This is a genomic window from Bradyrhizobium campsiandrae, from assembly GCF_014529705.1.
Classification (GTDB): Bacteria; Pseudomonadota; Alphaproteobacteria; order Rhizobiales; family Xanthobacteraceae; genus Bradyrhizobium; species Bradyrhizobium campsiandrae.
Genome location: NZ_JAANIH010000004.1, coordinates 51,627 through 106,460 on the forward strand (window position 1 = coordinate 51,627; position 54,834 = coordinate 106,460).

Annotated in this window: 58 protein-coding genes (2 of these 58 running past the window's edge); 37 read left to right on the plus strand and 21 right to left on the minus strand. The window is 63.6% G+C overall.

Features of this window, described 5'->3' with window-relative positions; translation table 11 throughout:
* The 13 genes from G8O24_RS04125 to dhaK all read left to right on the plus strand — a co-directional run.
* Positions 1-437, plus strand: partial view of an SDR family NAD(P)-dependent oxidoreductase gene (locus tag G8O24_RS04125; protein WP_188096731.1) — the 3' portion only. Its footprint begins 346 nt before the window's first position; only the last 437 of its 783 coding nucleotides appear in the window; its start codon lies beyond the left edge, outside the window; its stop codon occupies positions 435-437.
* Positions 438-915: 478 nt separating this feature from the next.
* Positions 916-2,250 (plus strand): ABC transporter substrate-binding protein, encoded by a 1,335-nt coding sequence (locus G8O24_RS04130; RefSeq protein WP_438503263.1) that lies wholly within the window; start codon positions 916-918, stop codon positions 2,248-2,250.
* Between the two features lie 102 nt (positions 2,251-2,352).
* Positions 2,353-3,312 carry a carbohydrate ABC transporter permease gene (locus G8O24_RS04135; RefSeq protein WP_188096735.1) on the plus strand — a complete coding sequence of 320 codons (960 nt, stop codon included), beginning with the start codon at positions 2,353-2,355 and terminating at the stop codon, positions 3,310-3,312.
* Entirely contained in the window at positions 3,309-4,262 is a 954-nt protein-coding gene (locus G8O24_RS04140; protein WP_188096736.1) for a carbohydrate ABC transporter permease, read from the plus strand. Before G8O24_RS04135 ends, G8O24_RS04140 begins: the two co-directional genes overlap by 4 nt.
* The gene (locus G8O24_RS04145; protein ID WP_188096738.1) at positions 4,259-4,471 is read left to right on the plus strand and encodes a hypothetical protein; all 213 of its coding nucleotides are present in this window, start codon (positions 4,259-4,261) and stop codon (positions 4,469-4,471) included. Before G8O24_RS04140 ends, G8O24_RS04145 begins: the two co-directional genes overlap by 4 nt.
* 5 nt (positions 4,472-4,476) lie before the next feature.
* Complete coding sequence (locus G8O24_RS04150; protein WP_188096740.1) at positions 4,477-5,574, plus strand: ABC transporter ATP-binding protein; 1,098 nt, start codon at positions 4,477-4,479, stop codon at positions 5,572-5,574.
* Positions 5,567-6,574 carry an ABC transporter ATP-binding protein gene (locus G8O24_RS04155; RefSeq protein WP_188096742.1) on the plus strand — a complete coding sequence of 336 codons (1,008 nt, stop codon included), beginning with the start codon at positions 5,567-5,569 and terminating at the stop codon, positions 6,572-6,574. The genes G8O24_RS04150 and G8O24_RS04155 overlap by 8 nt, the downstream gene beginning before the upstream one ends.
* Entirely contained in the window at positions 6,571-7,185 is a 615-nt protein-coding gene (gene dhaL, locus G8O24_RS04160) for a dihydroxyacetone kinase subunit DhaL (RefSeq protein ID WP_188096744.1), read from the plus strand. The genes G8O24_RS04155 and dhaL overlap by 4 nt, the downstream gene beginning before the upstream one ends.
* On the plus strand, positions 7,182-7,568 hold the full coding sequence (dhaM, locus tag G8O24_RS04165) for a dihydroxyacetone kinase phosphoryl donor subunit DhaM (protein WP_188096746.1): 387 nt from the start codon (positions 7,182-7,184) through the stop codon (positions 7,566-7,568). Before dhaL ends, dhaM begins: the two co-directional genes overlap by 4 nt.
* A complete protein-coding gene (locus G8O24_RS04170; protein WP_188096748.1) occupies positions 7,561-7,875 on the plus strand; it encodes an HPr family phosphocarrier protein in 315 nt (104 codons plus the stop codon). Before dhaM ends, G8O24_RS04170 begins: the two co-directional genes overlap by 8 nt.
* Before the next feature lie 4 nt (positions 7,876-7,879).
* Positions 7,880-9,478, plus strand: a complete 1,599-nt coding sequence (gene ptsP / locus G8O24_RS04175; protein WP_311972365.1) for a phosphoenolpyruvate--protein phosphotransferase — start codon at positions 7,880-7,882, stop codon at positions 9,476-9,478.
* Complete coding sequence (locus G8O24_RS04180) at positions 9,475-9,906, plus strand: hypothetical protein (protein ID WP_188096752.1); 432 nt, start codon at positions 9,475-9,477, stop codon at positions 9,904-9,906. Before ptsP ends, G8O24_RS04180 begins: the two co-directional genes overlap by 4 nt.
* A gap of 38 nt (positions 9,907-9,944) precedes the next feature.
* Positions 9,945-10,934 carry a dihydroxyacetone kinase subunit DhaK gene (dhaK, locus tag G8O24_RS04185; RefSeq protein ID WP_188096754.1) on the plus strand — a complete coding sequence of 330 codons (990 nt, stop codon included), beginning with the start codon at positions 9,945-9,947 and terminating at the stop codon, positions 10,932-10,934.
* A gap of 422 nt (positions 10,935-11,356) precedes the next feature.
* Here dhaK and G8O24_RS04190 read toward each other — a convergent pair whose 3' ends face one another.
* The 6 genes from G8O24_RS04190 to G8O24_RS04215 all read right to left on the minus strand — a co-directional run bounded on the left by G8O24_RS04190 (position 11,357) and on the right by G8O24_RS04215 (position 15,729).
* Positions 11,357-11,866: an Lrp/AsnC family transcriptional regulator gene (locus G8O24_RS04190; RefSeq protein ID WP_188096756.1), complete on the minus strand. Its 510-nt coding sequence runs from the start codon at positions 11,864-11,866 to the stop codon at positions 11,357-11,359.
* 56 nt (positions 11,867-11,922) lie between these two features.
* Positions 11,923-12,087: a hypothetical protein gene (locus G8O24_RS04195; RefSeq protein WP_188096757.1), complete on the minus strand. Its 165-nt coding sequence runs from the start codon at positions 12,085-12,087 to the stop codon at positions 11,923-11,925.
* 199 nt (positions 12,088-12,286) lie between these two features.
* The gene (locus G8O24_RS04200; protein WP_188096759.1) at positions 12,287-12,613 is read right to left on the minus strand and encodes a hypothetical protein; all 327 of its coding nucleotides are present in this window, start codon (positions 12,611-12,613) and stop codon (positions 12,287-12,289) included.
* 36 nt (positions 12,614-12,649) lie between these two features.
* Entirely contained in the window at positions 12,650-13,465 is an 816-nt protein-coding gene (locus G8O24_RS04205; RefSeq protein WP_188096761.1) for a MetQ/NlpA family ABC transporter substrate-binding protein, read from the minus strand.
* A 39-nt stretch (positions 13,466-13,504) separates the two neighbouring features.
* Positions 13,505-14,848: an LLM class flavin-dependent oxidoreductase gene (locus G8O24_RS04210; protein WP_188096763.1), complete on the minus strand. Its 1,344-nt coding sequence runs from the start codon at positions 14,846-14,848 to the stop codon at positions 13,505-13,507.
* 44 nt (positions 14,849-14,892) lie between these two features.
* Positions 14,893-15,729: a class I SAM-dependent methyltransferase gene (locus G8O24_RS04215; RefSeq protein ID WP_188096765.1), complete on the minus strand. Its 837-nt coding sequence runs from the start codon at positions 15,727-15,729 to the stop codon at positions 14,893-14,895.
* A gap of 375 nt (positions 15,730-16,104) precedes the next feature.
* On the opposite strand from G8O24_RS04215, the gene G8O24_RS04220 reads away from it, so the two are divergent.
* The 5 genes from G8O24_RS04220 to G8O24_RS04240 all read left to right on the plus strand — a co-directional run bounded on the left by G8O24_RS04220 (position 16,105) and on the right by G8O24_RS04240 (position 21,566).
* Positions 16,105-17,544 (plus strand): FAD-dependent oxidoreductase, encoded by a 1,440-nt coding sequence (locus G8O24_RS04220; protein ID WP_188096767.1) that lies wholly within the window; start codon positions 16,105-16,107, stop codon positions 17,542-17,544.
* Positions 17,545-17,842: 298 nt separating this feature from the next.
* The gene (locus tag G8O24_RS04225; protein ID WP_188096769.1) at positions 17,843-18,769 is read left to right on the plus strand and encodes a TauD/TfdA dioxygenase family protein; all 927 of its coding nucleotides are present in this window, start codon (positions 17,843-17,845) and stop codon (positions 18,767-18,769) included.
* 22 nt (positions 18,770-18,791) lie between these two features.
* Complete coding sequence (locus G8O24_RS04230; RefSeq protein WP_188096771.1) at positions 18,792-19,850, plus strand: ABC transporter substrate-binding protein; 1,059 nt, start codon at positions 18,792-18,794, stop codon at positions 19,848-19,850.
* On the plus strand, positions 19,847-20,707 hold the full coding sequence (locus G8O24_RS04235; RefSeq protein WP_188096773.1) for an ABC transporter ATP-binding protein: 861 nt from the start codon (positions 19,847-19,849) through the stop codon (positions 20,705-20,707). The genes G8O24_RS04230 and G8O24_RS04235 overlap by 4 nt, the downstream gene beginning before the upstream one ends.
* On the plus strand, positions 20,700-21,566 hold the full coding sequence (locus tag G8O24_RS04240) for an ABC transporter permease (RefSeq protein WP_188096775.1): 867 nt from the start codon (positions 20,700-20,702) through the stop codon (positions 21,564-21,566). The genes G8O24_RS04235 and G8O24_RS04240 overlap by 8 nt, the downstream gene beginning before the upstream one ends.
* 59 nt (positions 21,567-21,625) lie before the next feature.
* On the opposite strand, the gene epsC is transcribed toward G8O24_RS04240, so the two are convergent.
* The 6 genes from epsC to G8O24_RS04270 are packed head-to-tail and all read right to left on the minus strand — an operon-like array spanning position 21,626 to position 26,958.
* Entirely contained in the window at positions 21,626-22,552 is a 927-nt protein-coding gene (gene epsC, locus G8O24_RS04245) for a serine O-acetyltransferase EpsC (RefSeq protein ID WP_188096777.1), read from the minus strand.
* A gap of 46 nt (positions 22,553-22,598) precedes the next feature.
* A complete protein-coding gene (locus G8O24_RS04250) occupies positions 22,599-23,171 on the minus strand; it encodes a flavin reductase family protein (protein WP_188096779.1) in 573 nt (190 codons plus the stop codon).
* A gap of 38 nt (positions 23,172-23,209) precedes the next feature.
* Positions 23,210-24,442: an acyl-CoA dehydrogenase family protein gene (locus G8O24_RS04255; RefSeq protein ID WP_188096781.1), complete on the minus strand. Its 1,233-nt coding sequence runs from the start codon at positions 24,440-24,442 to the stop codon at positions 23,210-23,212.
* Between the two features lie 22 nt (positions 24,443-24,464).
* Positions 24,465-25,469: an NrtA/SsuA/CpmA family ABC transporter substrate-binding protein gene (locus G8O24_RS04260; RefSeq protein ID WP_188096782.1), complete on the minus strand. Its 1,005-nt coding sequence runs from the start codon at positions 25,467-25,469 to the stop codon at positions 24,465-24,467.
* 17 nt (positions 25,470-25,486) lie between these two features.
* A complete protein-coding gene (locus G8O24_RS04265; RefSeq protein WP_188096784.1) occupies positions 25,487-26,215 on the minus strand; it encodes an ABC transporter ATP-binding protein in 729 nt (242 codons plus the stop codon).
* Positions 26,212-26,958, minus strand: a complete 747-nt coding sequence (locus G8O24_RS04270) for an ABC transporter permease subunit (RefSeq protein ID WP_244645742.1) — start codon at positions 26,956-26,958, stop codon at positions 26,212-26,214. Before G8O24_RS04270 ends, G8O24_RS04265 begins: the two co-directional genes overlap by 4 nt.
* Before the next feature lie 391 nt (positions 26,959-27,349).
* Here G8O24_RS04270 and G8O24_RS04275 point away from each other — a divergent pair, with 391 nt between their 5' ends.
* Positions 27,350-28,441 carry an LLM class flavin-dependent oxidoreductase gene (locus G8O24_RS04275; RefSeq protein ID WP_188096786.1) on the plus strand — a complete coding sequence of 364 codons (1,092 nt, stop codon included), beginning with the start codon at positions 27,350-27,352 and terminating at the stop codon, positions 28,439-28,441.
* Positions 28,442-28,454: 13 nt separating this feature from the next.
* Here the strand turns inward: G8O24_RS04275 and G8O24_RS04280 are convergent, their stop codons facing one another.
* Entirely contained in the window at positions 28,455-29,795 is a 1,341-nt protein-coding gene (locus tag G8O24_RS04280) for an LLM class flavin-dependent oxidoreductase (protein ID WP_188096788.1), read from the minus strand.
* Positions 29,796-29,863: 68 nt separating this feature from the next.
* On the opposite strand from G8O24_RS04280, the gene G8O24_RS04285 reads away from it, so the two are divergent.
* The 5 genes from G8O24_RS04285 to nikE are packed head-to-tail and all read left to right on the plus strand — an operon-like array spanning position 29,864 to position 35,277.
* Positions 29,864-30,130, plus strand: coding sequence for a hypothetical protein (locus G8O24_RS04285; RefSeq protein ID WP_188096790.1), 267 nt, complete (start codon positions 29,864-29,866; stop codon positions 30,128-30,130).
* Positions 30,117-31,727 (plus strand): ABC transporter substrate-binding protein, encoded by a 1,611-nt coding sequence (locus G8O24_RS04290; RefSeq protein WP_188096791.1) that lies wholly within the window; start codon positions 30,117-30,119, stop codon positions 31,725-31,727. The genes G8O24_RS04285 and G8O24_RS04290 overlap by 14 nt, the downstream gene beginning before the upstream one ends.
* Before the next feature lie 3 nt (positions 31,728-31,730).
* The gene (locus G8O24_RS04295; RefSeq protein ID WP_188096793.1) at positions 31,731-32,648 is read left to right on the plus strand and encodes an ABC transporter permease; all 918 of its coding nucleotides are present in this window, start codon (positions 31,731-31,733) and stop codon (positions 32,646-32,648) included.
* Positions 32,645-33,559, plus strand: coding sequence for an ABC transporter permease (locus G8O24_RS04300; protein ID WP_188096795.1), 915 nt, complete (start codon positions 32,645-32,647; stop codon positions 33,557-33,559). Before G8O24_RS04295 ends, G8O24_RS04300 begins: the two co-directional genes overlap by 4 nt.
* The gene (gene nikE, locus G8O24_RS04305; RefSeq protein WP_188096797.1) at positions 33,556-35,277 is read left to right on the plus strand and encodes a nickel ABC transporter ATP-binding protein NikE; all 1,722 of its coding nucleotides are present in this window, start codon (positions 33,556-33,558) and stop codon (positions 35,275-35,277) included. Before G8O24_RS04300 ends, nikE begins: the two co-directional genes overlap by 4 nt.
* An 8-nt stretch (positions 35,278-35,285) precedes the next feature.
* On the opposite strand, the gene G8O24_RS04310 is transcribed toward nikE, so the two are convergent.
* Positions 35,286-36,251, minus strand: a complete 966-nt coding sequence (locus G8O24_RS04310; protein ID WP_376708120.1) for an aliphatic sulfonate ABC transporter substrate-binding protein — start codon at positions 36,249-36,251, stop codon at positions 35,286-35,288.
* A 199-nt stretch (positions 36,252-36,450) separates the two neighbouring features.
* Positions 36,451-37,308, minus strand: coding sequence for a LysR substrate-binding domain-containing protein (locus tag G8O24_RS04315; protein WP_188096799.1), 858 nt, complete (start codon positions 37,306-37,308; stop codon positions 36,451-36,453).
* 111 nt (positions 37,309-37,419) lie between these two features.
* Here G8O24_RS04315 and G8O24_RS04320 point away from each other — a divergent pair, with 111 nt between their 5' ends.
* Together G8O24_RS04320 and G8O24_RS04325 are read left to right on the plus strand one after the other, a co-directional pair.
* Positions 37,420-38,001, plus strand: coding sequence for a DUF4865 family protein (locus G8O24_RS04320; protein WP_188096801.1), 582 nt, complete (start codon positions 37,420-37,422; stop codon positions 37,999-38,001).
* Positions 37,998-38,816, plus strand: a complete 819-nt coding sequence (locus G8O24_RS04325; protein WP_188096803.1) for an acetoacetate decarboxylase family protein — start codon at positions 37,998-38,000, stop codon at positions 38,814-38,816. The genes G8O24_RS04320 and G8O24_RS04325 overlap by 4 nt, the downstream gene beginning before the upstream one ends.
* 1 nt (position 38,817) lies before the next feature.
* Here G8O24_RS04325 and G8O24_RS04330 read toward each other — a convergent pair whose 3' ends face one another.
* Complete coding sequence (locus tag G8O24_RS04330) at positions 38,818-40,455, minus strand: MFS transporter (protein WP_202988742.1); 1,638 nt, start codon at positions 40,453-40,455, stop codon at positions 38,818-38,820.
* Positions 40,456-40,585: 130 nt separating this feature from the next.
* Here G8O24_RS04330 and G8O24_RS04335 point away from each other — a divergent pair, with 130 nt between their 5' ends.
* Complete coding sequence (locus tag G8O24_RS04335) at positions 40,586-41,440, plus strand: LysR family transcriptional regulator (RefSeq protein ID WP_188096807.1); 855 nt, start codon at positions 40,586-40,588, stop codon at positions 41,438-41,440.
* A gap of 11 nt (positions 41,441-41,451) precedes the next feature.
* Here the strand turns inward: G8O24_RS04335 and G8O24_RS04340 are convergent, their stop codons facing one another.
* Entirely contained in the window at positions 41,452-42,858 is a 1,407-nt protein-coding gene (locus G8O24_RS04340) for an LLM class flavin-dependent oxidoreductase (RefSeq protein WP_188096808.1), read from the minus strand.
* A gap of 252 nt (positions 42,859-43,110) precedes the next feature.
* Between G8O24_RS04340 and G8O24_RS04345 the strand changes: the two genes are divergently transcribed.
* From G8O24_RS04345 to G8O24_RS04375, 7 genes are read left to right on the plus strand one after another with little or no spacing between them, the layout of a single operon-like run.
* Complete coding sequence (locus tag G8O24_RS04345) at positions 43,111-44,430, plus strand: O-acetylhomoserine aminocarboxypropyltransferase/cysteine synthase family protein (protein WP_188096809.1); 1,320 nt, start codon at positions 43,111-43,113, stop codon at positions 44,428-44,430.
* A 36-nt stretch (positions 44,431-44,466) separates the two neighbouring features.
* The gene (locus G8O24_RS04350; protein WP_188096810.1) at positions 44,467-45,264 is read left to right on the plus strand and encodes a MetQ/NlpA family ABC transporter substrate-binding protein; all 798 of its coding nucleotides are present in this window, start codon (positions 44,467-44,469) and stop codon (positions 45,262-45,264) included.
* A gap of 26 nt (positions 45,265-45,290) precedes the next feature.
* The gene (locus G8O24_RS04355) at positions 45,291-45,542 is read left to right on the plus strand and encodes a hypothetical protein (protein ID WP_188096811.1); all 252 of its coding nucleotides are present in this window, start codon (positions 45,291-45,293) and stop codon (positions 45,540-45,542) included.
* 41 nt (positions 45,543-45,583) lie between these two features.
* On the plus strand, positions 45,584-46,366 hold the full coding sequence (locus G8O24_RS04360) for a MetQ/NlpA family ABC transporter substrate-binding protein (protein WP_188096812.1): 783 nt from the start codon (positions 45,584-45,586) through the stop codon (positions 46,364-46,366).
* 24 nt (positions 46,367-46,390) lie between these two features.
* On the plus strand, positions 46,391-48,019 hold the full coding sequence (locus G8O24_RS04365; RefSeq protein ID WP_188096814.1) for an FAD-dependent oxidoreductase: 1,629 nt from the start codon (positions 46,391-46,393) through the stop codon (positions 48,017-48,019).
* Positions 48,016-48,336 (plus strand): 4Fe-4S dicluster domain-containing protein, encoded by a 321-nt coding sequence (locus tag G8O24_RS04370; protein WP_188096816.1) that lies wholly within the window; start codon positions 48,016-48,018, stop codon positions 48,334-48,336. The genes G8O24_RS04365 and G8O24_RS04370 overlap by 4 nt, the downstream gene beginning before the upstream one ends.
* 27 nt (positions 48,337-48,363) lie before the next feature.
* Positions 48,364-48,711: a DUF3088 domain-containing protein gene (locus G8O24_RS04375; protein ID WP_188096818.1), complete on the plus strand. Its 348-nt coding sequence runs from the start codon at positions 48,364-48,366 to the stop codon at positions 48,709-48,711.
* Between the two features lie 26 nt (positions 48,712-48,737).
* Here the strand turns inward: G8O24_RS04375 and G8O24_RS04380 are convergent, their stop codons facing one another.
* From G8O24_RS04380 to G8O24_RS04390, 3 genes are read right to left on the minus strand one after another with little or no spacing between them, the layout of a single operon-like run.
* Positions 48,738-49,562 (minus strand): ABC transporter permease, encoded by an 825-nt coding sequence (locus G8O24_RS04380; RefSeq protein ID WP_188096821.1) that lies wholly within the window; start codon positions 49,560-49,562, stop codon positions 48,738-48,740.
* Positions 49,555-50,370: an ABC transporter ATP-binding protein gene (locus G8O24_RS04385; protein ID WP_188096822.1), complete on the minus strand. Its 816-nt coding sequence runs from the start codon at positions 50,368-50,370 to the stop codon at positions 49,555-49,557. Before G8O24_RS04385 ends, G8O24_RS04380 begins: the two co-directional genes overlap by 8 nt.
* Position 50,371: 1 nt before the next feature.
* Positions 50,372-51,379 carry an ABC transporter substrate-binding protein gene (locus G8O24_RS04390; RefSeq protein ID WP_188096824.1) on the minus strand — a complete coding sequence of 336 codons (1,008 nt, stop codon included), beginning with the start codon at positions 51,377-51,379 and terminating at the stop codon, positions 50,372-50,374.
* Positions 51,380-52,044: 665 nt separating this feature from the next.
* Between G8O24_RS04390 and G8O24_RS04395 the strand changes: the two genes are divergently transcribed.
* Positions 52,045-52,668 (plus strand): helix-turn-helix domain-containing protein, encoded by a 624-nt coding sequence (locus G8O24_RS04395; protein ID WP_188096826.1) that lies wholly within the window; start codon positions 52,045-52,047, stop codon positions 52,666-52,668.
* Between the two features lie 55 nt (positions 52,669-52,723).
* Here G8O24_RS04395 and G8O24_RS04400 read toward each other — a convergent pair whose 3' ends face one another.
* Positions 52,724-53,029, minus strand: coding sequence for a hypothetical protein (locus tag G8O24_RS04400; RefSeq protein WP_202988743.1), 306 nt, complete (start codon positions 53,027-53,029; stop codon positions 52,724-52,726).
* A 127-nt stretch (positions 53,030-53,156) separates the two neighbouring features.
* Between G8O24_RS04400 and G8O24_RS04405 the strand changes: the two genes are divergently transcribed.
* A complete protein-coding gene (locus G8O24_RS04405; protein ID WP_188096830.1) occupies positions 53,157-53,336 on the plus strand; it encodes a hypothetical protein in 180 nt (59 codons plus the stop codon).
* Between the two features lie 138 nt (positions 53,337-53,474).
* Positions 53,475-54,834, plus strand: partial view of an FAD-dependent oxidoreductase gene (locus tag G8O24_RS04410; RefSeq protein WP_188096831.1) — the 5' portion only. Its footprint extends 236 nt past the window's final position; 1,360 of the gene's 1,596 nt are visible here — the first part of the coding sequence; the start codon lies at positions 53,475-53,477; its stop codon lies off the right edge, out of view.

Sequence of the window (54,834 nt, forward strand, 5' to 3'; positions counted from 1 at the left end):
TCATCCATCGCGCCGGCAACGAGATGCTCCGCCGCAACGCAGGCCGCATCCTGATCACTGGGTCGATCGCAGGCTTCATGCCGGGCAGCTTTCAGGCCGTCTATAACGGCACCAAGGCGTTCCTCGATTCCTTTTCTTTTGCATTGCGCGAGGAATTGCGCGACAGCGGCATCACCGTCACCTGCCTGATGCCCGGCGCGACCGAGACGGAGTTCTTCCGCCGCGCCGACATGATGGACACCAAGGTCGGAACCGAGGAGAAGGACGATGCGCATGAGGTGGCGAAGGCCGGCTTCGATGCGATGCTGCGCGGCGAGTCCGACGTCGTCACGGGCATGAAGAACAAGCTTCAGACGACGCTCGCCAATGTCACGCCGAACGAGGTGCTGGCGCGGCAGCATCGCAAGATGGCCGAGCCAGGCACGGCGAAGCAGTAAAGGATAGATTGCCGCCCTGCACCGGTCGTTCGACGTACTGTTCGTTCAGTACGATTTTCTGCTGACTCCGGCCGCTGCGGCCGTGCAGTGTTCACGCCGGTCACCAATGCGCTTGGGCTACCTGCGGTCGCGGTGCGCGAGGCGTCGCCGCGATGAGCAGCGACGAAGGGACTGGCTATTCGCGCGGCATTTGGCGCGAGGTTCGTGAGATCCCTGAGCCAATCTCAAGGTTCGAGCGATGATCAGGCGCGGTGTCGAAGAACCGGCCAAATCCGCTTGCAATGTTTAGTAAACCGTGCACTACTAAACAAATCGAGCCTGCCGGGCCTTTAGAATCCGGGTGGCGCGAGGAAACGCCAGTTTAGTTGTTCAGCTCGTCATGGACTGTGTCGCTCTGCTCGAAGCATTCGAGCGGGTAGGAAAGCCGCGCCATGTCGATGGCCGGCCCACTCGGAGGGAACGTGCAATGAAACGAACGATGAAGACGCTTGTCGTGGCATGCGGGGCTGTGGCCGCCGCGCTCGGTGCTGGAGCGGGTATCACGCCCGCGCAGGCGCAGAGCAAGACCATCACGCTGTGCTGGGCCGCATGGGACCCCGCCAACGCGCTGGTCGAATTGTCAAAGGACTTCACCGCGAAGTCGGGCATCGGTATGAAGTTCGAATTCGTGCCGTGGACCAACTACGCCGATCGATTCCTGAACGAACTCAATTCGCGCGGCTCGCTGTGCGATCTCATCATCGGCGATTCACAATGGATCGGCGGCGCCGCCGAGAACGGCCAGTACGTCAAACTCAACGATTTCTTCAAGAAGGAAGGAATCAGCATGGACGACTACATGCCGGCCACAGTGGTCGGCTATTCCGAGTGGCCCAAGAACACGCCGAACTACTGGGCGCTGCCCGCGATGGGTGATGCGGTCGGCTGGACCTATCGCAAGGACTGGTTCGCGCGGCCGGACGTGCAGAAGGACTTCAAGGCCAAGTACGGCCGCGAGATCGGCGTGCCGAAGACGCTTGATGAGCTCAAGGACATCGCGCAATTCTTCCAGGGCCGCGAGATCGACGGCAAGAAGGTCTATGGCGCCTCGATCTACACCGAGCGTGGCTCGGAAGGCATCACCATGGGCGTCTCGAACTACCTCTACGACTACGGCTTCAAATACGACGATCCGAAGAAGCCCTATGCGATGGACGGGTTCGTGAACTCGGCCAGCGCCGTGAAGGGGCTCGAGGCCTACAAGGAGCTCTACAAGTGCTGCACGCCGCCCGGCGCCTCCAACTCCTACATGTCGGAGGGGCTTGACGCGTTCAAGTCTGGCCAGGTCGCGCTGCAGATGAACTTCTTCGCCTTCTTCCCGGGCCTCTACAGGGATCCGAACGTCGGCGGCGACAAGATCGGCTTCTTCGTCAATCCAGCAGGTCCTGCCGGCCAGGCAACGCAGCTCGGTGGCCAGGGCATCTCGGTGGTCTCGTATTCGAAGAACCAGGCCGAGGCGCTGCAATACATAAAGTGGTTCTCCGGCGGCGACGTCCAGAAGAAGTGGTGGGCACTCGGCGGCTATTCCTGCGCCAAATCCGTGCTGAACGACCCGAGCTTTCCGAACAGCGCGCCTTTCGCCAAGGAGTTCCTGCAATCGATGGGCATGGTCGTCGACTTCTGGGCCGAGCCTTCTTACGCCCAGCTGCTGCAAGCCGAGCAGAAGCGCGTGCATGACTATGTGGTGGCCGACAAGGGTACCGCGCAGGAAGCGCTCGACGGTCTGGTCAAGGACTGGAAGGCGATCTTCAAGGAAGAGGGCAAGAAGTTCTGACGCGAGCTGACCGGAGCGCGAGTGCTCGCGCTCCGGCCTTTTGTTCGAGATGACCGGAATTTGTCGCAGTGGCGACGCAGGATGCCAGGATCGGTCCACGCAATGAACGAATTGAGCGCCTCTTCGCGGATCACCTATCGGGCCGTCATGGTCCGGCCAGACGTGGCGCGTCGCATCCGGGGCCTGTCCGACAGGACGCTCGCTTGGCTCTTCATCACGCCGACGATCGTGCTGCTGCTGGCGATCAATATCTTCCCGCTGCTCTGGACGATCTATCTGTCGTTCACGAACTACCGCGCTAACAGATCCAACGTGCCGACGATCTGGCTGGGCCCGGACTGGTACCAGTCGATCCTGACCGATCCGGACATCTGGGCTGCAATGCAGGTCACCGCGCATTTCGTGATTTGGACGGTGGTGATCGAGACCGTCCTTGGATTTGGCCTTGCCTACCTCATCGACAAGAAATTCCGCGGCCACGGGATGTGGACCACGATTATCCTGCTGCCGATGATGCTCTCGCCGGCCGTCGTCGGCAATTTCTGGACGTTCCTGTACCAGCCCCAGATCGGACTGTTCAATTACGTGGTTGCCTTCTTCACCGGCAGCGCGGCTTCGTCCTTCCAGATGCTGGGCGACGTCACGCTGAGCCCCTGGGCCATCGTCATCGTCGATGCCTGGATGTGGACGCCTTACGTCATGCTGATTTGTCTGGCCGGCCTGCGTTCGATCCCCGACTACATCTATGAGGCGGCAGAGGTCGACCGCGCATCGAAATGGCGGCAATTCTGCTCGATCACGCTGCCGATGGCATTGCCGTTCATCATGCTGGCGGTGCTGTTCCGCGGCATCGAGAATTTCAAGATGTTCGACATGGTCAATCTGCTCACGGGCGGCGGGCCGGGATCGACCACGGAAGTCGCTTCGATCACGCTCAAGAGGGCGGCGTTCGAGAGCTGGCGCACCGGATATTCCTCGGCCTTCGCGATCATCCTGTTCGTGACTGTCTTTGGCCTCGCCAACATCTATGTGAAGGCGCTGAACAAGGTGAAAAGCCGATGACCTCAGCCACCGCCGCCCATTCGGTCGTCGAGCCCTCGGCAACGACGCGGCGCCTTGCCGGTTCGCTGGTCGTGCTCTACGCCATCATCACCATGATTCCGCTGGTCTGGATCATGCTGACCGCGTTCAAGTCGCCCGACGATGCGATCTCCTATCCGCCGAAGGTGATGTTCAAGCCGTCGCTCGAAGGCTTCTGCAACCTCTTCACCACCCGCTCGCGCCAGACGCCGGAGTTCATTCGCTCGCTGGGACCGCCGCAAGGCCTTTGCGACAGCATCGCGCGCGAACGCAACATGGTGGTCGCCGGTCCCTCGAACTATGTTCCGCGCTTCGTCAACTCGTTGATCATCGCGTTCGGATCGACCGTGCTTGCCGTCACGCTCGGCACCTTGTCGGCCTACGGCTTCTCCCGGTTCCGCGTACCGTTGAAAGATGACCTGCTATTCTTCATCCTGTCGACCCGGATGATGCCGCCGATCGCCGTCGCGATCCCGATCTATCTGATGTACCGCACCATCGGGCTGTCGGACACGAGGCTCGGGATGATCCTGCTCTATACCTCGGTCAATGTCTCGCTCGCGGTCTGGCTGCTCAAGGGCTTCATCGACGAAATTCCGCGTGAGTACGAAGAGGCCGCGATGATCGACGGGTACACCCGATTCCAGGCGTTCGTGAAGGTGGTGCTGCCGCAGGCAACCACGGGAATCGCGGCAACCGCAATTTTCTGCCTGATCTTCGCCTGGAACGAATACGCCTTCGCGGTGCTCCTCACCTCGGGCAATGCGCAGACGGCACCGCCCTTCATCCCGATCATCATCGGCGAGGGCGGGCAGGACTGGCCCGCCGTGGCCGCCGGCACGACGCTGTTCCTGGTACCGATCGTGGTGTTCACGGTCCTGCTCCGCAAGCATCTGCTGCGCGGCATCACCTTTGGGGCGGTTCGCAAATGAGTGTCGATCTCACGTCCTCCATTACGCGTCGCGGTCTCGCCGACCGCGTGCTGCGGCGCGGCCCGCTCGAAGCCGTTGCGACAACGATCATCGCCGCCGGCGTCGTGATGCTGATGCAACCATTCTCGTTGACGCTCTACTCTTGGTCGTTTGCGACGACCCTGTTCGGCACGGTGATGTTCACTGTCGTGTCCAAGGTCCGGGAGTAGGCGGGATGGCACGGATCGATGTCGAGGCGCTCGACAAATCCTTTGGTGGCTTCCATGCGGTCAAGTCCGCCAGCTTCACGGTGGAGGATGGCCAGTTCCTCTGCCTGCTCGGACCGTCCGGCTGCGGCAAGACCACGACACTCCGGATGATTGCGGGCTTGGAGTTGCCGACGGCAGGCACGATCAGGCTCGACGGCGAGGACGTGACGATGAACCGCGCCTCGGCGCGCGACATCGCCTTCGTGTTCCAGCTGTTCGCGCTCTATCCGCACATGAATGTCCGGCGCAACATCGGCTTTCCCCTGAAATGCGAGGGCATCGGTGCGGCGGAACGCGACCGTCGCGTCGTCGAGGCCGCGCGCATCCTGCGGATCTCGCATCTGCTCGACCGCTCCGTCTCCGGCCTTGCCGGCGGCGACCGCCAGCGCGTCGCTCTGGGGCGGGCGATCGTGCGCAAGCCGAAATGCTTCCTGATGGACGAGCCGCTCGGCGCGCTCGACACCGAGATGCGGGAGGCCATGATTCATGAGCTGCGTGCCCTGCATGATCGGCTCGGCGCGACGACTGTCTATGTCACCCACGATCAGCTCGAGGCCATGGCGATGGCCGACAGGATCGCGGTGATGAACAACGGCGTCGTCGAGCAGGTGGCGAGCCCGCGCGACGTCTATGACCGGCCGGCATCGCTGTTCGTTGCCGACTTCATCGGCTCCCCGCCGATGAATTTCCTGCCGTTCCGTGGCGGCTTGCAAACCGGCGCAGAGGCGATCACGCTCGGGGAGCGCGACGTGGCGATTCCTGCGGCGCGGGAGGCGATGGCGGAAAGCGAGCTTGTGCTCGGGGTGCGGCCCGAACACGTGCGTTTCACCGATCAGGGTATGGTGCGCGGTGAAGTCTATGGCACGGAATATCTCGGCACGACGCAGATCGTGACCGTGACGACGCACTACGGCGCACTCAAGGCCCGCTCAGCCAGCAGCAGATCGTTTCGGATCGGCGAGACTGTCGGGCTCGACTTCCGGCCCGATACGTTGTCGATTTTCGACAAGGCATCCGGCCGGGCGATCCGCACCGCGCTGCATGAGGGAGGTGCGCATGGCTGAGGTCGAGATCAATGCCGTGTCCAAGGCCTTCGGCAAGCTGCAAGCGGTGACCGATCTGTCGTTGACAATCGGCAACGGCGAATTCGTTGCGTTGCTTGGGCCGACCGGCGCCGGCAAGACGACGGCATTGCGTTTGATCGCCGGACTGGAGCAGCCGGATGAAGGTTCAATCCGCATCGATGGGCGCGACGTGACGGGCGATGCGCCGGCGGACCGCGACGTTGCCTTTGTCTTCCAGCAATATTCGCTGTATCCGCACCTCACCGTGTTCGAGAACATGGCCTTCGCGCTGCGTGCGCCGATCCGCCGCATGCCCGAGGCCGATATCCGTGCGAAAGTGCAGGATGTGGCGCGTCTGCTTCACATCGAGACCAAGCTGGACAACAAGGCGACGCTGTTGTCGGGCGGGCAGATGCAGCGCGTCGCGATCGGCCGGGCGCTGGTCCGCTCGCCCTCGATCTATCTGATGGACGAGCCGCTCTCCTCGCTGGATGCCAAGCTGCGCGGCGAATTGCGCCTCGAGCTCAAGCGGATCCAGGTCGATCTCGGCGCGACGATCCTCTATGTCACCCACGATCAGACCGAGGCGATGACCATGGCGTCGCGCATCGGCGTGATCGAAGGCGGGCGCTTGATGCAGATCGGCACGCCGCGGGAGATCTACGAGAACCCGATCAATGCGCATGTCGCGGCGCGGCTAGGTCAGCCGGTGATCAATCTGTTGCCGGCGGGCCTGTTCGCCGGCGCGCCTCATGGCGCCGAAACGATCGGCGCACGGACCGAGCACCTGACAATCGCGCGCGGTGGCGGCGACGTTTCGGCGACCGTCAAGCGGGTCGAGCATCTCGGCGACCAGAGCCATCTCCATCTCGACCTTGCTGGCCGACCCGTCGTGACCCTGGCGGATCCCGAGGCGGCCTTTGGTGCCGGAGAGGTCGTGTCGCTGCGTTTGAACAAACCGTTGTTTTTCGATGCGAAGGGCCGGAGGGTCGCGGCATGAGTCTTGATCGGGTGGCCAGGGAAAGATTGGTGCAAGCGCTGGCAGCGTCAGTGATCGAACACGCGGACGAGTTGACGAGCCTCGATCAGGCGATCGGCGATGGGGATCACGGCCTGAACATGAAGCGCGGTTTCGAGGCTGTGCTGGCGGCATTGCCGGGCCTTGCCGACAAGTCGCTCCCGGAAATGCTGAAGGCAATTGGAATGACGTTGGTGATGAAGGTTGGCGGGGCGTCGGGGCCGCTGGTCGGAACTTTCTTCATGGAGCTGGGCAAGGCGCTTCCGGAACGGCCGGGCCGGGCCGATCTGGTCGCCGCGACGGAGAAAGCGATCGAGGCGGTCAAGGCGCGCGGCCGTTCCGAGGCAGGGCAGAAGACGCTGCTGGATGTCCTGGTGCCGGTTCACGCCGTTCTCGCGGGAGGCGGGGATGCCAAGGCGATCGCTGCCGAGGCGGTGCAGGCGGCGGATCGTACCACGCCGATGCAGGCGCTTCGCGGCCGCGCGTCGTTTCTTGGCGAACGCTCCGTCGGTCACATGGATCCGGGCTCGCGTTCGGCGTCCCTTCTGATCGGCGCAGCAGTCGAGACACTGGAATTCGAGGTCAATCCATGAGCAACGTCGGAATTGTCATCGTGTCGCATTCGCCAAAGATCGCGGAAGGCGCGGCCGATATGGTGCGCCAGATGGTCGGGGACGTCGTGCCTCTGGCTTGGAGCGGCGGCGACGTCGATGGCGGCCTGGGTACGAACGTTGCAGGGATTCTCGAAGCGATCGAAACCGCCTGGTCACCAGCGGGTGTTGCGATCCTCGTCGATCTTGGCGGTGCCGAGACCAATTCGGAGATGGCGGTCGAGATGCTCCCGGAAGACCGGCGCGCGCGTGTGCTTGTCTGTAATGCCCCCGTGGTCGAGGGGGCCGTGATCGCTGCGACCGAATCTTCGGGCGGCTCATCGCTTGCTGCCGTCAAGCGCAGTGCGGAGGAATTCTATGCATGATGCCAACGCCAACCGGGCGGCCCAGACGTTTGTGCCGCTGGCCGCTTCGGCGGTCCTCGTCAATCCGGTCGGCCTGCACGCGCGGCCGTCGGTGAAGCTCACGCAATGCGCGAAAGGCTTTGTCGCGAAGATCGAGATTGCGTTGGCAGCCGACGGTCCCTGGACCGACGCCAAGAGTCCGGTGAAAGTGATGCGCGTGAAGGCGCCGCAAGGCGCGACGCTGCATTTCCGTGTCGCCGGTCCCGACGGCGATGCGGCGCTCGCGGCCATGCTGGCGCTGGTGCATGACGGTTTCGGCGAGGCGTAGAATCGTGGGCGAGATCCATCTCACCGGCCATCCCGCTTCGCCTGGTCTTGCCATCGGCCCGGTTGCCGTGCTGACGAGGGCAGTGGCGAGCAGGGCGGCGAAGGACGATCCCGCGCAGGAGGCCGCAGCACTGAAGGCGGCGATCGAGGGGGCTGCAGCCGAGCTTGCCGAACTGATCGCGACGGTTCATGGCGAGGCCGCGGAGATCCTGGAATTCCAAGTCGCGATGCTGGGCGACGATGCGCTTGCGGAGAGTGCCTACGAAGCCATTGTCGCCGGTACGGCTGCCGATGATGCATGGCGCGCGGCGCTCGACGCGGAAGTCGCCGGTTACCGCGCGGCGGACGAGGAGTATTTCCGGGCGCGTGCCGCGGATCTGGTCGACATTCGCGATCGCGTGCTGGCCGGGCTGAATGGCACAAGCGCGATCGCCAAGATCTCCGGCGATTCCGTCGTCACGGGTGATGATATTTCGCCGTCGACATTCCTCGCGGTTGACTGGACCCGTGGCGGTGCCATTGCGCTCGCCAGTGGATCGCCGTCGTCGCATGTCGCCATGCTCGCGCGATCGCGCGGCGCTCCCATGGTGGTCGGGTTGGGGCCGTTGCCGTGGAACGGACAGCCGCCGTCGCTGGCGCTGGTCGACGGCGATGCCGGAACGGTGATCTTCGATCCTCAGCCCGAAACGCGCCGCCTCTTCGAGCAGCGCTTGGCTGCTGCGAATGCGGCACGGATTGCTGCCGACGCCGGTCGTCTCAAGCCGGCACTGACGGCCGATGGTCGGTGTATCGCCGTTCTTCTCAATGTTGCTGCCCCCGAAGATCTTGCGGGCCTTGATCCCGCAATCTGCGACGGGATCGGCCTCGTGCGGACGGAGTTTCTGTTCGAGGGGTCGAGAGGTCTACCCGACGAGGATGCGCAATACGCCGTCTACCGCCGAATTCTCGAATGGGCCGGAGGGCGGCCGGTGACGATCCGCACGCTTGATGCCGGCGGCGATAAGCCGATTCCCGGCGTGACGGTCGACGGCGAGCGCAATCCGTTCCTGGGCTTGCGTGGGATCCGGCTCTCGCTGGCGCGGCCGGAGGTGTTTCGCGTGCAGTTGCGGGCGCTGTGCCGCGCGGCCGTGCATGGGACGCTGAAGGTGATGTTGCCGATGGTCGCGATCCCTACGGAGTTCGACCGCGCCAACGCCATGCTGGATGCGGAGTTCGACGCACTCAAGGCAGAGGGCATCGCCTGCGCCCGCCCTCCGCTCGGCATCATGGTCGAGATCCCATCGGCAGCGCTATGCGCCGAGGATTTCGCCGCGGCGTTCTATTCTATCGGATCGAACGACCTGACCCAATACACGATGGCTGCGGCACGCGATATCGGCGCTGTCGCCGACCTCAACGACGCCGGTCATCCTGCGGTGCTGGCGCTGATTGCGCGAACGGTCGAGGCCGGACGCAAGCGGGGTGCGGAGGTCTCGCTCTGCGGCGATGCCGCCGCCGACACGCGCTTGACGAGCGCGCTGCTGGCGACGGGCTTGACGGTTCTGTCGGTCTCACCGATTGCGGTGGCGCGGCTCAAGGCGGTCATTGCCAGGGAGACCGCATGAGCGACGACGCAGGGGAAGACACAAGCCGGCCCGGCGACAGCAATGTTGCGGACTACAAGCTCATCCTGCGGCGGGCGCTCGACAACCGGCCATCCGGGACGCGGTTGAAGCTTGCGGCGGCGCTCGGCAAGAACCGCTCCTTTGTCAGCCAGATCACCAACCCGGCCTATCTGGTGCCGATTCCAGCCAAGCATGTCGCGATCATCTTCGAGGTCTGCCATCTCTCCGGTACCGAGCGGGCGGCGTTCCTCGAAGCATATGGCCGCGCGCATCCGGGACGGCTGCGCGGCGCCCATCGCGAGGCGCGCACGCGCACTGTGACAGTGACGGTGCCCGATCTCGGAGACGACAAGAAAAATCGCGCGCTGGAGCAGCTCATCGTCGATTTTGCAGCTCAGCTCGCGCGCTACACCGAAAGTATTGGCTGACGGATTCGAAAGGCAAAAAGGATAACCGGGAGGACGCCATGAAAAAGCTGATCAACAGCGCCGACACGGTGCTCGAAGAGAGCCTCGACGGGTTGGCGATTGCACATGCTGACATCCTGCTGCTCGGTGCTGACAGGAAGTTCGTGCGCCGGCGCAACCTGAAACCAGGCAAGGTCGCGCTCATCTCGGGCGGCGGCTCCGGCCATGAACCGCTTCATGCGGGCTTCGTCGGGCATGGCATGCTCGATGCCGCCTGTCCGGGCCAGGTTTTCACGTCGCCGACGCCGGACCAGATGATCGAGGCGGCGGAGGCCGTCGACACCGGGGCGGGCGTGCTCTTCATCGTCAAGAATTACGAGGGCGATGTGATGAATTTCACCATGGCCGCCGAGATGGCCGGGCGCGAGGTCGCAAGCGTCGTGACCAACGACGATGTTGCGGTCGAGAAATCGACCTACACGACCGGCCGTCGCGGTGTCGCGGGCACGCTGATCGTGGAAAAGATGGTCGGTGCCGCCGCTGAAAGGGGAATGCCGCTCGCCGCGCTGAAGACGCTCGGCGATGACGTCAACCGACGCACCCGCTCGATGGGGGTGGCGCTGCTGCCGTGCACAGTGCCGGCGGTGGGCCGGCCGAACTTCACCCTGGCCGACAACGAAATGGAAATGGGTGTCGGCATTCATGGCGAGCCGGGACGCCGAAGGGTGCCGCTGGGCTCTGCCGATGCGATTGCTGCCGAGATGCTCGACGCGATTTTGGGCGATCTTGCGCCGAGCAAGGGCAGTGAGGTCCTGCTTCTGGTCAACGGGTTCGGTGCGACGCCTCTCCTCGAACTCTATCTGATGGCCAACCGCGCCAAGCGCATTCTGGACGGGGCGGGGATCACGGCGACACGTTTCCTGACCGGGTCTTATGTGACGTCCCTCGACATGGCCGGTGCCTCCATCACGGTTTCCGTGCTCGACAGCCAGTCGAAGGAATTGTGGGATGCCGAAGTGCATACCGCTGCGCTGCGCTGGGGTATCTGATGGACGGAAACGCAAAGGTCAATCATGCGCGATGATAGGACAATCCTGAGGCTCGCTATGCGGCCGCCGGCTAAGTCATTTGCCCCATAGCGACCAACGATTGAGTGTGGACCGCTTTCTCCAAAGTTGATGACAGGGCGTTTTGCTCAAACCGGACCATCATTGTCGTGACGCGCTGTTCGCTGCTCAATTTGGCTCAACTTGGTCTATGATGGATCTTGGTCGCCGCAGCAAGCGTAGCTCTCATCGGGAGATGCGCATTGCCGCCGTGGCCGGGCGTGACATGCAAGCGATACACAGGGAGCGCCGGGCTCCAAGGGCGGTGATGGCGACCAATCCGAGGGCCGATTGTGCTCATCGCCCCTGGCGATGAGTGTTGTTACCGGGTGATGCCTACCGGACTCTCGCCCGAGCGCATTGCATCAATCGACCGCGATCGGCGGCACCGGCAGAGCCGTGATCGACTTGATCTTCTCCATCGCGAAGCGCGAAGTGACGTTCTTGAGCGGGACGGCGTGGATCAGCTTCTTGTAGAACACGTCGTAGCTCTGCATGTCCGGCACGACGACGCGCAGCATATAGTCGACGTCGCCAGCCATCCGGTAGAATTCCATCACCTCGGGCATGGCGCTGACGGCCGCGGCGAAACGCTTTAGCCAGGCGTCGGAATGATCCGAGCTTTCCACCGAGACGAACACGGAGAGGCCGAGGCCGATCTTGTTCTGATCGACCAGCGCAACGCGCCTCAGGATCACCCCGTCGGCCTCCAGCCGCTGGATGCGCTTCCAGCAGGGCGTAGAGGACAGGCCGACGCGGTCACCGATCTCCGCCACCGAGAGCGAAGCATCCTCCTGAAGCACCGTCAGGATCTTGCGGTCGATGGCGTCGAGGCGGCGGCCAGTCTCGGCGAGCTGCAACGCAGCGTCGGACATTGTCTGATTACCTTTGTGTCAGTGGAAGCTCGGTGGCCGGCGCTTAAGCAGGGTTGTCAGCCGTGGGGTCCGAACAGGAACATCTCGTAAAGGTCGTCCTGAGGGCTGCATCGGTCATCGTTCGGGCCGCCGGTCTGCGGCTGCAATGAGCGCCGGAACCATCCGCACGCCTGTTCGAACCAGCTGGCGAAGCATGATTGCAGCGAGATGACGTAGCTCATGTTCACTCCGGACAACATTGTAGGGCGAGAACGCCACAAGCCTAACACGAGCGGTAACCCGTTGAACACCGCCAGCCGTTGGCCACGATCAGTTTGGTTGGATCGTACTGAGACTGTTATCTGTTCGAGCAGGAAATTCCCCGGCGCCGTTTCGCGAGGAGCATTTTTCACGCGATGTAGGGAGTGCGGAGGCGTTGAATCAGTTGTTCGCGAGCAGCGCGAGCACGTCGGCGTGCCGCAGACGCGGGGTGGAACCGGCGTTCAGCGGCCTGCGGCAGGAGTCCGGCAGCACGGCAAGCATGGGCATGCCCATGCTGCCAACCGATGCATACAGCAGGCTCCGGTCGGCGCGCTCACGCAGGTGCGCCCCCGTCATCAGGCCAAGCACGAACAGGAATGCGATTGGCCGCACCAGCGGGAGGATCAAAGCCTCGTGCCGGTCGATGCGATCGGTCACTGCGCGCGCGGCGGTCGCCCGCTCCGCGGCAGAACGAAGACCGGTCCAATCCTGGGTGAACTCGAACATGCTCGTTCCGTGTGCCGCTGCCGCTTCGCGAATCGTTCACTTCATGTAATCGGGCAAGGTAAAGCCGTCATAGAAATGATCGGCCTTGATCGCCGTCTTGAACGCCGGGGACTTGTAGCCGGCGACGATATCCTGGGCCCATTCGGCATTGGCGTTGGCCTTCTTCACTGCGAGCACGTTGATGTAGGGCGTCGTCATCTTCTCCAGCGCAAAGGCATTGGTCAGCTTCAGCCCGCTGAAAATCGCAAAATTGCCCTGGATGGCGGCGAAGTCGACGTCGTCTAGCGCCCGCGGAGCCTGCGCCGCCTCGAGCGGGACCAGCTTGATACCGCCTGGATTCTTGATGACATCGAGCTCGGTCACGTCGACCGGCTTGCTGTCGCGGATCTCGACCAGGCCGAGATCGCGCAGCACCCACAGCGCGCGCTGGAGATTGACGGGATCGTTCGGCACCGCGACGCTCGAGCCCGGCTTGATCGGCGTGCCCAGCGGGTGCTTCTTCGAATAAAGGCCCATTGGTGGCGTCGGGACGTGGACGATGCCGACGAGATCGGTCTTCTGGCGCTCGTTGTATGACTCGAGGAAGACCGTGTGCTGCATCACATTGGCATCGATCTCGGACTTGAACACCGCGTTGTTGGCCTCAAGGCCGGTCGAGAATTCGACGTAGCGGATCTTGTAGCCCTTCTGCCTCAGCTCGGGCTCGACGCCGATCTTGAACTCATCGATATACGGCCCCGGCACGAAACCGACCCGCAGCTCAGGCTTCGCGGGTTGCTGCGCCAGGGAGTTTTCGGCGGCGAGCGGGGAGAGAGCCAAAAGGCCCGAGAGGAGAAACAACGCGGTCTTCATGTCTTCTTACGGTTTTCCAGTTTGGAGGGGAGAACGGTGTCAGGCGATTGCCTTGACCTCGTTCGAGTAGATGCTGGCGGGACGGGCGAGGCCGTAGTGCTCGCGCAGCGTCGTGCCGGTGTAGTCCTCGCGGAACAAGCCGCGCTTGCGCAGGATCGGGACGACCTGCTCGGCAAAGGCATCGAAGCCGCCGGGCAACCAGGGCGGCATCACGTTGAAGCCGTCGGCCGCACCGCCCTCGAACCAGGTCTGGATGTTGTCGGCGATCTTTTCCGGCGTGCCGGCAATGACCCAATGGCCGCGCGCTCCGGCGAGGCGCTGCACCAGTTGTCGAATGGTCGGCTTCTCGCGATCGACGATGTCGACCACGAGCTTGAAACGGCTGGCCACGCCGCGTGCGCTTGCGGTGTCGATCAAATGGCGGGGAACCGGACCGTCGAGATCGTAACCGGTGAGATCGACGCCGATCATCTGGCGCAGCTGCGTCAGGGAATATTCCGGCTGTATCAGCTCGTTGAACTCATCTTGTAGGCGATCGGCCTCGGCTTGTGTGCTTCCGATGAAGGGGCTGATGCCGGGGAGGATCTTAATCTCGTCGGAGCCGCGATCGAAGGTGCGGGCCTGCCGTTTGATGTCCGCATAGAAGGTCTTGGCGGAGTCCAGCGTCTGATGTGCGGTGAAGATGGCTTCCGCAAAGCGCGCGGCGAAAGCGCGGCCGTCGTCGGAGGAGCCGGCCTGCACATACACCGGCCGGCCCTGCGGCGTGCGCGAGATGTTCAACGGGCCGCGCACGCGAAAATACTTGCCGACATGGTCGAGCGTGTGGATCTTGCTGGTCTCGGCGAAGACGCCGGAAGCGGGATCGTTGACGAGCGCGTCGTCCTCCCAGCTATCCCAGAGCCGCGAGATCACGTCGAGATACTCGCGGGCGCGCTCATAGCGCTCGTGGTGAGGCGGGTGCTCGGGCAAGCCAAAATTCTGCGCAGCCTGCGGCGCACTGGTCGTCACGATATTCCAGCCGGCGCGTCCCCGGCTCAAATGGTCGAGCGAGGCGAACAGGCGCGCGAGATTGTAGGGCTCGGTATAGGTGGTCGATGCCGTCGCGATCAGGCCGATGCGCTTCGTCACCGCGGCGATCGCAGCCAGCCAGGTGATCGGCTCGAAGCGAAATCGCTGGGCGTAGCGGACATTGTCGGCGAGGGCCGGCCCGTCAGCAAAGAAGATGGCGTCGAACTTGCTCGCCTCGGCACGCTGCGCCAGCTCCTGGTAATAGGTTATGTCGAGGATGCGGTCTGGTTCAGATCCCTTGTAGCGCCACGCGGCTTCGTGATGGCCGCCGGGATAGATGAAGAGATTGAGAACAAGCTGCCGTGGATTGCTCATGGTTCGAACGTCCAGGTACGATGGCCGGGTAGGGGGCGGAGTAGCTACAAGGCAGAACGGGCGGCTGATGATGTCGGCTTTCGCGCGAAGGCGAAACGGAGATATCGCGCCAGGCGCAGGCCCTCCGGCGTACGCCTTGCCTCGACCAGTGCAGCAAAGGCCGTGTCGATCGCTGCCCGTTCCGCCGATGAAAAGCCGCCAAGAAAGTTGCCGAATGCGCTGGCTTCGGACCATTCGAGCACCGACTTCACGTCGCCGTGGAGATCGGCGAGCGAGCGCAGGTCGCTGCGGTAATCGACGAAGCCAGTCTCGGCGAATAGCGCTCTGAGCTCCTCGTCGGTGGCCCCGAGCACGCGAAGGGACTCGCCGCTTCGCTCGCCGAAGCCGGCCTGTTCGATTGCCTGGCGGAGCAGGGTTCTCGACTCGTGAGGTTTGGTCGGATCCTGAACGTTCAGTCCGATCCGGCCGCCCGGCTTGAGTACCCGCTCGATCTCGCGCAGCGCCTGCTGCTTGTCGGCGATCCAGTGGAAGACGCTGTTGAGGTAGACGGCATCGAATTGCGCGGGTCCAAAGCGCGAAAGGTCCTCGGCGCGGCCGACATCGAAAGTCAGCGTCTCCGAGGTTCGCAGACGCGCGATGGCGATCCGGTTCTCCAAGGGGTCGATGCCGATCACGCGGCCGGTGGGGCCGACCAGTCCGGCGACGAATTCGGTCAGGCGGCCAGTGCCGGCGCCGATATCGAGGACGTGATCACCGGACTTCAAAGCCAGCGGTCCGATGAGGAATTTGCCATGGTGAAACTGGAGGACGCCGGCCCGCTCGTAGGTACGTGCAAGCTCGGGCGTGTCCCGTTCGAGGCTGATGACGCCGGCAGTCGACATCGTGCTTTCCAAAATCTCCAACGCGCCGCGGAGGCGGCTCGAGCCGGACGAACTCTATGTTGTCGGGGTGAGAAAAGTCGATGAAATGGATTTGCGTTGTTTGGTGCGAGGTGAGCATGAATCTAGCGGCGGGAGCGCGTTGAGGAGATGATGTCGCGGGCCGATCGCCTCGACTGAAAGGCGGCCTGGCGCGCGAATGTTCTGGCGCGCGTCCTGGCGTGCTCGGTGCTGTTGACGCAAATCTTTCAACGCGCCGTGACCCCGCGGTGAGTTCGTTGTCCGGGCCGCCAAACAAAACCGATTCCATTTCATTGACTGAGCGTCGCTGGCTTCTACGATTTGATCGCATCTGGTGCCGACAAATCCGGGTGCAACATGTTTCAATCTGATGCCGACGCCGCAGCGCGTGAGACCTTGCGTCTGATCGGTCCGGACCCGCAGAACTGGGTTCCGGATCGACGCGGGGTCGATCACAACGTCGCAATCATCGGTGGCGGTCAGTCCGGAAGCACTTTCGCCTTTGCATTGCGCCGTTCCGGCATCGGCAAGGTCACGGTGATCGATGCCGCAAATGACGCGGCTTCGTCGGGCCCATGGCTGAGCAGCGCGCGCATGCACAAGCTGCGGACCCCGAAGAACCTGCCCGGCCCCGAGCTTGGCTTGCCCGGACTGAGCTTCCAGGCCTGGTATGAAGCCCGCAATGGCGCGGTCGCATATGAAGCGGTGGATCGTATTTCCCGCCTCGATTGGGCGGCCTATCTTGACTGGTATCGCAAGACGCTCGGCATCGAGGTGCGCTACCGGACCAGGCTCGTGCGTATCGAACCGGCTCAGGACCACCTGCGGCTTCATCTCGATGTCGCGGGCGAGGCGAGGACCGAAACCACTCGCAAGGTCATCCTCGCCAGCGGTTTTCCAAGCAACGGCGGTCCGTCCATTCCCGACGTGCTCTCGCGCAATCTGCCAAAGGAGCTTTACGCCCATACATTGGAGGCGATCGATTTCGGCAAGCTGCGCGACAAGGCAGTCGCGGTGCTGGGCAGCGCAGCCTCGGCGTTCGATGCCGCGGGTGTTGCGCTCGAGGCGGGGGCGAGGGCGGTGCACCTGTTCGCACGCCGGGATAGGCTGGCTTCGGAGCCCGTGATCAGGACGCGCGGGTATCCAGGTGCATACGACAATTATGCGGCCCTCCCCGACGCGGTCCGCTGGCATCAGGCTATCCGCTTCCGTCGCGCGGGGTCGACACCGCCGCCGGACGCGATCGCACGCGCGGTCAAGTTCCCCAACTTCCACCTTCATCTGGCGGCACCATGGACGTCAGCCAAGCCGTTCGGGCGCCGGCTGCTTGCAACCACACCGCAAGGCGATATCGCCTTCGATTTCGTCATCGCCGGTACGGGCTACCAGGTCGATCTGGCGAAGCGGCCGGAGGTCGCCGACTTCGCCAACGAGATTCTGCTGTGGTGCGACCGCTTTACGCCACCAGCGGAAGAGCAGGACGATGGCCTTGGCGCGCATCCCTATCTCGGCGCGGGGCACGAGTTCCTGGAGAAGGAGCCCGGTCGCGCGCCTTACTTGCGGAACATCCATGTGTTCAATCCCGCGGCCTTCGTCAGCTTCGGCTTGCCGGTTGGCGACGTGCCGAGCTTCAAGCGCGATATTCCGGGCGTCGTCGCGCGGATCAGCAGGGATCTGTTCCTTGACGACCTTCCGGCACATGAGGCTCGGATCAACGGGCCGATCGCCGACGATTTCGAGCCGTCGCTCTATACGTCGGCCATCTGGCGTTCGCCCAACATCATCGCGGCGGAATAGAGCGGGGCGTACGTCCCGGCTGGAGGCGCCATGACCGTGGATGCGTCTGTTTCTCAACTGCCTCGAACTTTGGAAGCTATTTCCGAAGTCCTTGAGTTAGCATCATCTGACTGAACGAGAGGCTGCATTGATGCAGTCTTGAACGGGAAGATCCCGCCAGACGCGAGTTCCGCCAGAGCGGACGGCATTCCGCAAGAGGATCGATCGCGACATCACTGTCCTTTACTCCGTCGTCGCAGCAGCGATCGGCGCACGGCGGAGGCTTGTCCAAACGGATCGCGGTCTCGGGGAAGATGACATGACTGACGGAATCACCATCGACAACGTCATTCCGCGTTCGGATATCGTCAAGCGATCGGCCCGTATCGGCGCCGAAATCAGGAACGTCAAGCTCTCCGGCGATCTGCCGGACCGGACGATTGCCGCGATCAACCAGGTGCTGCTCGAGCACAAGGTGATCTTCTTCCGTGATCAGAATCACCTCGACGATGCCGAGCAGGAGCGTTTTGCCCATCGGCTCGGCAAGCTGGTGCCGCATCCGACGGTCGGCGCCACCAAGGGCACGGCCTCCATCCTCGAACTCGACTCCGCGCGCGGGGGCGGGCGGGCCGACCAGTGGCACACCGACGTCACGTTCGTCGACGCCTATCCAAAGATCTCGGTCCTGCGCGGCGTCGTGATCCCGGAGTTTGGCGGCGACACGATCTGGTCGAATACGGCCGCGGCCTATCTCGACCTTCCGGCGCCGCTGCGCAAGCTCGCGGATGAGCTCTGGGCGGTGCACAGCAATGCCTACGACTACGCGGTCAAGACCCGCGCGAGCGAAGCTGATCGGAAGCAATTCGAAGAGGTCTTCACGGCGACGGTCTACGAGACCGAGCATCCCGTCGTCCGAGTCCATCCGGAGACCGGCGAGCGGACGCTGGTGCTGGGCAATTTCGTCCAGCGCTTCGTTGGCCTGTCGAAATATGACGGACAGAAGCTGTTCGATCTGTTCCAGTCGCACATCACCGCGCCGGAGAACACCGTGCGCTGGAACTGGCGGCAGGGGGACGTGGTGATCTGGGACAACCGCGCGACCCAACATTACGCCGTGAACGATTATGGCGACCAGCACCGCGTGGTCCGGCGCGCCACCATCGATGGCGAAGTGCCTGTCAGCATCGACGGCCGGAGCAGTGTCACTCGCGTCAAGGCGGCGAAACCCCAAGCTAAGGCCGCCTGAACCGGGCAATGGAGTGAACACGATGAAGATCACTATCTCAGCGTTGCGCCGTCTGGTTGCCAGTCTGCGGGCAAGAGGCCGACGGCTCGGACTGGCGGCCCTTGGGCTGACGGCTCTCACCGGCAGCGCCATGGCCGAGCCGCAGCTTGAAAAGACCGAGATCCGCTATCAGGGCTGGGTCGGGCAGGTGACCTTCGTCGAGCTGGCCGACGATCTTGGCTATCTCGCGCCGCTCAAGCTCAAATGGGTCGGCAACACCATCAGCGGTCCGCAGGACATCCAGACCGTCGTGACTGGCGACATCGATATCGGCGGTGCGTTCTACGGCGCGATCATCAAGTTGATCGCCGCCAAAGCGCCGATCAAGGCGGTGGTCGGTTACTACGGTTCGGACGAGAACACCTATAACGGCTACTACGTGAAGGAGGACAGCCCGATCAAGACCGCGCGGGACCTGATCGGCAAGAAGGTCGCAGTCAACACGCTGGGGGCGCATCTCGAATTCGTCCTGCGCGAGTACCTTGCCCGCAACGGCCTGACGCCGGCGGAGGCAAAGCAGGTGACGCTGGTCGCGATCCCGCCCGTCACCGGCGAGCAGGCGCTGCGACAAGGACAGGTCGAGGTTACCACGTTGGCCGGCGTATTGCGCGACAAGGCGCTCGAGCGCGGCGGGATTCGCAGACTGTTTGCCGACACGGATCTGTTCGGGAGCTTTACCGGCGGAGCCTATGTGTTGCGGGATAAGTTCATCAAGGAGAACCCGAACACGTCCCGCACGCTGATTGAAGGCGTCTCCCGTGCCATCGCCTGGGCACAGACCACTCCGCCCGAGGAGGTGCGCGCACGCTTCGAGCGCATCATTGGCGAACGCAAGCGGAACGAGGATGCCACGCCGATCAAATATTGGAAGAGCACGGGCGTCGCGACCAAGGGTGGCGTGATCGGGAATGCCGAGCTCCAGGTGTGGATCGACTGGCTGGTCAAGGACGGGCTCTTGAAGCCGGACCAGCTCAAGCCGTCGGACCTCTACACCAACGAGTTCAACTATTTCCGCCCTGGCAAGACCGCGGAGGCCAAATGACGCCAGCCAAGATCCGGTTCGAGCACGTCCGCAAGGAATTCCCGGTCCGCGGCAAGGATGGCGGGCCGGCGCAAAGCTTCACGGCACTTGACGACATCACACTGGATGTTCGGACCGGCGAATTCCTTGCCCTGGTCGGGCCGAGCGGATGCGGCAAGTCGACCCTGCTGGATTTGCTCGGCGGCCTGACGACACCGAGTAGCGGGCGCATCCTGCTCGATGGCAAGATCATCGAGGGGCCTGCGCGCGACCGCGGCATCGTGTTTCAGCAATATGCGCTGTTTCCCTGGCGCACAGCTGCTCAGAATGTCGAATTCGGGCTCGATATCGCCGGGGTGAAGGCCAGGGAGCGGCGGGAGAAGGCGCAGCACTATCTCGATCTCGTCGGTCTGTCCGGCTTTGCTGATCGCTATCCGCACGAGCTCTCCGGTGGCATGAAGCAGCGCGTCGCGATCGCCCGCAGCCTTGCCTACGATCCGGAAGTGCTGCTGATGGACGAGCCGTTTGCAGCGCTGGATGCGCAAACGCGCGAGACGCTGCAGGTTGAACTCTTGCGGATCTGGCGCAGCACGGGAAAGACCATCCTGTTCATCACCCACGGCATCGATGAAGCCGTGGTGCTTGGTCAGCGCGTGGCGGTGATGACCTCGCGTCCGGGCCGCATCAAGCAACTCATCGATATTCCCGATGAGCTGCACAGCGAGACCGAGGACGTTCGCTCACTGCCCGGATTCGGGCATGTCAGGCACGAAGTATGGTCGCTGCTGCGCGACGAGGTCTTGAAGGCGCAAGGCTCCCAGGTGGTCGCTTTGGGCGGCGAGCCCGTGGCAAAGGCGAAGGAGCTGGCTCATGTCTAATCTGGAGATCCTGACCCTGCTGGAGCTGGCCGAGGGGAGCCCGAGAGACCGGGCCAGGCAACGTGCCGGCGTAGTTGTCGCAGCGAGGGGCAGCTTGGTGCGTTGGTTCGGCATCATCGGGCAACGATGCCTGCTGTTGCTGCTGTTCCTGGCCGTCTGGGAGACGGCGCCGCGCCTTGGTCTGATCGATGTGACCTTCCTGCCGCCGTTCTCCGAGGTGATCGCCGCGGGCTGGCAGCTTGCACAGAGTGGGGAGCTCTATGACGATGTCGCCGCCAGCCTGCTTCGAGCCCTCAGCGGTTTCCTGATCGCCATCGTCCTGTTCGTGCCGTTGGGGGTGCTGACGGGATGGTATGCCCGGCTTGGCGATCTCCTGAACCAGATCATCGAGATCGCGCGCAACACGGCGCCGCTGGCGCTGCTGCCGGTCTTCATTCTCCTGCTCGGGATCGGCGAGCTCTCGAAGGTCACCATGGTGATCTATAGCTGCGCCTGGCCGCTGCTGCTCAATACGATCGCGGCCGTGCGCCAGGTCGATCCGCTCCTGATCAAGTCGGCGCGGACGATGGGGGCGACGCCAAGCCAGTTGTTCCGAAAGGTGATCCTGCCGGCGTCGCTGCCGACGATCTTCGTCGGCATTCGCCTCGCGAGCGCTTCGGCGATGCTGGTGTTGGTGGCCTCGGAGATGGTCGGTGCGAAATCAGGGCTCGGCTTTCTCATCATCAATAGCCAGTACAGCTTCCTGATCCCGCAGATGTATTTCGGCATCCTCGGCATCACCGTGATCGGCCTCGCCTTCAACGCAATCCTCGAGGCGTTGGAGCGTCGCCTGATGCGCTGGAAGGCGCCGGCCGTATAGCGTTTTCGAGCGAAGTGGACACCGGTTCGCGCCAAGAAAACGCGTAGAAACAAGAAGCTCTAGCCTTGCTTGTTTCGGACCGTGGCCTGGGTCACGATGCTGTTCGGCGGCACACTTTGGGTCAGCCAGACATTGCCGCCGATCGTCGATCCGCGACCAATGGTGATCCGGCCCAAAATCGTGGCGCCGGCATAGATGACGACGTCATCTTCCACGATCGGATGGCGGGCGTCGCCCTTGATCAAACTGCCATCGTCGTCGGTCGGAAAGTGGCGGGCGCCGAGCGTGACGGCCTGATAGACGCGGACGTTGTCGCCGATGATGGCGGTCTCGCCGATCACAACGCCTGTGCCGTGGTCGATGAAGAAGCCCGAGCCGATGCTCGCGCCGGGGTGGATGTCGATCCCGGTACGGGTATGCGCGATCTCGGCGATCAGGCGAGCGATAAGTCGAGCGCCCAGTCCGTGCAGGATATGGGCGAGGCGGTGATGAATGATTGCCGTCATCCCGGGATAGCCGATCAGGATCTCGGGAAAATTCCGGGCGGCCGGGTCGCCGACGAAGGCGGCCCTGAGGTCGTTGATGAGGAGCCCGCGCACGATCGGCAGTCGCGAGCCGAAGGTCCGGGTCAGTTCGATTGCGTCCTCGCGGCGGAAGCCGGCAGTGAGCTCGTCGCCGATGAAGAGGGCGCCGCGATGGATCTGGTCGCACAACGAGTCCAAGGCGACGCTGAGCGTGTTTCCGACGAAATAGTCGATATTCTCGCCGTCGAGCTCGGAGCGACCGTAATGCCGCGGAAACAGCGCCGCCGTGAGGCCATTGAGGACCGCCTCCAGAGCTTCACGCGATGGGGCTTGGCGTGCTTCGCCGTCCCTGCGAATGCTGTGTGTCTCCTCCCGGGAGACGCGGAGCTCGGCCACGATCCGGTCGAGCCGCCACCGGCTGGCAGTTGGCTCGAGGTCCGATGTCGGTATTTCGCGTTTCATGCTGCCCTCGCTTTGTGCCGGAGACCGAGAAGCTGCAGGAGCGCTCCTACCTGACATGCGCCAGGGGGATGCTGATCTCGGCGAGCAAATCCAGATCGTAATCGTGCTTGATCTCGATGTATTGACCGTTCCAGTATACCAGCCCCGACAACTGGGGCGACAATTCGAAGCTCAAAATGCTGCCGACGATGATCCCGTGCGAATACCGCTCGATGATCTCCTCCACCTGGCATTCGACCGTCGCCAGTGAATTGCCAAGCAGGGGGACGCCGGATAGCCCAGCCGTCCAGGCTACGCCTTCATAGCGCTGAGCCCCCTTCAGCCTGCCATTGCTGAATCGGCTCGCGAGCTCCTGCTGGTCTGATCCGAGAATGTTGACCCCGAACACCCTGTGGCGTTCGATCGGGGCGAAGGACGAGGCCTGCCTGTTGACGCTGACCAGCACGCGCGGCGGGCTCGCGCTGAGCGAGGTCAGTGACGTGACCGTCATCCCCGTGATGTCGTCGTCGCGGCCGGCCGTGATGATGCTGACGCCGCCGGCGAGGCGGCGCATCACGGCGCGGAACTGCTGCTCGATCTCATCGCCGTCAGTGACCAGATGAATGTCCGACTTTCCCATGGTTTATTCTCCTCGGACCGTCGAATGAGGGCCCCTTCCTAGAAGAAGCCCTTCGCCGGCAACGGCGTGCCGCTGATTTCGTACTGACCGATCGAGCGCGCCTTGTAGGTGGTCGGATTGTGCGACGACAGCGTCCGTGCATTGCGCCAGTGCCGGTCGAAATTGGTGACCTTCTTGGTCGCGGACGCGCCGCCGACGTCGAACAGCAGGCTGCCGCCGCGGATCGCGAAATCGTCGGCGATGATCTTGGCTTTGGCCGAGAGCAGCGCGGCCGTGTGGGCGGCTTCCGCGGCGTTCGATGCGCCCGCGTCGAAGGCATCGGTCGCGACGTCGAGCGCCTCGGCAGCCGCCAGCACCACCGTTTCGGCCGCAAACGCCCCGCTGGCGATCTGGCCGACGGTCTGCTGGAGCAGGGGATCGTCGGTCGGAATTTCGGTCGGCGCGTAATAGAACGTACGCTTACGCGAATGGATCAGGGCGGTCGCGTCGCGCAAGGTTGCGCGCGCGATACCGGCAACGACCGCAGTCAGGAACAGTTGCGCGAACGTGTTCGAGTAAGGAACGCCGTAGCCCGTGTCAGGTGTGTCGAAGACGATCTCCTGGCGTTTGACCTTGACGTTGCGGAAATGCGTCGTGCCGGTTGCGGTGAGCCGCTGTCCGAGCCCGTCCCAGTCATCAACCAGCTCGATGCCGTCGCGCTTGATCGGTACGATGGTCGCGCCGGTTGTTCCATCAGGATCGGCCGCGCGCACCAGAACATAGTCGGAGTACAACGTGCCGGTGCTGTAATATTTGGTGCCGTTCAGCAGGAAATCGCCGTTCGCGTCCGGCGTGAATGTGGTGCCCGGCGTGACATTGCCAACGCGCGGGCTTTCCAGCTCGGTGGTCGCAAGGCCGATGATGGCGCCTTCGGTCACCGCCTTCTGCCAGGCGCGGCTCTGCTCGTCCTTGGGCGTGCGCACCAGCCGCTCGACCACACTGAAATGGTTGCGAAGAATATGCGCGACATTGGCGTCGGCCTCGCCGAGGCGGATCACGAAAGCGAAGAGATCGCGGATCGTGCTGCCGGCACCGCCGGCGTTCACCGGAAGCCGCAACGCGCCGAGGCGGGCGCGGCGGATGAGATCGATGACCTCGAAGGGGAGCACGCGGTCGCGTTCTCGCGCGCTCGCCCCCTCGGCGATCTGGTTGAGCAGCGCTTCCAGCTCCGGCGAGCCGGTTTTGAGCGGCTCCGATGAGCCGAGGGAGGGGGCGGATACGGTCTTGTTCATGATTGGCCTGCTGGTCACGTTCTTAGAGCTGGGCGAGATGATCGGTCACCTTGACCGGCTCGGGCAGAACCTTGCGAGCGACGAGCCAGTCGGCAGCCTTTTGCAGCTCGCTGATGAAGCGCTCGTCATTGACCGCGAAGTAGCGGTACTGGCGCTTCAGCGCGATGAACTGATCGCGGACCTCGTCGCTGTACTTGCCCGCCTTCTGGGCGATGTACTCCGCCTCCTTGCCGTTCTCCGAGATCCACTTGCCTTCGGCGCGGAACGCATCGTCGACGGCGCGCACGAGGGCGGGGTTGTCGGTCGCGAATTTGCGGGTGGTCAGGTACGAGGTGTAGTCGATCTGGAAGTCGAGATCGCGGCCCTCCAGGAAGATGTCATGCGCCTTGTATTCGAGCCGCGCGATGTCGACGCCTGGGCTCCACATCGACCAGGCGTCGACCTTGCCGGAGGCAAGGGCCGGCGCGGCGTCGGGCGGATTGAGATAGACGAACTTGACCTTGGAACGGTCAACCTTGTGCTTCTCGAGCGCTGCGACCAGCAGGAATTCGCCGAGGCCGGAGCGGTTGACCGCGACCGACTTGCCGACGAGGTCCTCGACCTTGTCGATGCCGGAGCCGTCCTTGGCGATGATCGCCGTGGTGCGGGGCTCGTAGACCACGAACTGGGTGAACACCAGCGGAGAGCCCGCGATGATAGCGGCCAGCGCCGGCGTCGTGCTGCCGCCAAAGCTGAAATCGGCGCTGCCGCCGGTGACCGCCTGCAATGTCGGGGCATGGTTCGGGAAGGGGCCGAGCCATTCGACCTTGATGCTGTCCTTGGCCAGCACCTTCTCGAACTCGCCGCGCTCCTTGGCGATCAGATTGAGGCCGCTGAGGCCCCAGGTCAGGCGCACTGTGTCAGTCGTACGGCCGGTTGCGGCCTCGGCAAAATCGCTGATGTTGAGGCCGGCGAGGGCGCCGACACCGAAGGCCGCCGTGCCAAGAAAGCTGCGGCGGGACGGCTTGGCGATGGGAGAGTCAGACATCATGGCCTTCCGCTAAATCAGTGGATGGAATGCGAGTTCACGCCGAGCTCGCGAAGGAGCTCGGTACGCGAGATGGGTGTCGAGGCGTTGCGCGCGGCGCGGTGCTCGTAGGCGATGGCGCCGTTCCGCATCACCAGGATGCGATCCGCCAGAGCAATCGCCTCATCAACGTCATGCGTGACGAGCAGAACGCCCGGCTGGTGATTGGCGACGAGTTCCCGAACGAGCTCATGCATGCGAATGCGGGTGAGAGCGTCCAATGCTGCAAAGGGCTCGTCGAGCAGCAGAAGCTCGGGCTGCTGGACCAGCGCACGGGCCAGCGCGACGCGCTGGGCCTGTCCGCCGGAAAGATTGCGCGGCCAGTCGTCGAGACGATCGCCGAGGCCCACCTCGGTCAACGCTTCGGCGGCGCGCTCGCGTGCGTCCGGCACCTGCAAACCAAGCGAGACGTTGCGCCAGAGGCTGTCCCAGGGCAGCAGCCGGTGCTCCTGGAACACCACCGCCGGACGGCGCGGCGCGACGATGCGTCCGCCCTGGATCGAATCCAGTCCCGCGAGCGCCCGCAGCAATGTGGTCTTGCCGCAGCCGCTCTCGCCAAGCAGAGCAACGAACTCGCCCCGTTCGATGCGCAGGTTCAGCTTCTCGATGACCACGCGGCTGCCGTAGCTGCGCACGAGATTGCTGACGACGACGGCCGGACCGGTTTCAAATGAAGCGGGAGACAGTGGAGCCACGTGAGCGCTCATCGTGCCGCCCCGTAGTTCGGATGCCAGGCAAGCAAGCGCCGTTCGAGGACGCGGGCAATGCCGTCGGCTGCGACACCGATGAGCGCATAGATCACGATCGTCAGAACGATCACGTCGGTCCGCAGGAATTCACGCGCGTCCATGGCGAGAAAGCCGATGCCCGACTGTGCGCCGATGGTTTCGGCGACGACCAGCGCAAGCCATGCCGTCGCCAGCGCATAGCGGACCCCCGTCAGGATCGACGGCAATGCCCCGGGAAGGATGATCCGGCGGATCAGCTGGAGCGAGCTCAGTCCCTGGACGCGGCCGAGCTCGAGCAGCTTTGGATCGACCTGGCGAATACCGAGGACCGTGTTGATGTAGATCGGGAAGGTGACGCCGAGGGCCACGAGGAAGATCTTTTGCGTCTCGCCGACGCCAAGCCAGACGATGACCAGGGGCAGCGCTGCGAGGAACGGGATCGCCCGGATCATCTGCACGCTGCGGTCGATCAGAGCTTCGGCGACGCGGGAGAAGCCGACGAGAATGCCGAGGCCGCCACCGACGGCCGTGCCGATCACGAATCCCGCCGCCGCCCGCAGCAAGCTCACGCCGAGATCGTTAAGGAGTGTGCCCGTGGTTACAAGCTTGAAAGCCGTGCGGATCACCTTGCTTGGCGCCGGCAGAACTTGCGGCGAGAGCCATCCTGCCTGCGCCAGCCACTCCCAGATGATGACCAGCACGACCGGCGCCAGCCATGACAGGAGCTGAAGGCCGCGCGTGCCAAGCCTGCTCTTCGTGGCGGCCGGAGCGAGTGCGTTATCGCTGCTTTGCGACGACGGTGCGCTGTCCGCACCGATCACGGTGCGGTCGATGCCGCTCAGTTCCACATTGCTCAAGACGTCAGACCTCGTTTCACGCACTGCATCTGATGCAGGAGGCGTGACGGCAATCACCTGCCGTCTCTACAAAATGTCCCACGAAATCAGGCCGACCGAAATAGAGCGGTATTTCAATTGTCGTCAGATCCGGAGTGATCTGCTGTCGTCGCAGCGTGGCTGTGCGACAAAGAAAATCTTTTGATGCAGGTCTGCTTGAACTTGCGCCAGCGATTGGCGAGAACGCCCAAAGTCGAGAGAACTACGGGAGAGCATGATGACGGCTGCACCTCTTCGCTTCGGCATCTGGGCCCTGGTGCACGGGCCCCGCGCCGCGCATCAGGACCCGGAAGAGCCCTATGATGCGTCCTGGGAGCGCAATCGTGATCTCATTCTTGCCGCCGAGGAGCTCGGCTACGATTCGACGCTGATCGCGCAGCACACGATCAATCCGCATCAGGAGGATCTCGATCAACTCGAAGCCTGGAGCGCTGCTGCAGCGATTGCGGCGCTGACCAGGCGCATCGAGATTATCGCCGCGATCAAGCCGTATCTCTATCACCCCGTGGTGCTGGCGAAACTCGCACTTGGCATCGAGAACATCAGTCGCGGCCGGTTTGCGATCAATCTGGTCAATGCCTGGAATCGTCCGGAGCTCGAGAAGGCGGGAATCGGCTTTCCCGAGCACGATGCGCGCTATGCTTACGGCAAGGAGTGGATCTCCGTCGTGTCCCGTCTGATGGAGGGCGAGCGCCTCAATTTCAGCGGCGATCACTTCAACGTCACGGACTATGCGCTGCGGCCGACCAGCCTCTACCGTAAGCGCCCGGCCATCTATGTCGGCGGGGAATCCGAGCCCGCGCGCGATCTAGTCGCCGGCCATGGCGATGTCTGGTTCATCAACGGCCAGCCGCTCGACGACGTTGCCGGCCTGATCGCCGATGTCGCGGCCCGGCCGCGCGGTTCGGCGCCGCCATTGCGCTTCGGTTTGTCCGCCTTTGTCGTCGCACGCGAGACCCGGGAGCAGGCGCAAGTCGCCTATGAGCGGCTGCTCAGCCTTGCGGCCAAGGATGCGCCGATGAAGGCGATCCAGAAGCAGAACACAGACCCGAAGGTCGTGATGATGCAGACCATGCAGAAGACGCCGCGGGTCGGCAGCAATGGTGGCACGGCCGCGGGCCTGGTCGGCAGTTACGACGAGGTCGCGGCGCGCATCGCGGCGTTCCATGCCGCCGGTATCGAACTGTTCATGTTGCAATTCCAGCCTTTCGAGGCGGAGATGCGGCGTTTTGCGGAGGAGATCATCCCCCGTGTCCGGGCCAGGCAATCGGCTGGGCCTGCTGCGAAGTTGGCCGATGCCGTAGGATAGACGGTGGCGACGTTCAGGCCGAGGCGACTGCCGGCGGTCGCTTCGCATAGCGGCTCGCTGGCCGAGGCAGTCCGAAATGGTCGCGCAACGTCGTGCCCGTATACTCGGTCCGGAACAGTCCGCGCTTCTGCAGGATCGGCACCACGTTGTCAACGAAGGTCTCGAGCCCCGTGGGCAGAACGTCCGGCATCAGGTTGAAGCCGTCGGCGGCACCGGCCTTGAACCAGGCCTCGATATCGTCTGCGATCTGCTCGGGCGTGCCCACGATGATGCGATGGCCAACGCCGCCGCCGAGCGCGCGGATCAACTGACGAACGGTGAGGTTGCCGCGGCGGGCGATGTTCACGGTGCCCTGGAACATGGTGTGGTTGGCGTTTGCCGGAAGCGGCAACGGATCGGGCAGCGGCTTGTCGAGCTCGAGCAAAGCAGGATCGATCTGAAGCGTACCGGCGAGACGCGCCAGGCTGTATTCGATCGGGACCAGCTCCCAAAGCTCGTCCTGTCGCCGCTTCGCCTCGGCCTCCGTGCTGCCGATGACCGTGGCAAGCCCGGGGAGGGTGACGATGGAATCACCGGAACGCCCGTAAGCTGCGGCGCGCGCACGCAGGTCGCGCGCGTAGGCGACACCTTCCTCGATCGACTGCGCCAGCGTGAACACGGCTTCCGCATAGGCGGCCGCGAAATCACGTCCGTCATTGGAGCCGCCGGCCTGCACCGTGACAGGACGTCCCTGCGGCGAGCGTGGGACATTCAGCGGTCCGGCCACCGTATAATGCGGGCCGCGATGCGCGATCGGGTGCACCTTCGACGTATCGACAAATCGCGCACTCGCCTTGTCGCCGACAAAGGCGTCGTCCTCCCAACTGTCGAACAGCGCATGGACGACCTCCGTGAATTCCTTGGCGCGCTCATAGCGGGCCTTATGCTCCAGCGCGCCGGAGAGGCCGAAATTGCGGCTTGACGCGGCATCTGCGGTCGTGACGGCGTTCCATCCCGAGCGACCACCACTGGCGTGATCAAGGGACACGAAGCGGCGTGCGATGTTGTAGGGCTCGTTGTAGGTCGTCGAGACCGTCCCGATCAGTCCGATATGCGTGGTTGCGGCTGCCACAGTCGCCAAGATGATGGTCGGCTCCAGCGACGTGAACGACCGGTAGTCGATACGGTCGTTCACGGCAGGCGAATCCGCCAGAAAGATCGCGTCGAGCTTTCCACGCTCGGCAATCTGCGCCACCCGCACGTAATGACCGAGATCAAAGAATGCGCGCGGATCACTGTCGGGCAGGCGCCAGGCCGACGGATAGACGCCGGAGTGAAGCAGGTTGACGTTCAGGTGTAGTTGGCGTGGCGACATGGGAATTCCGGAGTCAGCGTGTTGTCGGGACGTGATGCGCAATCGGCGTGCAGCATCGAATTGTTCGATTGGCCTTCGATGTCGTCGATTTCATCCATCGTCGGCGTGCGTGCTCGAATAATTTTTCAAACTTCATTCTCGGACATCGTCGCGACCGTTTGCGTGTTGCGTTTGCGTGCGACGCCGAATTACATCGCGATGCGATGAGAAATAACGCCTGGTGCGGATCGGATGAAGTGCAAACGCACGTCACTGCTCAATTGGTGATGTTCGATGCGTTGATTGCGCAGGCAGTAGCAGAAACGAGCGCAGGTGACGCGGATGAAGAAGAATAATTTGCTGATGGGCGGCGTGGCGATTGCCCTGCTTGCGACGAGTGCGGCGAACGCTGACGACAAGCCAGTCTCTGGTGGTGCGCTGCGCTGGGGCGTGACGACCGAGCCGGCCTGCTTTGATCCGCATTACGCTTCGCAACAGGCTGCGTTCTTCGTTGCCCGCAACTACATCGACTCGCTGATTGCGAAGAAGACGGACGGAACCTTCGCGCCGTGGCTTGCGACCGAGTGGTCGATCTCGGAGGACGGCAAGGAATACACTTACAAGCTTAGGGAAGACGTCGTCTTCCACGACGGCGAGAAGTTCGATGCCGCCGCAGTCAAGGCCAATTACGACTTCGTCAAGAAGCCCGAGAACGCCGTTACCGCCGTCTCGCTGCTCCAGGCTTACGATCATGCCGAGGTGGTGTCGCCCTATGTGATCAAGCTGGTGCTGTCGACCCCGGATTCGAGCTTCCTGGAATCCACGTCCAATGTGAAGCTCGGCCTGATCTCGCCGAAATCGCTGGCGAAGGGCGATCTCTGCGGCGGCGGGCGCGCACTGGCCGGCACCGGGCCGTTCGTGTTCGAGAACTACACGCGGGGCCAGTCCGCGGTATTCGCGCGCAATGTGGGGTACAATTGGGGGCCCGGCAATGCCGCGCATAGCGGTCCCGCGTATCTCGACCGCGTGACGTTCCGCTTCCTGCCGGAATATGCCGTACGGACCGGCGCATTGACGTCGGGGCAGGTGGATCTGATCGAGGGGGTGCAGCCGACCGACGCGCCACTGTTCGCGGAACAGCCCGGCTTCAAGCTGCTGACCGGCCCGTCCGGTGCCAGCACCTCCTTCACGTTCAATATCAATTACACACGGCCGCCGGCGGATGACGTTCGCGTCCGCCGTGCGCTGCGGGACGGGTTCGATCTCGAGCCGATCGTGAAGCAGGTCTATCTCGGCACCGTGCCGCGGGCCTGGTCGATCATCGGCCCGGCCAATCCGGCCTACAACAAGGCGCTGGTCGGCTCATGGGGCAACGACATCGCCGGCGCCAACAAGCTGCTGGATGAGGCTGGCTGGACCGGCCGCGATTCCGAGGGCTTCCGCACCAAGGACGGCAAGCGTCTCTCGATCGAGGTCGGCTATCCCCAGCCCTATGTGCGCGACAATCGCGACATCCTGATCCAGGGCGTCCAGGCGGCGCTGCGCAAGAACGTCGGTCTCGATCTCAATCTGCGACTGATTACGGCGGGCGAATATGCCAAGAACAACGCCAACGGGACCTGGGCGATCTATCCCAACACCGATAATCCGTCGGATCCCGCGCGTGAGCTCTGGGACATGCTGGGATCGAAGGGCTTCCTCTATTCCAACATTCCCAATCCTGACCAGGAGATCACCAGCCAGATTGACGAATCCCTGCGGACGACCGACCCGGTCCGCAAGCGGCAACTCACCGACGCGATCCAGAAGCGCGGCGTCGACCAGGCCTTCATCGTGCCGCTGTTCGCGCCGAGCTGGTTCCTGGCGGCGAAGAGCAACGTCAACGGTCTGGGCTTCGAGGCTGGCCTCGATTCGCCCTCCAGCGCTTATGACTTCTGGATCGCGAAGAAGTAGCCGATGTGGTCCCGCATCATCTCCAGGCTGCTCACCAGCCTGGTGGTGGCCTGGGCGAGCGTGACAGCGACGTTTCTGGCGTTGCACGCCTTGCCCGGCCGCATTCAGGATATCCTCGCAGGCGACGTCGAATATCCCGGCCTGCGCGAGGCGATCGCGGCCGAATGGGGCCTCGATCAGAGCTTGCCAATGCAATATTTCGAGTTCCTGTCCCGAATCCTTCGCGGCGATTTCGGCACGTCCTATGTGCTGCGCCAGCCGGTGATCGAAGTGGTGGGGTCGCAACTTCTGCCGACTGTCGAGCTCGCGCTGACCGCCGGCGTGCTGGCGATCGTGATTGCGGGCCTCATCGCACTGCTGACGGCGGGGCGAGGGCGCCTCTCGCGCGAGCTGGCCTCGTTCGTCGAACTGGTGTTCGCCTCGACGCCGGTGTTCTGGCTCGGCATCCTCCTGCTGATGGCGTTCTCGTTCAATCTACGCTGGTTCCCTGTGTCGGGCGCGGAAGGGTGGAGTTCTCTGGTCCTGCCGGCGATCACTTTGGCGCTGCCGACCGCCGGCCTGCTGACGCAGGTGCTGCGCGAGGCGATGGAGAAGACGCTCGATCAGCCGTTCGTGACGACAGTGCGGTCACGCGGCGTCGGGGAGTTCATCATCCGCTGGCGGCACGTGCTGCGGCACGCTCTCTTGCCGGCGGTGACGCTAGGTGGCTGGCTGATCGGCGGGCTGCTCGGCGGTGCTGTCATCACCGAGAAGGTCTTCGGCCGGCCGGGCCTTGGCACCGTCACACTCGGTGCGGTGTTGACCCATGACGTGCCTGTCGTGCTCACGGTCGTACTGCTCGCCGCCTTCATCCATGTCGCGGCGTCTACGGTGCTCGACATTCTCTATGTGCTGATCGATCCGAGATTGAGGGCCCAATGACCGCGCCGTCCCATCGCGCCTTCGATACGGCCGTGCCGCTCGACGTGCCGGAAGACCTCGCTGGCTTCGAGACGCCGCATCCTTCAGCCACCATCGGTGGTCCCCGCCGCGTGCGGCTTGGGCTCATTCTGTCCGGCGTCTTCGTCGCGTTCCTGATTGCGGCGTCGATCGCGCCTTCGCTGTTTACCCACTTCGACCCGCTCGTCGGCGATTTCAGCGAGGGCTTGAAGCCGCCGGGCTGGGCGCATCTGTTCGGAACCGATCGGCTCGGCCGCGACGTCTTCGCGCGAACCGTCTTCGGTACGCGATATTCCCTCCTGATCGGGTTCGGCGGCGTTGCGGTCGGGCTCGGCGCCGGCATCGTCCTCGGCATCATCGCCGGTCAACGCAATCGCATTCTGGACGAGGCGGTGTCGCGCCTGTTCGACATGCTGTCCTCATTTCCCGGCGTGCTGCTCGCCATGTTGATCGTAACCTTCCTCGGCCAGGGCATGCTGAACATCGCTATCGCGGTCGGCATCGCCGGCATCCCGAAATTCGGCCGCGTGGTGCGGGCGCAGACCCAACTGATCCGAGACGCAGACTATGTGACGCAGGCGGCGATCTACGGATTGAGCCGCTGGCAGGTCTTCATCCGACACGTGCTCCCCAACGTGCTCGTCGCCATTCCGATCATCGCCACCGTCTATATCGGCTCTACAATCCTGATCGTATCGGGGTTGAGCTTCCTCGGGCTCGGCCCGCAACCGCCGACGCCGGAATGGGGCGTGATGCTGGCTGAAAGTCGAGACGTGCTGCGGGTTGCTTGGTGGCCCGGCGTGTTTCCGGGCCTTGCCATCACGGCGACCGTGATTGCCTTCAGCGTCATCGGCAACCATCTGCAACAGAGATTTGAAGGGCGGCTCGCATGAGTAGCGTCTGGTCGCAGAAAGATCGGGTGGCGCCGATCGTCGAGGTCCGGGGGCTGAGCATCGGCTTTGCGGGCGCCAATGGCGGCAAGCCGATTGTGACCGATTTCGATCTCACGGTCAGTCCCGGCGAATGCGTTGCGCTGGTCGGTGAGTCCGGCTCGGGCAAGAGCATCACCGCGCGCAGCCTGCTCAACCTTGCCGGCGAGGGCGCGCGGACCGCCGCGCACCCGTTCGAGATCATGGGGCGCGACGCGCGCAGCTTCGGCGAAGCCGACTGGCGCAAGCTGCGTGGAACCGTGACGGGGCTGGTCATGCAGGATGCCCTGGTCTCGCTCGATCCCCTGCGGACGATCGGCCAGGAGGTCGCCGAGGTGATCTCGAGCCATCGTATCCTCACCGATCCCGGCGCGATCCGCGACCGGACGCTGGAAACGCTCGGCAAGGTCGGCATCCCCAACCCGGCCGATCGCGCCTTGCAATATGCACATCAATTGTCGGGCGGCCTGCGCCAACGTGCGCTGATCGCCTCCGCAATTGCGGCCGATCCCGATCTGATCATCGCGGACGAGCCGACGACCTCACTCGACGTCACCGTCCAGGCTCAGGTCCTCCAGGTCCTGGCCGAGAGGATCCGCGAGGGGGCGGGCCTCCTGCTGATCAGCCATGATCTCGCCGTGGTCGCCGGCATCGCCGACCGTGTCATCGTGATGCGCAACGGCAGAGTGGTCGACAGCGGACCCACTCGTGACGTCCTCACCCATCCGCGCCATCCCTATACGCGGCAGTTGATCGCAGCGGTTCCGTCCGGGCAGTCGCGCGGATCCAGGCTCGCATCAGCGAGGTTCGAGCCGGGTGCTGTTGATACGACGGCGCTCGCTATCGTGCGCGAGCCTCTGCCTCAGCGTCAGGCCGCAGGTGCGGTCGTGCTCGAGGTCGAAGGCATCGCAAAGAGCTTCACCGCGCCGAAGGCCGTCGGGCGTACGAAGTCGGTGGTCCTGCAGGACATCAGCTTTGACGTCCGGGCAGGCGAGGTCGTCGGCATCGTCGGCGAGTCCGGCTCCGGAAAATCCACCTGCGCCAAGATCGTGCTGGGGCTGCTGCCTCCCGACGAGGGCGAGGTACGATTGCTCGGGGAGCCCTGGTCGTCGGTTGCGGAGGCGGGCCGCCGCAGGCTGCGCCGCAAGCTGCAATACATCCCGCAGGACGCGCTCAGCAGCTTCGATCCGCGCTATCGCGTCAAAGACATTGTCGCGGAAAATCTTCCTGGCTCCGGCAGCCGCGGTGCACGGCGGGAGCGGATCGTGTCACTGCTCGACCTGGTCGGGCTGAATGCCGATTATCTCGACCGCCTGCCGCGATCGCTCTCCGGCGGCCAGCGTCAGCGGGTGTCGATCGCGCGCGCGCTGGCGGCGGAGCCCTCCATCATCGTCTGCGACGAGCCGGTCTCAGCGCTCGACATCTGCATCCAGGCCCAGGTCCTCGATCTCCTGGCCGAACTCCAATCGCGCCTCGGGACGGCGTTGCTCTTCATCTCGCATGACCTCGGTGTCATCGAGCATTTGTGCGACCGCGTGCTGGTGTTCCAGAACGGCCGCATCGTCGAGCAGGGCGCCACTGAGGACGTGCTCGGGCGCCCGCAGCACGCCTACACAAAGAGCCTGCTGGCCTCCGTGCCGGATATTCAGCGTGGCTTGCGTGCAGACGTTGCAGCGGCTTGAGCCAGAGATCAGGACCCCTTTGGGGTCCAGATCTTGATGGCCGTGGTATCGATCTTCACCGGGATCAGCCCCTCGGCATGGAACGCATCGGAAATGCGCTGTTGCTCCGATAGGCCCGGACCGGTGACGGCGCCCACCTGGTAGGAGCGATGGCTGTTCGCTTCCTCGACGGTTGCCGCGTCGATGCCCCAAAGCCCGGCAAGCAGTGTGGCAGCGTCCTTCGGCTGCTGCTTCAGCCATTTCCCGGTCGCGGCGAGCTTGGCGAAGATCACGTTGAGGACCTGATCGTGCCTATCCGCATAGGCGGCCGAAGCGAGGTAGTAGCGCTTGTAGCTTGCAAGGCCGTTGCTGCCGTCCGACAGGATGCTGCCTTTGGTCTGGTGCAAGGCGCTGGTCAGGAACGGATCCCAGGCAACCCAGGCATCGACATTGTTGCTGACAAAAGCCGCGCGGCCGTCGGCCGGCGTTAGATAGGCGGGCGTGATATCCTTGAAGCTGAGCCCGGATTTCGCCAGCGCCGCGAGCAGCAGATAGTGGCTGCCGGCGCCTTTGGTGACGGCAATCTTCTTGCCCTTGAGATCTGCGATGGTCTTGATGGCTGACGATTGCGGAATGACGATCGCCTGCGCGGCGGGCGATGCGGCTTCCTCTGCGACATAGGCGAGCTTGGCGCCGGCCGCCTGGGCGAAAATCGGCACGGTGTCGGCAACGTCGGCGCCGAAATCGATGCTGCCGATATTGATAGCTTCCAGCAATGGTAAGCCGCTGGTGAATTCGTGCCAGGAGACGGTGATGCCGAGCGGCGCCAGCGCCTTCTCGAGCTCTCCGTTCGTCTTCAGGATGGCCGTGAGCGTCGAAGACTTCTGGTAGCCGATGCGGAGCTCTTCGGACATCGCCGGCTGGATGAACGCCATGGCGAAGAGACCGAGCGCAGCCGCGGCGAAGGCCCGCAAGCGCAATGATAAATAATGCATTTCAAAGATCCCGTCTGCCTTGCCGTCTCGACCACTCTTTGGGGAGACCGGCGTCGCAATGTGCCGATGATCGAGGTGGCTTGGCAATTTCGGAATATGACGCGGAGGGAAGCGAATATTCTCTCATGCGCCGCAAATTGAGAATGGAGTTCTGCGCCGCGTGATAGTTCGCGCGCAGGACCCGACGCGCGAACGGCAGCTAGTGTTTGGCCGCAGTCGCCCGGATCGCAGCGGCCAGTGTCCTCAATGATTGCTTGGTCTGCTGGTCGCCGGGACTTGCGTGCAGCACCACGTCCCGCGACGGGAGCGGCGGCAATCCCAGTTGCGCGCCAACATCGATCGTGTCCGCAGGAGCGACGCGTCGCCCGAGCGCCGCGACCGCAAGTCCCGCCGAGATCGCCGCGCCGATGGTGACGACGCCGCCGCCGACGAAAACTTCGGTCCAGGCGATGCCGGCTCTGTTGAGGGCGTCGACAGCCATGCTGCGCACGCTGCAGGGATCGGCCTGTGTGGCGATCCGCAGCGGTTCTCCACCATGATGCTCGAAATCCGCGGACGCCATCCACCCGAAGGTTTCCTTCAGGATGACCTCGCCGCCCCGCCGCCGATTGTCATGGCGCAGCACGATCGCTGCGTCGATCGCACCGCGGTCGAGTTCGTCGAGCACCTGACGCGAGGTCGATACGCGAATCTCGAGCACGAGGCTCGGTTCTGCGCTCTTCATTCGGCGCAGCAGGACAGGTAGCTCCGCACCCACGATGTGGTGGCTGATGCCGACGACGAGACGGCGCCGTTCCAGGCCGAAGCTGCCGAGTGCGTCGTGATGCGCGGCAAGCAGCGTGCGCGCAGGTGTAAGAAAGGCATCGCCGTCCGCGGACAGGCGGACCAGGCGCGGCGTGCGATCCAGCAGCCTTCGCCCAAGTTCATCCTCCAGTCGCTTGATCTTCAGGCTGATCGCCGACTGCGTCGTGTCCATCGCTTCGGCGGCGCGGGTGAAGCTCTTCAGATCGGCCGTCAGCACGAAGGCCTGCACCGCTTCGATGTCCAGCGTTTTCATCCCAATCATTCCGATTTTCAATCACTGAAACATCATTTCATATCGTTTTTAAATGATCAACCGCCGGCTATCATTTCTCTCGGGCTGAATTTCAACGAAGAGACATGCCAGATGACGATCGCTCACTACATTCACCGGCTTCCTGCCGACTACGACATCGGACTCATCCGCAGCCGCGCCAGGGAGCGCGGGGCGCTGTGGAACGACGTTCCCGAACTGCACTTCAAGGGCTTCCTGCTGCGCGAGCGCGGCCGCTATGGTGCGATCGCCAGCAGCTATTCGTCGCTCTATCTCTGGCGAACGGATGAGGCCTTCCGCAATTTCCTGGTGAGCGGTCGCTACAAGGTCGTCACCGACAGCTTCGGTCGGGCCGACATTCAAACCCGCTTCTCGCTCGACGCGCGTCGCGGTCGGGCCAGCGATGCCCGCTTCATCTACAAGCAGGAGCTGAGCATCCCGATCGATACCGATCTGACCGCGGCCTTTGCTGCCGAGATAGCGCGCAATCGCGAGGTGGCGGCGCAGCCGGGAGCTGTGGCCGCGATCCTCGGCCTCGACCCGCAGAGCTGGACGTTCACGCGCATCCTGCTGTCGGAGCGAGAGCCGGCCGGGGAAAGCGATGCGGTCGCCTATGAGGTCCTGCACCTGGCAAGGCCGCTGCTGGACTCGCTGCGGTCGGCCGGCGCGCGATGAGCTATCGCTTCGAACCCGGACGCATCTACCGGATGCCGACCCATTTCGGACCGGCGCCGGGCCCCCGCCAATTGCCTGCCGGCGTTGCCGGGGATCGGGCGAAGAGCCCTCGTCGGCTTTCGGTTGCGGCGAGCTTTCTGACCGATGCTGCGATGTTGCAGCGTCATTTGCCGGAGGGCTTTTCTCTCGCCGGTGACGCCGTTGTCACCGTCGAGTTTCACTACATGACGGAGATCGATTGGCTTGCCGGCCGCGGCTACACCATGATCCATGTCAGTTGGCCCGCGCGCTTTGACGGCGTGCGGGACCATGCTTCAGGGCGATTCCTGGCCGTCGTCTGGGAGAGCCTTGCCGATCCGATCATCACGGGGCGGGACGAGATAGGTCATCCCAAGCTCTATGCCGAGGTCGATCCGCCCCGGCATAGCGAGGGCATGCAGGTCTGCACCGCTGGCTGGATGGGCTATCGTTTCCTCGAACTGTCGGTGGCCGATCTGCGGCCTGCGCCTGTCGCGCAGGTGGCAGCGTCCGATGGAACGTTGATGTTGAAATATGTCCCGCGCACGGGAACCTGGGGTGAGCACGAGCTCTGCCAGGTGACGCTGACGCCGGCAGAAGATCCTGACAACACCGTGGAAGCGCGGCAGCTCGGGCGAGGCGCCGTGCGTTTCCACCGTGCTACGTGGAGTGACCTGCCGACCATGTATCATGTCGTGAATGCACTGGCCGGACTGCCTGTCATCGAACCGCGCGGCGGACGGGTGCAACATTCGCGAGGCGGCAAGCCTTACCTCGATCAGAGGGTGTTGCTGTGAGCTATTGCCCGGCCATCCAATCAGGCGATGAGCGAGGAACACAATCTGGCTCGCCGCCGCTCGGAGCGGGGCGCTTCCGCGTGGCGTAGCTCCCGCCAAAAATCGCGAAGCTCGCGAGCGCGATGATCCAGACAGAAAGTCCGCCATAGAGCATCACCAGCCGGAAGCCGTGGATCAACGCGTCCTGCAGAGCGGCTTCCGCTGCTGGCAGCGAGGTAAGCTCGGCAAAGTCCGCGGCGTGAGCGGCGCCGCTTGCGACCTGCTGCGCGAGATCCTGCAGGCGGCCGGCGTCGAGAGCGCCGGACAAGGCGCCACGCAGCCAGGAGGAAATGCCGGTGATCAGGATGAAGCCCATCAGGGCGATATTGATCGCGAGCGAAATCATGCGGGCGCTCATGTCGATGCCCGATGCCATGCCGGCTCGCGTGCTCGACACCGCACCCGTCGTGACGTTGGTCACCGGCGTGTTGGTGAGGGCAAGGCCGGCGCCCGCAATCAGGCATCCGGGCGCCAGCGTCAGCCAGCTGACATGCTCCACGCCACTGCCGGCCCACATCAGCATGAAGCCGAGGCCGATGACGAACAGGCCGAGCGGAACGGCGATGCCGCCGCCGAACCTGAGCAAGATCCGCTCGCCCAACGGCGGGATCACGAGCGTTGGCAGCGTGTAGGTGAGCAGCGCGAGGCCCGCCGCGACATTGTCGTAACCGAGCGCGCTGCGGAAGAAGATCGGCAGGTAAATCATGAACGGCCAGAAGCTGAAATTCATGCCGGCCGACCCCAGCAGGGCGCCCGAGAAGGCGCGTAACCGGAACACGGAGAAATCGAACATCGGACGGGCGCTATGCAGCTCGACCAGCACGAAGATGACGAAGCTCAGAGCTGCGGTTGTGACGATTGCGAGGCCGGCCGGGCTGCCGAAGCCGAAATCAGGACCTTCCGTGATATAGAACGCGACGCAGAACACCGATAGCGAGAGTGTCGCGATGCCGGCGACGTCGAGATGCCTTGCGTCCGGATCGCGTGATTCCTGTACGCCGGTTCGAGCAAGCGCGATCGTCGCGGTCGCGATCAATGCATGGACCAGGAAGACCCATTGCCAGCCGGAAACCGCGACGATTGCCGCGCCGATCATTGGTCCGAAACCAAGGCCGATGCCGAAGATGATGCCCCATGCGGTGAAAGCGCGTGCGCGCTCAGGGCCCTCTCGGAACTGATGCGAGAGAACCGCGACCTGGCAGATCAGCATCGCACCGCCGCTCATGCCCTGAAGGAAGCGGCTGACGATGAGCACGAGGGCGTCTTGCGCCAGGCCACAGATCAGGGAAGCGAGGCCGAACACGGCGATGCTGACGACGAACACGCGCTTTCGACCATAGCGATCGGCCAGCGTGCCCGTGGCCATCAGCACCGTCGTGACAGCGATGGTGTAGGCATTCATGATCCATTGCAACTGCTGGAAGTTCGCGTGCAGGACCGTCTCCAGCGTCGGCAGGATCGTCGGCACGCTGGAAATCTCCAAACCGAACATGAGCGACGCGAGGCACGCCGCGGCCAGGGCGGTGATGTTTCGTCGTGATGGTGAGACCGTCAAGGCTATGACCTCCAAACGTGACGCTGATTGCCGGACGTACGACATCACTCGCTCCGGGAAGGGATTGCTTTCCCGTACGCCAGGTTCGCGTCAGGCGGGGCGAACATAGGGAGGCCTTGACCACAACAAAATCCGATCAATATAGATTTCAGAGACAACAAAGCCGGATGATGGAATGCTCTCGCTCGATGTCGATGCCGTCAGAGCTTTTGTGATGGTGGCGGACCTCCACAGCTTCACGCGCGCCGCGAAGGCATTAGGGACCACGCAAGGTGCGATCAGCGTCAAGCTGAAGCGGCTCGAGGATCGTATTGGCCACCGATTGCTCGAGCGCACGCCACGATCGGTGCGACTGTCGACGCAAGGAGCGGCCTTCCTGCAAGGGGCGCGGGAGCTGATCGCGGCGCACGAGCGCGCGATCGCCGGGCTCAACGCACCTCCGCGTCACTTCGGACTTGGCATTGCCGCGCATGTCGCGGGCCCGGAGGTGCCGGCCCTGTTGTCACGGCTTCATGCGTACGATCCGAACCTGACCATCGAGGTTCAACTCGACAATTCGCGCAATCTCCTTGATTTGTTCGATCAGGGTCGGCTGGATGCAGCCATCGTCCAGCGTGAGGACGATCGTCGCGATGGCGAAACGCTGGCGCATGAGCGCTTCGGCTGGTTTGCGGCGCAAGGGTTCGAGCACAGGCCGGGCGAACCGTTGCGTCTCGCCGCGCTGGCTCCGACCTGCGGTGTGCGCAACATTGCCACGCAGGCTCTGGATGCGGCCGGCATCAAATGGACAGAGGTGTTTTTGGGCGGCGGCTCCTCGGCGGTTCACGCGGCCGTCATCGCGGGGCTTGCGATTGCGCCGCTGTCCTATCGGATCGCGCCGGCCGGCACCATCGACATCGGCGCGAAACTCGGACTGCCCGTGCTGCCGCCGTCCGAAGTCGTGCTTCATTCATCCCTGACCGACCGCCGGTCTCGCGCCGCGCTAGCAGCGTTGGCGACCGCATTCCGCGAGCATCGCACACCGCTGTGAGCTTCGCCCTGTTATTCGGCTGCGTCGGATTGCAGTGCGCTTGTTGAAGGCAGGCGCCGAAAATTCGCGCCGGGATGTGTGGTGTGCAGCCGCGGGCCGCGTCCGGGGAATAGCTTTTCCCGCAGCGTGCCGTCGCGATAGGCGGTCTTGTAGACGCCGCGCGATTGCAGCTCCGGCACGACGAGATCAACAAAGGCGTTCAGCGATTCCGGTGCGACGAGGCGAAACAGGTTGAAACCATCGACGTCGGTCTCATCAGCCCAGGCGATCAGCTCGTCGGCGACGTCCTGCGGCGAGCCGACCACGAAGGGCGACCGGGCGCCGGCGCGGCTCAGTCTCGCGAGGTCGCCGACATTGACCGGCCGGTCGCTCCGGACCGTGAAATTCTCGATCATCGATTGGATGGCGTTGCTCTCGACATATTCGATCGGCTGGTCTGGCCGATAGGTCGAGAAGTCGATGCCGGTCCAGCCCGACAACAAGGCGAGCTGGCCGGTCTGGTCGACATGCCGTGCATAGTCCTCGAGCAGATCGTGCGCCTCGGCCCGCGTCGGCGCCACGATCACGGTCGCGCCGGCAAACAGGCGGATGTCGTAGGGATCGCGGCCAAAGGTCTTGGCCGCTTCGCGTATCTCGCGGACAGCGCGGGCCAGAATTGGCCTGGTCTGGCCATTGAGAAAAACCGCTTCCGAGTGCCGGGCGGCGAACGCGCGGCCGCGCTTCGAGGTGCCGGCCTGGTACAGGAGCGGGGTTCGCTGCGGCGAAGGCTCGGCGAGATGGATGCCGTCGACCTTGAAGTAGGGGCCTTCATGAAGAACGCGGTGAAGTCTCGAGGGGTCCGTGAAGATGCGGCTGCCGCGGTCGCGGCGAACCGCGTCTTCCTCCCAGCTTCCCTCCCATAGCTTGTAGGCCGCGGTGAGAAAGTCATCGGCCGCGTCATAGCGGTCGTCGTGGGCGCGGCCAGCCGGAAAGCCCATGCCGCGCGCGCCGCTATCGAGATATCCGGTGACGATGTTCCAGCCGATCCTGCCTTTCGTAAGGTGGTCGAGCGTCGAAAACGTGCGGGCCAGTTGATAGGGATGTTCAAAGGTCAAGTTCGAGGTGATGCCAAAGCCGAGATGGCGGGTGACGAGCGCCATGGCGGACACGAGCAGTGTCGGGTCAGCGTTCGGCAGCTGCACGGCATGGCGCGCGGCAGCCTCGGCATTGCCGCCATAGACGTCGTACACGCCGAACACGTCGGCCAGGAAGACGCCGTCGAGCAGTCCCCGCTCTGCGGTCTTGGCGCAGTCGACCCAATAATCAAGCGTATTGTAGTCGATGGACGCATCGCGCGGATGAGACCACAAGCCGGCCCAATTGTGGCTTGGCGCCATCATGTTGAAAGCGTTGAAGCGCAGTTCGCGCGGTCTCGTCATGATCTGGCTCGATCGTCTATTTGCGAAGCACATTCGCTGCGCGTTCCACTGTTAACATTTTGTGCCAGCGAGTTTGTTTCCAATTCGGCAAAGGCGCGGAAACAAACACGTTGCGGGGCGGTGTTGATGCAGCACGCGCATCGCTATTTTCCCGGAGTGCTCGACAGCCGCAGAATCCGACCGCATCATTTCCACCGACAAGCACGGCTTGCCGCGCATGACGCGCGCCCTCGAACCGAAAGGGAATTGCAGATGGCTTTGGAGACCCGGAACTTCGAGACGCTCGCGTTGCACGGCGGATCGTACCGCGCTGATCCCGCCACCGGCGCAGTGGCGGTTCCGATCTACCAGACCACGTCATTCCAGTTCGAAAATGCCGATCATGCCTCGCGCCTGTTCGCGCTCGAGCAACTGGGCCCGATCTACACCCGCATCGGCAATCCGACGCAGGAGGCGTTCGAAACCCGGCTTGCGGCATTGGAAGGCGGGGTGGCCGCGCTTGCAGTCGCGTCGGGTCAAACCGCCTCCGCCTTCGCAATCTTCAACATCGCGCAAGCCGGCGACAACATCGTGTCCTCGACCGACCTCTACGGTGGGACGTATACGCTGCTCTCGCAAACCCTGAAGCAGTTCGGCATCGAGGTGCGGTTCGTCGATCCTGCCGATCCCGAAAACTTCCGCCGCGCGACCGACGCAAAGACGCGGGCCTATTTCGGCGAGACGCTCCCCAACCCCAAGCTGAACGTGTTCCCGATCAAGGAGGTCGCGGATATTGGCCGCTCGCTGGGCGTGCCGCTCATTCTCGACAACACGGCCTCGCCACTGATCGCGCGTCCGTTCGAGCACGGCGCAGCGGTGGTGGTCTATTCCACGACCAAATATATCGGCGGCCACGGCACCGCGATCGGGGGCGCCATCGTTGACGGCGGCAACTTCGACTGGGCTGCGCATGCGGAGCGCTTCCCGCTGCTCAACAAGCCTGACGAGGCCTATCACGGCGCGATCTGGACCGAAGCGGCGAAGCCGCTTGGCCCGATCGCCTACATCCTGCGGGCCCGTGTCAAGCTGCTGCGTGACCTTGGCGCGTCGATTGCGCCGCAAAATGCCTTCCAGTTCATCCAGGGGCTCGAGACCTTGCCGCTGCGCATCCGGCAGCACAACGAGAATGCGGTGAAAGTCGCGAACTTCCTCGCGAAACATCCTTCGGTGTCGAACGTGATCTTCCCGGGCCTCCAGAGCGGAGAGAACAAGCGTCGCGCGGATGCCTATCTGAAGGGCGGTTACGGAGCCCTCGTCGGCTTCGAGCTGAAAGGTGGCGTCGAAGCCGGCCGTCGCTTCATCGACGCACTCAAGCTGTTCTATCACGTTGCCAATATCGGCGACGCCCGGTCGCTCGCCATTCATCCAGCGTCGACGACGCATCAGCAACTGACCGCAGCCGAGCAGCTCGCCGCAGGCGTCACGCCCGGCTATGTCCGCCTCTCGGTCGGGATCGAGCATCCCGATGACATCCTGGCAGATCTTGGGCAGGCGCTGGCGCAGGCCGACGCCGGTGCGCGCAAGGCCGCATGATGCGCCTCATCCGAATTCCAACGGGAACGTGAGACAATGGGAATCCTTCGTCGTACCGTCCAGGCCGCCGGTCTCTGGCTCGCATTCACGGCTGTCGCCTTCGCCGGCGAACCGCTGAAGATCGCGACCAGCGCCGGCCCCGTTGGCCAATTGGCGTCCTTTGCCGCCAAGCTGGCCAAGGAGAAGGGGCAGGACGTCAAGATCGTCGAGCTGTCGGACTGGGTGGCGTTGAACGAGGTCGTGAACAGCGGCGAGGTCGACGCCAATCTGTTTCAGCATGCGACCTATCTGGCGCTTCAGAACAAGCAGCGCGGCCTCAATCTGGTGCAGGCCGACAAGGTCGGCGTGATCGCGCCGGTCGGGCTGTTTTCGAAGAAGATCAAGACGCTCGACGAGATCAAGTCCGGCGACAGCGTCGCCATTCCGAACGAGCCGCTCAACGGTGCCCGTGGTCTGATCCTGCTGGAGCGGGCGGGCTTGATCAAGCTGACGCCCGGCAAGGGCTTTTCCGTCAGTAAGTTCGACATCATCGACAATCCCAAGAACCTGAAGATCGTCGAGCTCGATCCGGCGCAGACTTACCGTTCGCTCGACGACGTGACGCTGGCACTCGTCAACATCACCTATTTGATTCCGGCCGGCGGCGATCCCAAGTCTGCGCTGATCATCGACCGTACCGTTGATGATGGGCTCGTACTGCGCTTCACGGCGCGGCCCGACAAGAAGGACGATCCGCGCCTGAAGGCCTTCATCCAGGTGTTCAACTCGCCGGAGGTGAAGCAATTCATCGAAGAGAAAATCCCGGCGTTCATTCCCGCGGGGTTCAACAGCTAGGAGATCGTCCTCTCGGGAAGCCGCGCATGATCTATGTCGTCGACGTGAATCACATGAGCTTTGCCTTTGTGGCCGGGAGTGAGGGGCACGCATCGGAGATTGCAGGCTCGCCGGGGTTTGTGCAGGCGCTGGACCGGTTTTTCCTGAATCGGCAAGGTGCCAGGGATTGGAACCGGCGTCCGCGAGCGGCGACGGTTCAGGAACTCGCTCTCTTCAACGATATGTCCTCCGAATTCGCGGAGACCACGGCGGACGTCCTGGTGGCCCGGGTCGGCTAGGCACCGAAACAGATGATCGCTCGATAAGGAGATAGTAGACCATGAGACGCCGTTTGTTCCTCGTGATGGCCGCCTTTGCGCTATTCGCCGCCCCGGCGGCCGCGGATCAGAAGATCAAGGTCGGGATATCGGGCGGCGACGCCGAAATCGTCTGGGCGAAGGTGAAGGAGATCGCCGCCAAGGACGGACTCGATGTCCAGGTGATTGTCTTCAACGACTACCTGCTGCCGAACGCCGCGCTGGACGTCGGCGATCTCGATGCCAATGCCTTCCAGCACAGACCATTCCTGGACAATCAGATCAAGACCCGGGGCTACAAGATCGTCGCCGTCGGCGAGACGATCGTCGCCCCCATCGGGCTCTATTCCAGGAAGGCGAAGTCGGTTGCTGAGATCAAGGAGGGCGCCTCGATCGGCATTCCCAACGATCCGTCGAACGGCGGCCGCGCCCTGCGGCTGCTTCAGGCGGAGAAGCTGATCGAGCTCAAGGACGGGGTAGGGATCCTACCAACCGCGCTTGATGTCACTGGAAATCCCAGAAAGCTCAAAATCCGCGAGATTGACGCCGCCCAGCTGCCACGCAGCCTGGACGACGTCGATGCCGCCGTCATCAACACCAACTACGCCGTTCCGGCCGGTCTTATTCCCGGCAAGGATTCCATCGCAATCGAATCCCCGGTCAACAACCCCTACAACAACTTCATCGCCGTTCGCGAGAAGGACAAGGACGCCCCCTGGGTCGCGAAGCTGGTGCGCGCTTATCAGAACGACACGATCCGCCAGATCATCAAGGACAAATTGCCCGGGCAGATCCCGGCGTTCTGAACAGAGTCAGTCCGGAGACGAGCGATGACAAACTCACCTGGTCGTGCCGAGAAGCTGTCGAGTTCGGCAGGATCGGTTGTGTACGACGCCGACGTGCTGGTGCTTGGTGGCGGTCCCGCGGGCACATGGGCCGCGATCAGCGCCGCCGAGCAGGGTGCCCGCGTCGTGCTGGCGGACAAGGGGTTTTGCGGCACTTCAGGCGCGACCGCTGCGGCCGGCACCGGCGTCTGGTATGTCGACCCTGTTCCGGAGCGCCGCGAGGCCGCGATGGCCAGCCGTGAGAAGCTGGGCGGTTATCTCCAGGACCGTCGCTGGATGGCGCGGGTGCTGGACCGGACTTATGCGCAGAGCAATCAGCTCGCTGATTGGGGCTATCCTTATCCCGACGACGACGACGGCAGGCCGCAGCGCAATTCGCTCCAGGGCCCGGAATATATGCGACTGATGCGCAAGCGGACCAAGCAGGCCGGCGTGACCATCCTCGATCATTCGCCTGCGCTGGAGCTGCTGGTCGATGGCAATGGCGTGGTGGCGGGAGCTGCGGGCTTACGTCGCCAGAAGGGGGACCGTTGGGTGGTGAACGCCAAGGCCGTGGTGATCGCTACGGGCGGATGCGCGTTCCTCAGCAAGACACTCGGTTCGAACGTGCTGACCGGCGACGGCTATCTCCTCGCCGCGGAAGCGGGGGCGGAATTCACCAGCATGGAGTTCTCCAACGCTTACGCGATCTCGCCGGCTTTCGGATCGGTGACCAAGACCCTATTTTATAGCTGGGCGAGTTTCACCGATGAGCAGGGGAGCGTCATCCCCGGCGCGTCCTCGAAAGGCGGACGCTCCGTGATTGCGCGGGCGCTCCGGAAGGGCCCTGTGTACGCGCAGCTCGACCAGGCCGATGCCGCGACCCAGCGGCACATGCGCGCGTCGCAGCCGAACTTCTTTCTCCCGTTCGACCGCACCGGCATCGATCCCTTCACGCAACGTTTTCCGATCACACTGCGCCTCGAAGGGACCGTCCGCGGAACGGGCGGTCTGCGCATCATCGACGACAGTTGCGCGACCACGGTGCCGGGTCTCTACGCGGCAGGTGATGCCGCGACGCGCGAATTGATCTGCGGCGGCTTCACCGGCGGCGGCAGCCACAACGCCGCCTGGGCGATGTCTTCAGGCTATTGGGCCGGCCACGGTGCCGCCGAGTTCGCGCGACAACTGGGCACAACCATCGGGCGCCAAGCTTTCCGGCGCGGCGCTGTTGGCCTGCGCTCCGGCAATGGCCGGCCGTTGCAGGGCGGCGCCCTCGCGCGGAGCGTTCAGGACGAAGTGTTCCCCTACGAGCTGAACTACTTCCGCGAAGCCGGGCGACTGGGCGAGTCGCTCGCTCGGCTGGATGCATTGTGGCTCGATGCATCGACTGCCGATGCGCCGAGCGAGCAGGAGCTGCTGCGCGGGCGCGAGGCCGCGGCCATGCTTGCGACCGCGCGCTGGATGTATCGCAGCGCGCTGGCGCGTCAGGAAAGCCGGGGAATGCATCGTCGCGACGATTACCCCGGGCAGGACGACCGCTACCTCCATTTCGTGACGACTGGCGGGCTCGATGAGGTCTGGACGTCGGCGCGCCCGTTGGCGTCTGCGCAATATGCGGAGGCCGCGGAATGATCGAGGTCATCGATACCGAACATTGCACGGCCTGCGACATCTGCGTCAGCGTGTGTCCGACCAATGTCTTCGACAAGACCGACGGGATTCCCAGGATCGCGCGTCAGAGCGATTGCCAGACCTGCTTCCTGTGCGAGCTCTATTGTCCCGAGGATGCGCTGTTCGTCTCGCCGTTCGCCGACGCGCCGCAAACGGTCGACGTAGCGGCCTTGAAGGAGGCGACCCTGCTGGGCAGTTATCGGCGCGCCGTCGGCTGGGTCGAGGAGAGCCGCCACCTGCGTGCGGCCGACCGGAGCTATCGGCTGTTCGGCCATTGAAAATCATGTCGTCTCTGGAGGCCGGCCATGAGCGGAGATCGCCTCTTTCTATTGAAGCCGGGATTTGAAGATCCCGAGCAGCCGGGCCGCTTCTTCGTCTGCCCGCACTGCAATGCAATCGAGGGATTGCTGGCGTCGTTCCCTGGGTTGGCAACGCAGATCGAAGTGCACCGCCTACCATTCGCGCGGCCGCGAACCGCGCTGGTCGACATCCTGGGCGAGCAACATCAATCGCTTCCGGTTCTGGTCTTTGATGAAAGCCGGCCGGTGCCTGAGGACGCAGGGGTCGCCAACGGTCGGCGCTTCATCGATTCCTCGGAGCGAATACTCCGCTATCTGGCCGATCGCTACGCCTTCCCGTATGTTCACCGTTAGGGCCGATCGGGATCGCCGGCATTCTCCTAGGGTTGCACCTGTCCCCAGCGCTGGACTGTGATCCGCGTCAGGCTCCGGAAGATCACGCCCTCCACAAGAAGACCAATCAGGATCACCGTGAGCAGTCCCGCAAAGACGCTCGCCGTCTCCAGCTGTGCGCGGCTGGTGTAGATGAACCAGCCGATCCCGCCGGAGCGCGCGCTGACGCCGAACACAAGCTCGGCCGCAATCAGCGTGCGCCAGGCGAACGCCCACCCGATCCGCAAGCCCGACAGGATCTGCGGGAAGGCCGCGGGCACCAGGATCTCCGCGACGAACCGGCCGCCCGAGAGACCTAAGTTGCGGCCTGCCATTTGTAGCGTCGGCGGCACCGCGAGGAAGCCGCCATAGCAGGCGAGCGCCACCGGCCACAGAACGGAGTGCACGATGACGAAGATGAGGCTCGGCGTTCCCACACCGAACCACAGCAATGCAATGGGCAACAACGCGATGGCCGGAAGCGGGTTGAACATCGACGTCAACAGGCCAAGAGCCTCATTGCCCCAGCGCGACAGAGCGGCGAGGGTGGTCAGCACCGCCGCGACGGCAACCCCCAGGGCATAGCCGGTGATGAGAACCCGCAACGAGGTCAACGCGCGGCTCGGCAGTTCGCCCGACAAGATGGCCGACCATAGCGCCGACAGCGTCGCCCCCAGGGTCGGCAGCAAAAGCGCGTTGTCGAGCCAGCGCGCATAGAGCTCCCAGGCGAGCGCAAAGCCGGCGAGGATGACGAAGCGTCGCCAGGGGGTGCCTTCGAGGGCGCGCCGCAACGTTGGCGCCCGAACGAATTTTGGGGTTGCGATCTCAGACATGGCCGATTTCCGGAGTGGAGAACACGGTCGTCTGAATTCGCCGCTCCAGCTCGCCGAAACCTGAGCTGCCGCGGGCGCGAGTCTCCGGCGGGACATCGAAGGTGGCGGCCAACCGTCCCGGGTGCGGCGTCAGGGCCAGGATACGCGTTCCGACACGGATCGCCTCGTCGATACCATGGGTCACGAACAGGGCGGTGCTTCCGGTCTCCTCGCACAGCTTGAGCAGTTCGTCCTGCATCTGCCGCCGCGTCAGCGCGTCGAGCGCCGCGAAAGGTTCATCCATCAGCAGAAGTGCCGGCTCCAGCGCAAAGGCCCGCGCGATCGCGACGCGCTGTTTCATGCCGCCGGACAAGGTGTGAGGGAAAGCGTCGACGAAATTCTTCAATCCGACACGCTCGAGCCAGCGCCGTGCAATCGCCTCTGCCTCTCGCCGCGGCAGCGACTTTCCCCGCTCCAGGGCATAGCGTACATTGCCGAGCACGGTACGCCACGGCAGCAACTGATCGAACTCCTGAAACACGGTCATGCGGTCCGGCCCCGGGGCTGCGATCCGCCGGCCGTCCATGCGGATTTCACCGGCGGTTGGCTTGAGGAAACCGCCGACGGCCCGCAGCAGCGTGGACTTGCCGCAGCCTGACGGGCCGAGCAGGACCAGCCGTTCGCCAGCCGCGATCTTGAAGCTGACATCTTCGACCGCGGTAAGGTTGCCGTCCGGCGTCGGATAGCTGATGCTGACGTGATCGAGCTCTAGCAAGGTCGGCACCGCCGCGTCGCCAACGACGCCTGTCAGTCGCGGAGCGACGTTCATGTCAGCTTCCCGGCTTCTCTCCAAGCCCGGACCAGAACAGGTCCCGCCACGACGCCGGCGCCTGCTTGATCAGGCCGACCTTGGCCTCGAAATCCGCGAGTTTTTGGGCTCCCTCGGGCGCGGTGGTGAAGTTGACGTCCTTGTCGCGAATGATGCTCTCGACGAAATCAGGCGTAAGCTTCGAGCCCTCTGCCTTGATGTAGAGCGCGGCGGCGTCCTTCGGGTTGGCCTTGATCCATTCGTTGGCCCGGTCGAGACCGCGGACGAAAGCCAAGATCGTCTTCGGGTTGTCGTTGACGAACTTCGCGGTCGAATAGACCACGTTGAAGGTGTGGGGCCCGCCGAGCACGTCGTAGCTGTTGAGGACCTGATGCACCTTGCCGCTCGCCAGCTGTTGCTGCGAGAACGGCGGGGAGGTGAAGTGGGCCGTAATCTCCGAATGGCCCGACAGGATCTGGGCCGTCGCGTCCGGGTGCGGCATGCTGACGGTGAGCTCGTCGAGCTTGTCGTATTTACCGAACGCCTTGTCCGCCGCCATCTGGAGGACGATCGGCTGGAAGCCGACCTTGACCGATGGGAGTGCGATCCGGTCCTTCTCGGTGAAATCCGCAATCGTCTTGATGTTGGGATTGTTGGTGGTCAGGATGTTGGCCATCGAGCCAAGCGCTGCGATGCCGATGATCTTGGCCGTGGTTCGCGTCTTGTCCCAGGTCAGGATCATCGGCGTGATGCCGGCCGTTGCGAAATCGAGGCCGCCTGAGATCAGCGCCTCGTTCATGGCCGCCGCGCCGGACAGCCGCAACCATTCGATCTTTGGCGGTGCAATGCCGAGCGCCTTGGCTTCTTCTTCGATCAGCCCCTTTTCGCTGGCGACGATGAGCGGAAGATAGGCAATGCCGAATTGTTGGGCGATACGAAGCTGGCCTGTCTCGGCGCGAACCGCGTTGGCACCGGTTGCTGCAATGACGACGGCGAGCGCCGCAGCATAGACGGATTTCGATGCAAACATTCTTGTCTCTCAAGGTCAATCTTGGTCGGCCGCGGATGAGCTTTCCCGGCCATTTGAGGCCACATGTCAGGAAATCGGGCGGCCGGTCCAGCGAACTGATGTCACGGTGTGATCTTCGAAAGAAACACGCTGATGGGAGCGCGCTCGCCAGAGGTCTTGTTCTCCAAATCCATTCCCGCGAAGAAACGCGTTCTCAATGCGGCGAGGCTTGAGCCGACCAGTTTCAGCAGGTGTCAAACTTGCGCGTTCAGCGCCGAGACGGACAGTCAATCACCACGATCGCCGTAGGCATGAGCCATAGGAGCCATCCGCTAACGAGCGAGCAAATTCGAGAAGCCTTTGCTACTTGGCCGAGCTTTACAGCGCCCGCGTTGTTTTGTTCGGCGACAGCTTGCCGGATGATCTGGTGGAACTAGGATATCTCGTATTGGCATCGGACGCGGATCAAACAAGGTGACAGAGCCTACGAGTTCAGCGCGGATTATCGACCTCGCAGCCTATCGATCGGAACGCAGCAGAGGGCAGGCCACGGCTTCGGCTCGGCCGTCGCCGGGCGGCGGCCCCTTTGCGACAGGTGCTCCCATGCCGCTCTGTTGGTTCTGGCCCACCTGGGTGTGGGTGCCGATGCCCGTACCGGCCATGTCGGGCGTGCGGTGGGATGCTTCATGAGCGGCGGCCACGTCGCCTCGTCGCCGGACACGAACGTATCATCCCAAGACGATCTCGATCTGCCGGTCGTCCTCGGCCGAAATTTGCGACGCCTGCGGACCAGTCAGGGCCATTCGCTTGAGCGGCTTGCCAAGCAATCCGGGGTGAGCCGGGCCATGCTGGGCCAGATCGAGACCGGAAAAAGCGTTCCGACGATCGCGTTGCTCTGGAAGGTCGCGAGCGCGCTTCACGTGCCTTTCGCGAATCTGCTGCAGACCGAGGCGCCGCGCGGCCCGAAAGTTCTCCGCCGCAGCGATGCCAAACTGCTGACGTCCAGCCAGGGACAGTTTACGTCGCGCGCGCTGTTTCCCTTCGACGGCAATCATCCGGTCGAATTCTACGAGTTGAGGATCGGTCCGCTTCACCGCGAAGCGGCGGAACCACATGCGCCCGGCACGCGCGAGAATCTGTTTGTGGCCAAGGGCGTGGTCGAGATCACGGCCGGTCCCGACAAGCCGCAGACGCTGACGGAAGGCGATGCCATCCTGTTCGACGCCGACGTGCCGCACGTCTACAAGAATCTGGTCGCCGTCGAGGCGGTCCTCTACCTCGTCATGACCTACGCCGAGACCGCCGGCTGAAAGCAGAAGGGCCGGCGCGAGGCCAGCCCTTCGTCGATCGTTCCTGCGAACGCGATCAGGCGGCCTTCATCGGCATGCACATCATCATCATGCCGCCACAGCACATCATCATGGGCATGCCCATCTGCATCATGTTCATCATGCTCTCGCAGCACTTCATGAACATGTCCTTCATGGCGGGGTCCATCGGCATCATCTCGCAGGTCATGCCGGCAGCCGTCATGGTGCACTTGACCTGGCAGGGCATCATCATCGGCATGCCCATCATGTTCATCATCGGCATCATTCCGCCGGTCATGGCGGGGTTCATCATGCCGCCCATCATCATCGGCATCGGCATCATCTGCATCGCGGTGTTCATCGTCATTCTCCAAGGGTCAGAAGCAGGAAGCATTCGTTTGCGCTGCATTTGGAGATAAAGTCAGCTGCGGGAGATGTGAATTGAGAAATGATTTCGCTGTTCGCTTTCATCCAACAAAATGGAAGGGATGAGCGACCTTCGCGTTGGCCAGCGTCATATGACGGATGAGAATCCGTTATATTGGACGATCATCGGCATCGTCTGCCCGCAGATCTACGGAAATCTCCTTGTCGCCCGCTGTCGCCTGCGGGGAAGTCTGTTCTACGCCGAAACGCCCATCATGCCGTCCTCGGAAACGACGGCATGAGTTGTTTGCGAGCCGAGCTGAAAAGAGTTTTGCCTTTCATTGACCTGCGTGCTGCCGCGCCCAAACATGCCGCGGGAAAGTGGTATGCCTCCGCGTCCGGTGCGGGAGGGCGGCTGCTCTATTGTCCGGAGGCAGGCTGTGATTTCGTCGTCGCTCGAAGAATTGTCGCTGACGACCGACGTGCTGATCGTCGGTGGCGGGATGGCGGGCGCGTGGGCCGCGACGTCTGCCGCCGAGGCGGGCGCGAAAGTCGTTCTGGTCGACAAGGGCTATTGCGGCACCAGCGGCGTCACGGCCGCGGCGGGGCCGGGCCATTGGTGGGTCCCGCCGGATCCTCCAGCGGCGCGCGAAGCTGCCGTCACCAATCGTGTTGCGAGCGGCCTTGGTCTAGGCGAAGCGGACTGGATGTATCGCATCCTCGACCAGACCTGGCGTACGCTGCCGACGCTGGCGGGCTATTACAAGTTCGGGGCGGATGACGAGGGGCGGGTGAACTATCGCGCGGTGCGCGGACCCGAATATATGCGCGCTTTGCGGCAGCAGGTGCTGAGCCACGGCGTTACCATCCTCGATCATTCGCCCGTGCTCGAGCTTCTGGCGCGATCCGACGGCTCGATCGGCGGTGCCCGCGGCCAGCGCCGGCAGGATGGCGGGAGGGCGTACCAGGTCGAGGCTGGAGCGGTGGTGCTCGCGGCCGGCGGCACCAGCTTCCTCTCCCATCTTCTGGGCTCGCGAACCAACACGGGGGACGGCTATCTCATGGCGGCCGAAGCGGGCGCGGAGATGTCCGGCATGGAGTTCACCGCGGCCTACACCATTGCGCCCGCGCATTCGACGATGACGCGAACCATGGCGTATTCGTTCGCGACCTATTACGATGCCGCCGGGCACGAGCTCGATCTTCCGTTCGGTCCCGACCAGACCCTGCGTCTGGCACGGGCTCTTCAGCGCGGTCCGGTCTACTGCTCGCTGCACCGACTGCCCGACGACATCAAGGCGCGGCTGCACACGATTTCGCCCAATGTTCCATTGGTGTTCGATCGCTGGGGCACCGATCCTTATCGGGATCGCTTCGAAGTCGTCTTGCACAACGACGGCACCATCAGGGGCATCGGTGGAGTGCGGGTGCACGATGTGGATGGCACGACATCGGTACCGGGACTGTTCGTGGCCGGCGACAACGCCTCGCGCGAGAAGGTTGCGGGCGCGATCTCCGGCGGGGGCAATGTCAACTCGGCCTGGGCGCTCTCGTCCGGCGTGTTCGCCGGACGTGCAGCGGCACGCCTGGCGCGAGGTGCGACGAGGAGGGGAGGCCGATTGCGCCCGCTCGGCCGCGAGCCCCGCAAAGGCGCCAAGACCGTTGACCTCGCCGCGCTTCGCGACGGCGTGCGTAGCCAGATGCATCCATTCGACAAGAATCTGTTCCGCACCGGCGATAGACTTGCAGCATCTGCGGACGTGCTCGAAGGTTTGTGGACCGAGATGGCCGATCACGCAG

Excerpts from the sequence above, each read along its gene's own strand:
- G8O24_RS04130 (WP_438503263.1), top strand. The coding sequence starts at position 916 with ATGAAGACGCTTGTCGTGGCATGCGGGGCTGTGGCCGCCGCGCTCGGT.
- G8O24_RS04135 (WP_188096735.1), top strand. The coding sequence starts at position 2,353 with ATGAACGAATTGAGCGCCTCTTCGCGGATCACCTATCGGGCCGTCATG.
- G8O24_RS04140 (WP_188096736.1), top strand. The coding sequence starts at position 3,309 with ATGACCTCAGCCACCGCCGCCCATTCGGTCGTCGAGCCCTCGGCAACG.
- G8O24_RS04145 (WP_188096738.1), top strand. The coding sequence starts at position 4,259 with ATGAGTGTCGATCTCACGTCCTCCATTACGCGTCGCGGTCTCGCCGAC.
- G8O24_RS04150 (WP_188096740.1), top strand. The coding sequence starts at position 4,477 with ATGGCACGGATCGATGTCGAGGCGCTCGACAAATCCTTTGGTGGCTTC.
- G8O24_RS04155 (WP_188096742.1), top strand. The coding sequence starts at position 5,567 with ATGGCTGAGGTCGAGATCAATGCCGTGTCCAAGGCCTTCGGCAAGCTG.
- dhaL (WP_188096744.1), top strand. The coding sequence starts at position 6,571 with ATGAGTCTTGATCGGGTGGCCAGGGAAAGATTGGTGCAAGCGCTGGCA.
- dhaM (WP_188096746.1), top strand. The coding sequence starts at position 7,182 with ATGAGCAACGTCGGAATTGTCATCGTGTCGCATTCGCCAAAGATCGCG.
- G8O24_RS04170 (WP_188096748.1), top strand. The coding sequence starts at position 7,561 with ATGCATGATGCCAACGCCAACCGGGCGGCCCAGACGTTTGTGCCGCTG.
- G8O24_RS04180 (WP_188096752.1), top strand. The coding sequence starts at position 9,475 with ATGAGCGACGACGCAGGGGAAGACACAAGCCGGCCCGGCGACAGCAAT.
- dhaK (WP_188096754.1), top strand. The coding sequence starts at position 9,945 with ATGAAAAAGCTGATCAACAGCGCCGACACGGTGCTCGAAGAGAGCCTC.
- G8O24_RS04190 (WP_188096756.1), bottom strand. The coding sequence starts at position 11,866 with ATGTCCGACGCTGCGTTGCAGCTCGCCGAGACTGGCCGCCGCCTCGAC.
- G8O24_RS04195 (WP_188096757.1), bottom strand. The coding sequence starts at position 12,087 with ATGAGCTACGTCATCTCGCTGCAATCATGCTTCGCCAGCTGGTTCGAA.
- G8O24_RS04200 (WP_188096759.1), bottom strand. The coding sequence starts at position 12,613 with ATGTTCGAGTTCACCCAGGATTGGACCGGTCTTCGTTCTGCCGCGGAG.
- G8O24_RS04205 (WP_188096761.1), bottom strand. The coding sequence starts at position 13,465 with ATGAAGACCGCGTTGTTTCTCCTCTCGGGCCTTTTGGCTCTCTCCCCG.
- G8O24_RS04210 (WP_188096763.1), bottom strand. The coding sequence starts at position 14,848 with ATGAGCAATCCACGGCAGCTTGTTCTCAATCTCTTCATCTATCCCGGC.
- G8O24_RS04215 (WP_188096765.1), bottom strand. The coding sequence starts at position 15,729 with ATGTCGACTGCCGGCGTCATCAGCCTCGAACGGGACACGCCCGAGCTT.
- G8O24_RS04220 (WP_188096767.1), top strand. The coding sequence starts at position 16,105 with ATGTTTCAATCTGATGCCGACGCCGCAGCGCGTGAGACCTTGCGTCTG.
- G8O24_RS04225 (WP_188096769.1), top strand. The coding sequence starts at position 17,843 with ATGACTGACGGAATCACCATCGACAACGTCATTCCGCGTTCGGATATC.
- G8O24_RS04230 (WP_188096771.1), top strand. The coding sequence starts at position 18,792 with ATGAAGATCACTATCTCAGCGTTGCGCCGTCTGGTTGCCAGTCTGCGG.
- G8O24_RS04235 (WP_188096773.1), top strand. The coding sequence starts at position 19,847 with ATGACGCCAGCCAAGATCCGGTTCGAGCACGTCCGCAAGGAATTCCCG.
- G8O24_RS04240 (WP_188096775.1), top strand. The coding sequence starts at position 20,700 with ATGTCTAATCTGGAGATCCTGACCCTGCTGGAGCTGGCCGAGGGGAGC.
- epsC (WP_188096777.1), bottom strand. The coding sequence starts at position 22,552 with ATGAAACGCGAAATACCGACATCGGACCTCGAGCCAACTGCCAGCCGG.
- G8O24_RS04250 (WP_188096779.1), bottom strand. The coding sequence starts at position 23,171 with ATGGGAAAGTCGGACATTCATCTGGTCACTGACGGCGATGAGATCGAG.
- G8O24_RS04255 (WP_188096781.1), bottom strand. The coding sequence starts at position 24,442 with ATGAACAAGACCGTATCCGCCCCCTCCCTCGGCTCATCGGAGCCGCTC.
- G8O24_RS04260 (WP_188096782.1), bottom strand. The coding sequence starts at position 25,469 with ATGTCTGACTCTCCCATCGCCAAGCCGTCCCGCCGCAGCTTTCTTGGC.
- G8O24_RS04265 (WP_188096784.1), bottom strand. The coding sequence starts at position 26,215 with ATGAGCGCTCACGTGGCTCCACTGTCTCCCGCTTCATTTGAAACCGGT.
- G8O24_RS04275 (WP_188096786.1), top strand. The coding sequence starts at position 27,350 with ATGACGGCTGCACCTCTTCGCTTCGGCATCTGGGCCCTGGTGCACGGG.
- G8O24_RS04280 (WP_188096788.1), bottom strand. The coding sequence starts at position 29,795 with ATGTCGCCACGCCAACTACACCTGAACGTCAACCTGCTTCACTCCGGC.
- G8O24_RS04290 (WP_188096791.1), top strand. The coding sequence starts at position 30,117 with ATGAAGAAGAATAATTTGCTGATGGGCGGCGTGGCGATTGCCCTGCTT.
- G8O24_RS04295 (WP_188096793.1), top strand. The coding sequence starts at position 31,731 with ATGTGGTCCCGCATCATCTCCAGGCTGCTCACCAGCCTGGTGGTGGCC.
- G8O24_RS04300 (WP_188096795.1), top strand. The coding sequence starts at position 32,645 with ATGACCGCGCCGTCCCATCGCGCCTTCGATACGGCCGTGCCGCTCGAC.
- nikE (WP_188096797.1), top strand. The coding sequence starts at position 33,556 with ATGAGTAGCGTCTGGTCGCAGAAAGATCGGGTGGCGCCGATCGTCGAG.
- G8O24_RS04310 (WP_376708120.1), bottom strand. The coding sequence starts at position 36,251 with ATGCATTATTTATCATTGCGCTTGCGGGCCTTCGCCGCGGCTGCGCTC.
- G8O24_RS04315 (WP_188096799.1), bottom strand. The coding sequence starts at position 37,308 with ATGAAAACGCTGGACATCGAAGCGGTGCAGGCCTTCGTGCTGACGGCC.
- G8O24_RS04320 (WP_188096801.1), top strand. The coding sequence starts at position 37,420 with ATGACGATCGCTCACTACATTCACCGGCTTCCTGCCGACTACGACATC.
- G8O24_RS04325 (WP_188096803.1), top strand. The coding sequence starts at position 37,998 with ATGAGCTATCGCTTCGAACCCGGACGCATCTACCGGATGCCGACCCAT.
- G8O24_RS04330 (WP_202988742.1), bottom strand. The coding sequence starts at position 40,455 with ATGTCGTACGTCCGGCAATCAGCGTCACGTTTGGAGGTCATAGCCTTG.
- G8O24_RS04335 (WP_188096807.1), top strand. The coding sequence starts at position 40,586 with ATGCTCTCGCTCGATGTCGATGCCGTCAGAGCTTTTGTGATGGTGGCG.
- G8O24_RS04340 (WP_188096808.1), bottom strand. The coding sequence starts at position 42,858 with ATGACGAGACCGCGCGAACTGCGCTTCAACGCTTTCAACATGATGGCG.
- G8O24_RS04345 (WP_188096809.1), top strand. The coding sequence starts at position 43,111 with ATGGCTTTGGAGACCCGGAACTTCGAGACGCTCGCGTTGCACGGCGGA.
- G8O24_RS04350 (WP_188096810.1), top strand. The coding sequence starts at position 44,467 with ATGGGAATCCTTCGTCGTACCGTCCAGGCCGCCGGTCTCTGGCTCGCA.
- G8O24_RS04355 (WP_188096811.1), top strand. The coding sequence starts at position 45,291 with ATGATCTATGTCGTCGACGTGAATCACATGAGCTTTGCCTTTGTGGCC.
- G8O24_RS04360 (WP_188096812.1), top strand. The coding sequence starts at position 45,584 with ATGAGACGCCGTTTGTTCCTCGTGATGGCCGCCTTTGCGCTATTCGCC.
- G8O24_RS04365 (WP_188096814.1), top strand. The coding sequence starts at position 46,391 with ATGACAAACTCACCTGGTCGTGCCGAGAAGCTGTCGAGTTCGGCAGGA.
- G8O24_RS04370 (WP_188096816.1), top strand. The coding sequence starts at position 48,016 with ATGATCGAGGTCATCGATACCGAACATTGCACGGCCTGCGACATCTGC.
- G8O24_RS04375 (WP_188096818.1), top strand. The coding sequence starts at position 48,364 with ATGAGCGGAGATCGCCTCTTTCTATTGAAGCCGGGATTTGAAGATCCC.
- G8O24_RS04380 (WP_188096821.1), bottom strand. The coding sequence starts at position 49,562 with ATGTCTGAGATCGCAACCCCAAAATTCGTTCGGGCGCCAACGTTGCGG.
- G8O24_RS04385 (WP_188096822.1), bottom strand. The coding sequence starts at position 50,370 with ATGAACGTCGCTCCGCGACTGACAGGCGTCGTTGGCGACGCGGCGGTG.
- G8O24_RS04390 (WP_188096824.1), bottom strand. The coding sequence starts at position 51,379 with ATGTTTGCATCGAAATCCGTCTATGCTGCGGCGCTCGCCGTCGTCATT.
- G8O24_RS04395 (WP_188096826.1), top strand. The coding sequence starts at position 52,045 with ATGAGCGGCGGCCACGTCGCCTCGTCGCCGGACACGAACGTATCATCC.
- G8O24_RS04400 (WP_202988743.1), bottom strand. The coding sequence starts at position 53,029 with ATGAACACCGCGATGCAGATGATGCCGATGCCGATGATGATGGGCGGC.
- G8O24_RS04405 (WP_188096830.1), top strand. The coding sequence starts at position 53,157 with ATGAGCGACCTTCGCGTTGGCCAGCGTCATATGACGGATGAGAATCCG.